At 38.4% G+C, this 57,671-nt stretch carries 59 protein-coding genes and 2 riboswitches (1 of these 61 running past the window's edge); of the genes, 13 read left to right on the top strand and 46 right to left on the bottom strand.

Going from position 1 to position 57,671, the window contains the following annotated elements; all coding sequences use genetic code 11:
• A protein-coding gene (locus tag ACFOUV_RS06225) for an LLM class flavin-dependent oxidoreductase (RefSeq protein ID WP_379495926.1) crosses the window boundary here: on the top strand, positions 1-15 show its 3' portion. The gene continues 1,002 nt to the left of window position 1, outside the view; only the last 15 of its 1,017 coding nucleotides appear in the window; its start codon lies beyond the left edge, outside the window; the stop codon is at positions 13-15.
• An 83-nt stretch (positions 16-98) separates the two neighbouring features.
• Here ACFOUV_RS06225 and ACFOUV_RS06220 read toward each other — a convergent pair whose 3' ends face one another.
• Both ACFOUV_RS06220 and ACFOUV_RS06215 read right to left on the bottom strand, forming a co-directional pair.
• The gene (locus ACFOUV_RS06220) at positions 99-734 is read right to left on the bottom strand and encodes a pentapeptide repeat-containing protein (RefSeq protein WP_379495925.1); all 636 of its coding nucleotides are present in this window, start codon (positions 732-734) and stop codon (positions 99-101) included.
• Positions 735-761: 27 nt separating this feature from the next.
• Entirely contained in the window at positions 762-1,550 is a 789-nt protein-coding gene (locus tag ACFOUV_RS06215) for an ion transporter (protein ID WP_379495924.1), read from the bottom strand.
• A gap of 196 nt (positions 1,551-1,746) precedes the next feature.
• On the opposite strand from ACFOUV_RS06215, the gene ACFOUV_RS06210 reads away from it, so the two are divergent.
• Entirely contained in the window at positions 1,747-2,463 is a 717-nt protein-coding gene (locus ACFOUV_RS06210) for a gamma-glutamyl-gamma-aminobutyrate hydrolase family protein (protein ID WP_379495923.1), read from the top strand.
• A gap of 258 nt (positions 2,464-2,721) precedes the next feature.
• Here ACFOUV_RS06210 and ACFOUV_RS06205 read toward each other — a convergent pair whose 3' ends face one another.
• The 8 genes from ACFOUV_RS06205 to ACFOUV_RS06170 all read right to left on the bottom strand — a co-directional run bounded on the left by ACFOUV_RS06205 (position 2,722) and on the right by ACFOUV_RS06170 (position 9,878).
• Positions 2,722-3,978 carry a cytochrome P450 gene (locus ACFOUV_RS06205; RefSeq protein ID WP_379495922.1) on the bottom strand — a complete coding sequence of 419 codons (1,257 nt, stop codon included), beginning with the start codon at positions 3,976-3,978 and terminating at the stop codon, positions 2,722-2,724.
• A gap of 111 nt (positions 3,979-4,089) precedes the next feature.
• Positions 4,090-4,464 carry a Na+/H+ antiporter subunit G gene (locus ACFOUV_RS06200; RefSeq protein ID WP_379495921.1) on the bottom strand — a complete coding sequence of 125 codons (375 nt, stop codon included), beginning with the start codon at positions 4,462-4,464 and terminating at the stop codon, positions 4,090-4,092.
• Positions 4,442-4,726 carry a Na(+)/H(+) antiporter subunit F1 gene (locus ACFOUV_RS06195; RefSeq protein ID WP_379495920.1) on the bottom strand — a complete coding sequence of 95 codons (285 nt, stop codon included), beginning with the start codon at positions 4,724-4,726 and terminating at the stop codon, positions 4,442-4,444. The genes ACFOUV_RS06200 and ACFOUV_RS06195 overlap by 23 nt, the downstream gene beginning before the upstream one ends.
• The gene (locus ACFOUV_RS06190) at positions 4,726-5,208 is read right to left on the bottom strand and encodes a Na+/H+ antiporter subunit E (protein ID WP_379495919.1); all 483 of its coding nucleotides are present in this window, start codon (positions 5,206-5,208) and stop codon (positions 4,726-4,728) included. The genes ACFOUV_RS06195 and ACFOUV_RS06190 overlap by 1 nt, the downstream gene beginning before the upstream one ends.
• 36 nt (positions 5,209-5,244) lie before the next feature.
• Positions 5,245-6,723: a Na+/H+ antiporter subunit D gene (locus tag ACFOUV_RS06185; RefSeq protein ID WP_379495918.1), complete on the bottom strand. Its 1,479-nt coding sequence runs from the start codon at positions 6,721-6,723 to the stop codon at positions 5,245-5,247.
• Entirely contained in the window at positions 6,716-7,057 is a 342-nt protein-coding gene (locus tag ACFOUV_RS06180) for a Na(+)/H(+) antiporter subunit C (protein ID WP_379495917.1), read from the bottom strand. Before ACFOUV_RS06180 ends, ACFOUV_RS06185 begins: the two co-directional genes overlap by 8 nt.
• Positions 7,058-7,060: 3 nt before the next feature.
• Positions 7,061-7,483, bottom strand: a complete 423-nt coding sequence (locus tag ACFOUV_RS06175; protein ID WP_379495916.1) for a Na(+)/H(+) antiporter subunit B — start codon at positions 7,481-7,483, stop codon at positions 7,061-7,063.
• Positions 7,473-9,878 (bottom strand): Na+/H+ antiporter subunit A, encoded by a 2,406-nt coding sequence (locus ACFOUV_RS06170; protein ID WP_379495915.1) that lies wholly within the window; start codon positions 9,876-9,878, stop codon positions 7,473-7,475. The genes ACFOUV_RS06175 and ACFOUV_RS06170 overlap by 11 nt, the downstream gene beginning before the upstream one ends.
• A gap of 653 nt (positions 9,879-10,531) precedes the next feature.
• Between ACFOUV_RS06170 and ACFOUV_RS06165 the strand changes: the two genes are divergently transcribed.
• The gene (locus ACFOUV_RS06165) at positions 10,532-11,212 is read left to right on the top strand and encodes a histidine kinase (protein ID WP_379495914.1); all 681 of its coding nucleotides are present in this window, start codon (positions 10,532-10,534) and stop codon (positions 11,210-11,212) included.
• A gap of 540 nt (positions 11,213-11,752) precedes the next feature.
• Here the strand turns inward: ACFOUV_RS06165 and ACFOUV_RS06160 are convergent.
• From ACFOUV_RS06160 to ACFOUV_RS06140, 5 genes are all read right to left on the bottom strand, one after another.
• Positions 11,753-12,538 carry a carbon-nitrogen family hydrolase gene (locus ACFOUV_RS06160; RefSeq protein WP_379495913.1) on the bottom strand — a complete coding sequence of 262 codons (786 nt, stop codon included), beginning with the start codon at positions 12,536-12,538 and terminating at the stop codon, positions 11,753-11,755.
• A 62-nt stretch (positions 12,539-12,600) separates the two neighbouring features.
• On the bottom strand, positions 12,601-13,200 hold the full coding sequence (locus ACFOUV_RS06155) for a response regulator (RefSeq protein ID WP_379495912.1): 600 nt from the start codon (positions 13,198-13,200) through the stop codon (positions 12,601-12,603).
• Positions 13,197-14,330: a sensor histidine kinase gene (locus ACFOUV_RS06150; RefSeq protein WP_379495911.1), complete on the bottom strand. Its 1,134-nt coding sequence runs from the start codon at positions 14,328-14,330 to the stop codon at positions 13,197-13,199. Before ACFOUV_RS06150 ends, ACFOUV_RS06155 begins: the two co-directional genes overlap by 4 nt.
• A 94-nt stretch (positions 14,331-14,424) precedes the next feature.
• Positions 14,425-15,489 carry a fatty acid desaturase gene (locus tag ACFOUV_RS06145; RefSeq protein ID WP_379495910.1) on the bottom strand — a complete coding sequence of 355 codons (1,065 nt, stop codon included), beginning with the start codon at positions 15,487-15,489 and terminating at the stop codon, positions 14,425-14,427.
• A gap of 163 nt (positions 15,490-15,652) precedes the next feature.
• Positions 15,653-16,168, bottom strand: coding sequence for a DUF3231 family protein (locus ACFOUV_RS06140; RefSeq protein WP_379495909.1), 516 nt, complete (start codon positions 16,166-16,168; stop codon positions 15,653-15,655).
• Positions 16,169-16,396: 228 nt separating this feature from the next.
• Here ACFOUV_RS06140 and ACFOUV_RS06135 point away from each other — a divergent pair, with 228 nt between their 5' ends.
• Positions 16,397-17,020, top strand: a complete 624-nt coding sequence (locus ACFOUV_RS06135) for an NUDIX hydrolase (protein ID WP_379495908.1) — start codon at positions 16,397-16,399, stop codon at positions 17,018-17,020.
• Between the two features lie 66 nt (positions 17,021-17,086).
• Here ACFOUV_RS06135 and ACFOUV_RS06130 read toward each other — a convergent pair whose 3' ends face one another.
• Complete coding sequence (locus ACFOUV_RS06130) at positions 17,087-19,015, bottom strand: ATP-dependent DNA helicase (protein WP_379495907.1); 1,929 nt, start codon at positions 19,013-19,015, stop codon at positions 17,087-17,089.
• A gap of 297 nt (positions 19,016-19,312) precedes the next feature.
• Between ACFOUV_RS06130 and ACFOUV_RS06125 the strand changes: the two genes are divergently transcribed.
• Positions 19,313-21,127, top strand: coding sequence for a LysM peptidoglycan-binding domain-containing protein (locus tag ACFOUV_RS06125; RefSeq protein WP_379495906.1), 1,815 nt, complete (start codon positions 19,313-19,315; stop codon positions 21,125-21,127).
• A 116-nt stretch (positions 21,128-21,243) separates the two neighbouring features.
• On the opposite strand, the gene ACFOUV_RS06120 is transcribed toward ACFOUV_RS06125, so the two are convergent.
• Positions 21,244-22,761: an acetyl-CoA hydrolase/transferase family protein gene (locus ACFOUV_RS06120; protein ID WP_379495905.1), complete on the bottom strand. Its 1,518-nt coding sequence runs from the start codon at positions 22,759-22,761 to the stop codon at positions 21,244-21,246.
• Positions 22,762-22,893: 132 nt separating this feature from the next.
• Complete coding sequence (locus ACFOUV_RS06115) at positions 22,894-23,538, bottom strand: LytTR family DNA-binding domain-containing protein (RefSeq protein WP_379495904.1); 645 nt, start codon at positions 23,536-23,538, stop codon at positions 22,894-22,896.
• 253 nt (positions 23,539-23,791) lie between these two features.
• On the opposite strand from ACFOUV_RS06115, the gene ACFOUV_RS06110 reads away from it, so the two are divergent.
• Positions 23,792-24,853: an NAD(P)/FAD-dependent oxidoreductase gene (locus ACFOUV_RS06110; RefSeq protein ID WP_379495903.1), complete on the top strand. Its 1,062-nt coding sequence runs from the start codon at positions 23,792-23,794 to the stop codon at positions 24,851-24,853.
• Positions 24,854-25,159: 306 nt separating this feature from the next.
• Here the strand turns inward: ACFOUV_RS06110 and ACFOUV_RS06105 are convergent, their stop codons facing one another.
• From ACFOUV_RS06105 to ACFOUV_RS06095, 3 genes are all read right to left on the bottom strand, one after another.
• Positions 25,160-26,848: a peptide ABC transporter substrate-binding protein gene (locus ACFOUV_RS06105; RefSeq protein ID WP_379495902.1), complete on the bottom strand. Its 1,689-nt coding sequence runs from the start codon at positions 26,846-26,848 to the stop codon at positions 25,160-25,162.
• 212 nt (positions 26,849-27,060) lie between these two features.
• A complete protein-coding gene (gene argH, locus ACFOUV_RS06100) occupies positions 27,061-28,470 on the bottom strand; it encodes an argininosuccinate lyase (protein ID WP_379495901.1) in 1,410 nt (469 codons plus the stop codon).
• Positions 28,467-29,723, bottom strand: a complete 1,257-nt coding sequence (locus tag ACFOUV_RS06095; RefSeq protein WP_379495900.1) for an argininosuccinate synthase — start codon at positions 29,721-29,723, stop codon at positions 28,467-28,469. The genes argH and ACFOUV_RS06095 overlap by 4 nt, the downstream gene beginning before the upstream one ends.
• Before the next feature lie 257 nt (positions 29,724-29,980).
• Between ACFOUV_RS06095 and ACFOUV_RS06090 the strand changes: the two genes are divergently transcribed.
• Positions 29,981-30,382 (top strand): DUF4395 domain-containing protein, encoded by a 402-nt coding sequence (locus ACFOUV_RS06090; RefSeq protein WP_379495899.1) that lies wholly within the window; start codon positions 29,981-29,983, stop codon positions 30,380-30,382.
• Between the two features lie 96 nt (positions 30,383-30,478).
• Here ACFOUV_RS06090 and ACFOUV_RS06085 read toward each other — a convergent pair whose 3' ends face one another.
• The 11 genes from ACFOUV_RS06085 to ACFOUV_RS06035 form a co-directional block, all read right to left on the bottom strand.
• Positions 30,479-31,126, bottom strand: a complete 648-nt coding sequence (locus ACFOUV_RS06085) for an SDR family oxidoreductase (RefSeq protein WP_379495898.1) — start codon at positions 31,124-31,126, stop codon at positions 30,479-30,481.
• Between the two features lie 92 nt (positions 31,127-31,218).
• Positions 31,219-31,908, bottom strand: a complete 690-nt coding sequence (locus ACFOUV_RS06080) for an LrgB family protein (RefSeq protein WP_379495897.1) — start codon at positions 31,906-31,908, stop codon at positions 31,219-31,221.
• On the bottom strand, positions 31,901-32,272 hold the full coding sequence (locus tag ACFOUV_RS06075; RefSeq protein ID WP_379495896.1) for a CidA/LrgA family protein: 372 nt from the start codon (positions 32,270-32,272) through the stop codon (positions 31,901-31,903). The genes ACFOUV_RS06080 and ACFOUV_RS06075 overlap by 8 nt, the downstream gene beginning before the upstream one ends.
• 174 nt (positions 32,273-32,446) lie before the next feature.
• Complete coding sequence (gene pstB, locus ACFOUV_RS06070) at positions 32,447-33,277, bottom strand: phosphate ABC transporter ATP-binding protein PstB (RefSeq protein ID WP_379495895.1); 831 nt, start codon at positions 33,275-33,277, stop codon at positions 32,447-32,449.
• Between the two features lie 36 nt (positions 33,278-33,313).
• Positions 33,314-34,198 carry a phosphate ABC transporter permease PstA gene (gene pstA / locus ACFOUV_RS06065; protein ID WP_379495894.1) on the bottom strand — a complete coding sequence of 295 codons (885 nt, stop codon included), beginning with the start codon at positions 34,196-34,198 and terminating at the stop codon, positions 33,314-33,316.
• Position 34,199: 1 nt separating this feature from the next.
• Positions 34,200-35,156, bottom strand: coding sequence for a phosphate ABC transporter permease subunit PstC (gene pstC, locus ACFOUV_RS06060; RefSeq protein ID WP_379495893.1), 957 nt, complete (start codon positions 35,154-35,156; stop codon positions 34,200-34,202).
• A 139-nt stretch (positions 35,157-35,295) separates the two neighbouring features.
• Positions 35,296-36,309 (bottom strand): PstS family phosphate ABC transporter substrate-binding protein, encoded by a 1,014-nt coding sequence (locus tag ACFOUV_RS06055; protein ID WP_379495892.1) that lies wholly within the window; start codon positions 36,307-36,309, stop codon positions 35,296-35,298.
• Between the two features lie 191 nt (positions 36,310-36,500).
• Entirely contained in the window at positions 36,501-37,196 is a 696-nt protein-coding gene (locus ACFOUV_RS06050; protein ID WP_379495891.1) for an ABC transporter ATP-binding protein, read from the bottom strand.
• A gap of 3 nt (positions 37,197-37,199) precedes the next feature.
• The gene (locus ACFOUV_RS06045; RefSeq protein WP_379495890.1) at positions 37,200-38,267 is read right to left on the bottom strand and encodes an ABC transporter permease; all 1,068 of its coding nucleotides are present in this window, start codon (positions 38,265-38,267) and stop codon (positions 37,200-37,202) included.
• 153 nt (positions 38,268-38,420) lie between these two features.
• Complete coding sequence (locus ACFOUV_RS06040; RefSeq protein WP_379495889.1) at positions 38,421-39,308, bottom strand: MerR family transcriptional regulator; 888 nt, start codon at positions 39,306-39,308, stop codon at positions 38,421-38,423.
• Positions 39,309-39,396: 88 nt separating this feature from the next.
• Positions 39,397-39,849, bottom strand: coding sequence for a GtrA family protein (locus ACFOUV_RS06035; protein WP_379495888.1), 453 nt, complete (start codon positions 39,847-39,849; stop codon positions 39,397-39,399).
• A 619-nt stretch (positions 39,850-40,468) separates the two neighbouring features.
• Positions 40,469-40,586: riboswitch (SAM riboswitch) on the top strand.
• 82 nt (positions 40,587-40,668) lie between these two features.
• Between ACFOUV_RS06035 and ACFOUV_RS06030 the strand changes: the two genes are divergently transcribed.
• Together ACFOUV_RS06030 and ACFOUV_RS06025 are read left to right on the top strand one after the other, a co-directional pair.
• On the top strand, positions 40,669-41,778 hold the full coding sequence (locus ACFOUV_RS06030; protein WP_379495887.1) for an iron-containing alcohol dehydrogenase family protein: 1,110 nt from the start codon (positions 40,669-40,671) through the stop codon (positions 41,776-41,778).
• Positions 41,779-41,795: 17 nt separating this feature from the next.
• Positions 41,796-42,605 (top strand): MetQ/NlpA family ABC transporter substrate-binding protein, encoded by an 810-nt coding sequence (locus tag ACFOUV_RS06025; RefSeq protein ID WP_379496005.1) that lies wholly within the window; start codon positions 41,796-41,798, stop codon positions 42,603-42,605.
• Positions 42,606-42,677: 72 nt separating this feature from the next.
• On the opposite strand, the gene ACFOUV_RS06020 is transcribed toward ACFOUV_RS06025, so the two are convergent.
• From ACFOUV_RS06020 to ACFOUV_RS06005, 4 genes are all read right to left on the bottom strand, one after another.
• Positions 42,678-42,824: a hypothetical protein gene (locus tag ACFOUV_RS06020; RefSeq protein WP_379495886.1), complete on the bottom strand. Its 147-nt coding sequence runs from the start codon at positions 42,822-42,824 to the stop codon at positions 42,678-42,680.
• A gap of 78 nt (positions 42,825-42,902) precedes the next feature.
• On the bottom strand, positions 42,903-43,322 hold the full coding sequence (gene arsC / locus ACFOUV_RS06015; RefSeq protein ID WP_379495885.1) for an arsenate reductase (thioredoxin): 420 nt from the start codon (positions 43,320-43,322) through the stop codon (positions 42,903-42,905).
• A gap of 13 nt (positions 43,323-43,335) precedes the next feature.
• Entirely contained in the window at positions 43,336-44,625 is a 1,290-nt protein-coding gene (locus ACFOUV_RS06010; RefSeq protein ID WP_379495884.1) for an arsenic transporter, read from the bottom strand.
• Between the two features lie 14 nt (positions 44,626-44,639).
• On the bottom strand, positions 44,640-44,984 hold the full coding sequence (locus ACFOUV_RS06005; RefSeq protein WP_379495883.1) for an ArsR/SmtB family transcription factor: 345 nt from the start codon (positions 44,982-44,984) through the stop codon (positions 44,640-44,642).
• A gap of 239 nt (positions 44,985-45,223) precedes the next feature.
• On the opposite strand from ACFOUV_RS06005, the gene ACFOUV_RS06000 reads away from it, so the two are divergent.
• Complete coding sequence (locus ACFOUV_RS06000; protein WP_379495882.1) at positions 45,224-46,018, top strand: N-acetylmuramoyl-L-alanine amidase; 795 nt, start codon at positions 45,224-45,226, stop codon at positions 46,016-46,018.
• A 54-nt stretch (positions 46,019-46,072) separates the two neighbouring features.
• Here ACFOUV_RS06000 and ACFOUV_RS05995 read toward each other — a convergent pair whose 3' ends face one another.
• From ACFOUV_RS05995 to ACFOUV_RS05965, 7 genes are all read right to left on the bottom strand, one after another.
• A complete protein-coding gene (locus ACFOUV_RS05995) occupies positions 46,073-46,906 on the bottom strand; it encodes a glycerophosphodiester phosphodiesterase (RefSeq protein WP_379495881.1) in 834 nt (277 codons plus the stop codon).
• The gene (locus tag ACFOUV_RS05990; protein WP_379495880.1) at positions 46,899-47,657 is read right to left on the bottom strand and encodes a glycerophosphodiester phosphodiesterase; all 759 of its coding nucleotides are present in this window, start codon (positions 47,655-47,657) and stop codon (positions 46,899-46,901) included. Before ACFOUV_RS05990 ends, ACFOUV_RS05995 begins: the two co-directional genes overlap by 8 nt.
• 87 nt (positions 47,658-47,744) lie before the next feature.
• Positions 47,745-49,112, bottom strand: coding sequence for an ABC transporter substrate-binding protein (locus tag ACFOUV_RS05985; protein ID WP_379495879.1), 1,368 nt, complete (start codon positions 49,110-49,112; stop codon positions 47,745-47,747).
• Positions 49,113-49,185: 73 nt separating this feature from the next.
• Entirely contained in the window at positions 49,186-49,995 is an 810-nt protein-coding gene (locus tag ACFOUV_RS05980) for a carbohydrate ABC transporter permease (RefSeq protein WP_379496004.1), read from the bottom strand.
• A 2-nt stretch (positions 49,996-49,997) separates the two neighbouring features.
• Entirely contained in the window at positions 49,998-50,942 is a 945-nt protein-coding gene (locus tag ACFOUV_RS05975; protein WP_379495878.1) for a carbohydrate ABC transporter permease, read from the bottom strand.
• Positions 50,939-52,057: an ABC transporter ATP-binding protein gene (locus ACFOUV_RS05970; RefSeq protein WP_379495877.1), complete on the bottom strand. Its 1,119-nt coding sequence runs from the start codon at positions 52,055-52,057 to the stop codon at positions 50,939-50,941. The genes ACFOUV_RS05975 and ACFOUV_RS05970 overlap by 4 nt, the downstream gene beginning before the upstream one ends.
• A 243-nt stretch (positions 52,058-52,300) precedes the next feature.
• Positions 52,301-52,723: a pyridoxamine 5'-phosphate oxidase family protein gene (locus ACFOUV_RS05965; protein ID WP_379495876.1), complete on the bottom strand. Its 423-nt coding sequence runs from the start codon at positions 52,721-52,723 to the stop codon at positions 52,301-52,303.
• A gap of 200 nt (positions 52,724-52,923) precedes the next feature.
• Positions 52,924-52,969, top strand: a riboswitch (PreQ1 riboswitch).
• A 117-nt stretch (positions 52,970-53,086) separates the two neighbouring features.
• Between ACFOUV_RS05965 and ACFOUV_RS05960 the strand changes: the two genes are divergently transcribed.
• Complete coding sequence (locus ACFOUV_RS05960; RefSeq protein ID WP_379495875.1) at positions 53,087-53,620, top strand: VUT family protein; 534 nt, start codon at positions 53,087-53,089, stop codon at positions 53,618-53,620.
• Positions 53,621-53,716: 96 nt separating this feature from the next.
• Here ACFOUV_RS05960 and ACFOUV_RS05955 read toward each other — a convergent pair whose 3' ends face one another.
• A complete protein-coding gene (locus ACFOUV_RS05955; protein ID WP_379495874.1) occupies positions 53,717-54,967 on the bottom strand; it encodes a YeeE/YedE family protein in 1,251 nt (416 codons plus the stop codon).
• 186 nt (positions 54,968-55,153) lie between these two features.
• Here ACFOUV_RS05955 and ACFOUV_RS05950 point away from each other — a divergent pair, with 186 nt between their 5' ends.
• Positions 55,154-55,273 (top strand): DUF4023 domain-containing protein, encoded by a 120-nt coding sequence (locus tag ACFOUV_RS05950; RefSeq protein WP_379495873.1) that lies wholly within the window; start codon positions 55,154-55,156, stop codon positions 55,271-55,273.
• Between the two features lie 27 nt (positions 55,274-55,300).
• A complete protein-coding gene (locus tag ACFOUV_RS05945) occupies positions 55,301-55,480 on the top strand; it encodes a small acid-soluble spore protein H (RefSeq protein WP_379495872.1) in 180 nt (59 codons plus the stop codon).
• Between the two features lie 92 nt (positions 55,481-55,572).
• Here the strand turns inward: ACFOUV_RS05945 and ACFOUV_RS05940 are convergent, their stop codons facing one another.
• Entirely contained in the window at positions 55,573-56,199 is a 627-nt protein-coding gene (locus ACFOUV_RS05940; protein ID WP_379495871.1) for an NADPH-dependent FMN reductase, read from the bottom strand.
• Between the two features lie 155 nt (positions 56,200-56,354).
• Positions 56,355-56,912 carry an NADPH-dependent FMN reductase gene (locus ACFOUV_RS05935; protein ID WP_379495870.1) on the bottom strand — a complete coding sequence of 186 codons (558 nt, stop codon included), beginning with the start codon at positions 56,910-56,912 and terminating at the stop codon, positions 56,355-56,357.
• Between the last annotated feature and the right edge of the window lie 759 nt (positions 56,913-57,671).

Here is a 57,671-nt window from a genome sequence, read left to right as displayed (position 1 = left end):
GAGTTGATGGACTAAAAAAGACAAAGGCCGGGCCGAGACCAAAACAAAAAAATAGAGCCTCCAACAGATAACCAAGGGTGCTGTTGGTGGCTCTATTCTTATTCTTTTATCTCTAATCCAAGAATTCTCGCAAATCCAATTGCCTGTTCTGTATTAACGATGCAACCTCGTAGGCTATCCAATGATACTTGCAGCTGGTCGAATGAACAACTGCTTAAATCGACTCCGTCTAATGACGTATTTGCAAAGTTTACTTCGTTTAAACTGCATCTTTCAAATGCGACCTTTTGAAAATCACATTCAAAAAAATCCCCGTTCTGAAGGGAACAATCTTCAAATGAAACCTGCTTTAATTTTGCAAACCCAAAAGAACTTAAATTACCTTGACATTTATCAAATCTGACATTGCCAAGTGAGGAATCAGAAAAATTGGTACCAAGCATTTTAGAGTTTTTGAACTCCACCCGGTGGATACTTCCCTCGCTGAAATCAGCATTCGATAAGTCACAGTGGTCGAAAACACAGTCGGTTAGCTCTATATTTTTAAACGATACTTCTTCAAAAACAACATTTTGAAACATAACTTCATCAAATGTGATGCGATGGATATTTTCCCCGAATATCGAACAGTCTTTAATGGTCATTCGATCATAATAGAGTTCTTCTTTCACTTCAAAGGGTTCCACCGGCAGATCATGAGCCATTTTTGGTTTTTGAATTTTAATTCCTGCCATACAATCGAGCTCCTTTCCGGGAAACATCTATTCCGCTTTCTTTTCCAGCAACCTCTTAATATCCTGTAGTTCTTTCTGTACTTCAGCAAGCTTAATATCCGTTGGAGTGGGCTTTTCTTCTCTGCTTGCCTCTTCCACATTGTTAACGACAACACCAACAAATAAATTAACAATGACAAAGGAGCCGATTAAAATAAATGTAACGAAATACCACCAGGCTGAGGGGTCTTGTTCCAGAATTGGTCTCATTACACCACTTGCCCATGACTCAAGTGTAATAACTTGAAATAGCGATAGCAAAGAATCATGTAGCGTACCAAAATACTCTGGTGCAATCGATTGAAACATCATCGTCCCGATTACACCATAAATGTAAAAGAATATCCCAAGTAATAACATAATCGTTCCCATTGACGGAATCGTAAGCAGGAGGGCATTTACCATACGGCGAAGGGATGGAATAATCGAAACGGCTCTCAATACACGAAGAACTCGCAATACCCTTAATACCGTTACATAATGAGCTCCAATTAATATATGGCCACTTGCCACAATAAGAAAATCAAATACATTCCATGGATCTTTGAAGAACGATCCAATTGACTTGCTTCCAATTAGCCGGATTAAAATTTCTATCGTAAAAATCCAAAGTAAAAGTAGATCAGCGATATAAATCCAATCTGAGAAATTAGTAGCGAAGTATGCGTATGTCTCAAGTCCAACTAAGATTGCATTAATTAGGATTAAGCCAATAATAATATTCATAAATATAGGATGCTCGGAGATTTCCGCGCATTTTTTTCTTAAATCGTTCATAATAAAAATTTTCCCCCTTACACGAGTATTTTACTTTCTTGTTGCGCATCTGTCACTTTTTCTGATGAATTGTCATTTTTTCTTAATTAATATGTCCTTTTTAGCCTTAATTTTTAACAAATTATCAGTTTCCGTTATAAACAGGATTAGTTATCAGGCAAACATGGGAATATGAATAGGGATAAGGAGTGGGAAAATGAAGAAGAAACCAATTATAGGAATAACAAGCTCAATTATGGATATTGAAATAAAAGGTGAAATAAATCCTGCCGTTCATACGAATCATCAATATGTTAAATCCGTTACTGAAATTGGCGGCATACCAATTGTAATACCAGTTTCCAATGAAGATATGGCCAAAGAATATGTGAATCTTTGTGATGGGATTATTTTCACTAGTGGTGAGGACGTGGATCCTTCAAGGTACAATCAAGACCCTTCAGATGAATTACAAAAAATTAATTTTGCAAGGGATGAAACGGAGTTGCCCCTTGTAAAGTATGCGGTTGATAAAAAAATTCCTATTATGGGTACATGCCGAGGACTTGCGATAATTAATGTCGCACTTGGGGGAACGATGAAACAGCATCTGGAATCCGAACATCATCAGGAAGCTTATCGAAAACTACCTACCCATGAAATTAATATTGAAGAAGACAGTCAACTTTTCCACTTATTTGGGGAAAAGAAAGCCATGGTAAACAGTAAGCATCATCAAGCGGTCGATCAGTTAGCTGATTCACTTACAGTAGCTGCTACTTCAGAAGATAATGTCATTGAGGCTGTAGAAGCTAAAAAGAAAAATCAATTCATTCTTGGACTGCAATTCCATCCGGAAGAATTGTTTGCTGTCGATACAAAGATGCTAAACTTGTTAATGCGTTTCAGGGAAGCATGTGAAAAGAAGGGGTGAAAAAGAGACTGGGACAAAAGTGTTTTAACCAAAGTAAAATCCGAACATAGTTGGTGCATATATACCGCTACGGAAATACACTACGCTTTCCGCGGGCGCTGCTGAGCCTACTCCGAGCTATCGCTCTACGTAGTCTCACCTAGGCTTTTCATCCCGCAGGAGTCTCCGTGTATTTCCTTCGCTATTATGGCGAAATGTTCGGCTTTGAGTTAAACACTTTAGTTATGTCCCAGGCTCTTTCAATTTAAATTGTACCTATTACACATGCCTGACATTTTTCATAATAAATCTGCTCTTGGGAATCGATGGTATTCTTAGTTTACTATAGTTTAAGTCCTGCAATGGTACATCATAGTCAATTTTACCCGATAAATACTTCAAACTTGTATTCATGATTTGAACGGTAATCCCTTCGCCGGCACAACGGTGTCCAATATCGTATTCTCCACCACCCTGAGGGATAAAATTGAACGGGCTGCCATCCCACTCAGAAAATCTTTCCGGCCAGAAAATGTCCGGATATTCCCATAGTTCTGGACTATGATTTGTACCATATATATCGAGTAATACTAACGTCCTTTTTTTAAATTCGTAGCCTTTCCATGTAAATTTTTCACGAACAAGTGCACCAAGAAAGGGGCCAAATGGATAGTAGCGTCGAACTTCCTGAACAAACATTTGACGATAACCCGCCTCGTCAGTGAATACTTTATTCCTTTTTTCTGGATTTTCATGTAATGCTACAGCACCAAATGTAATAAATCTACCGATAGCAACAATGGGGCGCAGAATATTTATCAATTCCACGGCTGCCGTTTTTATATCAAGCAAGTTTCCCTTAGGGTCTTCATGCCAAGCTATCTGATATAAAGCCGTATCTTCATCTGCGGCTATCTTCCCTGTGCGAACTTGTCTTATCATATAGGAAATCCAACGTTCTGTTCTTGTACGTGCTCTTCTTCCTTCCCAATGTCTTGGACCAACAGCTCCGAAAGCATCAATCATGGCACTAAGGTCCATCGTTCGAAGTTCTAAATCCTTCGCCCATAATGGGACACCTGCCCAACTGCAGGCAATGCGGCACATAATTTCCTCCGCTTCCTCAAATAAAACTACAGCATCCATGGACTTCCACTTATCAATTGCAATTTGCCATTGCTTTTCCGTAATTTCATCCAATACTTTCAGACACTCTGAAGACATGAGGGACATAAACATAGCTTTACGATGGCGATGTTCCTCGCCATCCAACCCCTGCACGCCACCTTCACCAAATAAACTCTTTTGAATTCTTCCTGGCGCAACACCTTTTCTTTTAAAACGATTCGTATCATAGAAAATCTCGGCGGCATCTTTGCCGCTTATACAGATTGTCTTTTTCCCAAGTATGCGCGTCTCCACGATTTTCGAATCAAATTTACGTACTCGATTTGGAATAAAATCATATCCTTCTTTCAATAAGGAGAGTGTGTGATCTAAACCTTCTTCTTTTGAAACAGTATTTGTTGAAACCATTTATTCCTTGTCCCCTTTAAAAAACATGATTATAATAAGTTTTCCCAAGATCACATAATATGAAACAATAGAAAACGGATAGAAGAAGGCAAGCAATCCTTACAAAAAAGATTACTTGCCTTCTTCTTTATGTCTATTTACTTCCATAACATCCTTTAGCTCATCTTCCACTGTTGAGTCGGCCATCTCTACACCTGCTGTATATGCTGCTCTTGTAATCAGATGACCTGCCACTGGAGCAGTCAGAAAGACAAACACAATTCCAAGGAGTAATCGTACACTGTAAAAACCTTGTTCCACCGCAAAATATAGAAACGCTCCTGAAAGTGTCAATAACACTGCTAAAGTTGAACTTTTCGTACCAGCATGGGAACGAGTATATACATCAGGAAAACGAATAATACCGATCGCACTAATTACAGCCATAATGGCTCCAATAAGCATGAAAAGGGCTGCAATAAATTCAGTCATTTCTTTTACGTTCAATGATGACACCCCTCTCTATGTATTTGGAGAATGCAATGGTACTAATAAAGGCTAAAATAGCCAATATAAGAATAACTTCCAGGTATGCTTTCGTACCTTGTAAAACAGATATAATCGCAATGGATGAAACAAGCATGACACCGATCATATCAAGAGCAACCACTCGATCAGGTAAGCTTGGTCCGGCGATGATACGATAAGCACTTATCGCAATTGCTATCCCATACAAAGCAAGGGCAGTATATAGCATGGCACTAATCATTACCTCATCACCCCCATAATCGCTCTTTCAAATTTGTCTAATGAGCGTAAAAGCATATCCTTCGATTCTTCCACATCCATTGCATGAATATAAAAGGCATCTCCTTTAGGTGTCACTTGAATGACGACAGATCCCGGGGTTAATGTTAGAAGCAGGGCAAGGGTAGTAATTTCCCATTCACCCCTTAAAACAGTTTCATATTTAAAAATACCTGGTTTGATACGAATTTTAGGACTTAGTATGTGTCTTAATACGAGTACAGTGGACTGAAACAGTTCTACATTAAAAATAATAACGAGCTTTATTAATGCAAAGAAGCGGCTCAAATAAAATCGATCACCAAAAAATCGATGCATTAAAAATACAATAACAATCCCAACTAAATACCCCATCACCAAGGTCGTAAATTTCAATTCATCCTCATCACTGATCAAGGTCCATAGTACTGCGACAAATACATTTAATAAAAATTGGGCAGGCATTCCAGTTCCACCTCCTCTTGATTGAACACGATTTGGTTACTCATTCAAAACCGCATCAATGTATATTTGCGGATTCATTAAGGTAGTTGCTGCATCTTTTACATAGACAGCAAGTGGCTCAGCACCAAAACCTAATCCGATCGTTCCAATCGTCAGTAAAATACATGGTACGATCCAACCCTTTTTCATCGGAATTTTATCTTCCTTACTAATAATTGTCTCTCCCCAAAAACTGTTCAGAAAAATTCGAAGCAACGAATACAGAACGAAAATACTGGAAATAAAGGCAAGTGCCAAGAGAATGTACGAACCTGCTTCAACCGCTCCTTGGCCTACTAAAACTTTTCCGATAAAACCACTTAGCGGAGGAATTCCTGCTAGAGAAAGCATGACGATAAAGAAAATCCATCCAAACAAAGGGTAATTTCGAATCAGGCCACTCATATTGTCAATTCGCGTTTCCCCGGTTACGGCAATCATTGTACCTGCAAGCAAGAATAGGAGAGCTTTTACAATCATGTCATGAATCAAGTAGTAGATGGACCCCTCCATTGCTGTTGTCGTCCCCACTGCAAGTCCGACTAATATAAAGCCCACGGCAATAACAACATTATACGCAATAATCTGGCGTATATCCTTATATGCAATCGCACCAATACTACCACCTATTAAGGTTAGTCCTGCCAGAACTCCAATAAGTGAATGGGTGATGCCCTGCTCATGATAAAACAACAATGTAAAGATACGAATCATCGCGTATATTCCGACCTTAGTCAGCAACGCCCCAAACAATGCAGCTACAGCAGTTGATGGTACACTGTACGCGCCTGGCAGCCAAAAATATAGCAGCAAGCCTGATTTCAGTGCAAATACTGTTAAAAATACAATACTTATTACTGTCAACAGAGGGGTCTGACCCGATTCAGCAATTCGCTCAGATAAATGGGCCAGATTCAATGTACCAACTGTCCCATATAAATAAGCGATCGCAATAAGAAATATCCAGGAAGATATTACATTGATCACAACATATTTGATTGACTCTCTCAATTGTCCTTTTTTGCCGCCGAGGGCAACAAGTACATAAGAGGCCAGAAGCATAATTTCAAAGCAAACATAGAGGTTAAATAAATCCCCTGTAAGAAAGGAGCCATTCACACCCGCAATTAGAAAGTTAATAAATGAATAGAAGTACATCTTTTCATGTTCTTTTCCAATAGATGAAAATGCGTAAATTAAGCAAATTGCCGTAACGATACTAGTAATTAGTACAAGAATAACAGAAAAAGAATCCGCTACAAACAGAATTCCAAACGGTGGTTCCCACCCTCCAAAATCAAGTCTGATTATACCTTCAGTCTGAATACGATCTAATAAGTAAACTGCTATACCTGTATTTACAATCATTACAGAAAAACTGATCCATCGTTGCGCCTTGATATACGGACGCAAGAAGATCAAAATAATGCCGACCATTACAGGGATTACCATTGGCAAGACGAGAATATTATTCATGTTTAGTCCCCCGTAATTCATCCAGTTTATCTGTCCCTGTTTCCTGATACGTACGATAGGTTAAAACAAGCGACACTGCAGTTACAGCAAAACTGATAACGATAGAAGTTAAGATGAGTGCCTGTGGAAGCGCATCAACAAAGACCCCATCACCCTCACCTAATATGGGTACACTTCCGCTCTTCAGTCCACTGCCCATTGTCAAAATCAGCAGATGTGCTGCATGTGAAAGGATCGCTGTTCCTAAAATCACTCGGATTAAACTTTTCGAAAGAATTAAATAGGTAGCAACCGTTACTAATACACCTGCCAGGATGGTTATTAACGTTTCCATAGCTTACACATCCTCACTAATACTTAGAATTATCGTAACTACTACCCCTACTACAACAAGTGCTACCCCTGCCTCAAAGATCGTAACAGTAGTCAACTCCGTTTTCCCGAAAAAAGGAAGGTCAAAATACGCAAAGGACTGACTCAAAAACGGAACACCAAACAATAACGAGCCAAAACCAGTACCCACTGCTATAAAAGCACCGAAAGCAGCAACTAATTTAAAATCGACGGGTATTGCCTGCTGAACGGTTTCGATATCGTAAACAATAAAAAGCAGAACAAGGGCAGAAGCAAGCACAAGCCCACCAATAAACCCTCCGCCCGGACTGTGATGACCGGATAAAAACAAATAAATCGCCAATGTTAGGATAATGAAAACAACAACTTTGGACATCGTTCTCAGTATGACATTATTAATCTTCAATGCTTTCATCCTCCTTCTTGGCCCTTAATTTGATGAATGTAAATACACCAATCCCGGCAATCAGGAGCACCACTACTTCTAGCATTGTATCCAAGGCACGGAAGTCCCCTAGAATTGCATTAACGATATTGTTCCCACCTGCAAGTTCATAGGAATCCTCAAAGTAACTGGAGATTGATTTAAACAGCTTGCCATTTTGAACTGCAAGAGCAACAATGGTGAATACAGCACCGACAGAAATAGAGATTATTAAATTTACATTTCTCGACTTACGAGGGACATCCTCTTTTTTCCAATCTGGAAGGAAATAATAAGCAACCAAGAACAAGACCGTCGTAACCGTCTCCACAACTGTTTGCGTTAAAGCCAAGTCAGGCGCCCTGAAAAGTACAAAGAATGCTGCTACCCCAAACCCTAGAATACTATTTAATAAAATTGCTGTTAGTCTTGATTTTGCAAAAAGAATCGATATACCAGCAATAATCATCACAAGCACAAGCATCCATTCAAATTCAGATATCTCCGCATTTCCGGAAATATCAAATTGATATGCACCGGTATAATAAAGTGTCCCTCCAATTGCAATAACAAAGAAAAGGTAAATATAAACCATATAATCGCGGAGATATCCGGTCATATATGTATTTGTAATTGCTGTGGAGCCTTCTTCCAATTGAACAAGTAAATTGCTGTAAAGACTATTAAACGACCATTTTTCGGGAAGGATGCGATAAACAACCATCCATTTTTTTCTGGACTTGTATAAAAGGAATCCAAAGATAACGACTCCAATCGTCATCCATAATTCCATACCGAAACCATGCCATGCAGATACATGAACTCCAAGATTCCCCACTGCAAATGTAGGGAAAATACTTGTCATTGCTGGTGTAAGTAAATAGTCACCCAATAAATTCGGAAAGAAAAAGATTCCCACGATAAGCAATGCTAGGATTCCAGGTGCAATCAGCATACCGATAGGAGGATCCTTGGCCGAGTGCTCTAATTTTTCTTCCTGATAAGGACCAAAAAATGTTTTAAAGACAATAATCATGGAGTAGACAAAAGTAAATATACTCGCTACCCAAGCAATAATTGGTATCAATGTGCCCCACGTATCCAATGAGAATATTCCGGCCTCACCAATCGTTAGAACAGCTGTAAAGAACATCTCCTTACTCAAAAAGCCATTAAAAGGTGGCAATCCAGCCATGGAAAAGCTGCCAATCATAGCAATCGTAAATGTAACAGGCATGAGGGTCATCAGTCCGCCAAGTCTTCGGATGTCACGTGTTCCAACCTCGTGATCGACAATACCAACGACCATGAATAAAGCACCCTTAAATGTTGAATGATTTACTAAATGAAATAATGCAGCAAAGGTAGCTTGGGTATATACGACAGATTCTGTAGAATAACCAAAATGAAGGGCGGCAGAACCTAAGCCAAACATACTCATAATCATACCGAGTTGACTGACGGTTGAATAAGCGAGTAGTGCTTTCAAATCAGTTTGTCGAACCGCATTAAACGCGCCCCAAAATAAGGTTATTAAGCCAATACCAGTTACCAGCCAGAACCAGGTTGCCTCCACACCAAAAATAGGAGTAAATCTGGAAACAAGATATATTCCTGCCTTCACCATTGTTGCAGAGTGTAAATATGCACTAACAGGCGTTGGAGCTTCCATCGCATCCGGAAGCCAAATGTGGAATGGAAATTGTGCCGATTTGGTAAAGGCACCGAGTAAGACAAGTAGCATGGCAGGAATAAATAGAAGATGGTCTGTAAAACTACCGGCACTGGAAATAACTTCTCTAATACTCCATGTACCTGTCATCACATAAATCATAATAAAACCGATTAGCATTGCGATACCACCGGTTACTGTAATCAATAACGACTTTTTAGCACCATCTCTAGACCGTTTACGCTGATACCAGAACGCAATTAGTAGAAATGACGATATGCTCGTCAACTCCCAGAAAACATAGAGCACCATCATATTATCTGACATCACAACACCAAGCATTGCACCCATAAACAACATTAAATAGGTATAGAAATGCCCTAAAGATTCTTTGGCAGATAAATAAAAGATGGAATACAATATAACCAGTGATCCTATACCCGTTATTAAAAGCGCAAGAATCAAACTTAAACCATCCAGGTAAGCTGTAAAATTGATACCGTAAGAAGGAATCCAATTAACGGTATGGGTATATGTCTCTCCGCTTGCTATCCCGGGAATATATCGAGCAAGATAAATAAATAATATGGTAGAAATCAGAATTGCAAACCAGCCTATATGTACCTTACGTATTTTTCTATATAAATAAGGAAGACATGCAGCTGCAATAAAAGGAAGTATTATTGCAATAATCAATGTTGACAAGTTCAAACCTCCAATCAAGATACAGTCCGTTCACCTCCTGAAAATTTACGCACAGAAAAAGTAAAATCCGAACCAACAACTACATACTATTCGATTTACACCTTTTATACATACATGGAATAAACACAAAAAGGCAGAATTTAGATTAAGGGGCCCAAGTGTTAGGGCAATTAAGAGAATAGTTGCAGCGCATGCACTTCATGAGTCTTTGTGGAATAAATAGAGTGTAGTAACAAAATTATATAATAATTACAGTTATTTTTAGTCGAAGAAGAACGTAAATCTTCTTGGGATTTTGATTTTGGAGATATCGATAAGATCCATTTTAATTATACAGGAAATTCAGGTAGTACGCATTTTTTAAAAACTAGCCACCAGGAATGATATTAACTGGCATTAATAGTACAAATCACGTATGCTAAAGGATATTATGAAGAGGCTCAAAAAAATAAATAGTAATATTTTATTTTTAGGGTTCACGAGCCTGATTTAACGTGTTAGAATGATACAGTTTCAATGATAAATAAATTAAAATCAGTGTTTATTTGCACTTTTTCCAACTATATAAACGAGCTATTAAACAAGGCCCTTGCAGTGATAATCAATTAGGACCGGCTAAATCGCAATGAATATTTTAAGAGGTGAATATACCAATGAAAAAAATTAGAGGTCGTATGGATGAAAGTATCCTAGTTTGTGTTTATTATGGTCCGAATGGCGAGCGCTTGATTAAACGTGGTCACAAGTTGTCACAAATCATGGATTGTCCGCTATATGTCCTAACAGTTGATGCATTACCGTATGACGAGTTTGATGCAGAGAAATCTGGTTATGTTGATCGCTGGAAGGAACTATGCGATGAACTAGAGGTTGAGGAATTTATTATCCGTGATAATGAAAAACGCTCTTCCGTTAAGGCTATCGCAGAAGTTGCGCATAATCATAACATTACGCAAATCATTATTGGACAAAGCCCACAAAATCGCTGGGAAGAAATTACAAAAGGATCCTTTGTTAACGTACTTTTACGTGCGATGTCCTTTATCGACATCCATATTGTATCCATTGATCGAAGACTTAAGAGTACAGAAGAGATGTCATTTGAAAAGGGTGTACGTGGATTCCTTCAAAAAGATGAAAATGGTAACTACAGATTAAGTTTTGCGAGATCCAAGGACAATTTATATGAGGGCATCTTCTATAAAGAAATAGGAACAGACTTTAACAATGGTGTATTTAAATTTATTAATAGTCAAGGTAAAACATGCCAAGTTCATGTAACTGAAGATGTTATAACAGGTCAACTTGCAGACCCACCAAACGTAAAAAAATAATCGATGATGTACTTCAAAATAGAGATGGCTATACGAGTAGAGCAGGCGTCCTTACAGGGATGCCTGCTTTATTTATTTTTATTTCAGGCTGTTTTCTAGAAGATTTCCTAAAATCTATAAACTGTGAAGTAACTGCTTTTCCCGCCGTCCGTGATCGCTCTGGGCGGATGCTTTCCGCGGGCACGGCCTCAGCCTCCTCGCGGAAAACCACCGCTGCGGGGTCTTCGGTCACGTGCTGTTCCCGCAGGAGTCACCGCCCGCCGCTCACCCGGACTGGTGGAGCTGTATGTTGCTATTTTAGCTATGCAAGTATAGTAATTATTAGCAACCTTCTAAATAGCTCTGGGAAATATACGGAGACTCCTACGGGAAGAGAGCATAGGTGAGACACTGAAATGCGCCAGCATGAAGGGGATCACCAGCCGCCTTAGGATGCGCGCAGTGTATTTCCCAGAGTGGTCGCCGAAGTTTCCTATACTAGTTCTTATTTTATCTCAACTGTATAGGATTCTAAAGCAACAAACGAAATGACCCTTATTACTAATACATATGTGGTACACGGCTTTTAAAAATGGGTACATCCTTGCGTATTTCTTTTACTAAATCCAATGTAATGGACTCGATTAACGTCTCTTCTTCTGTTTCACTGCCAACTTTTAGAATTTTCCCTCGAGGGTCTATCATCATAGAAGTTCCCGCAAAGTCTTCATTATTGTATTCACCTATTCGATTGCAGGAAACAACAAAAAACTGATTTTCAATTGCACGGGCGATTTGCAGTGCCTTCCAATGATCTTTTCTAACTGTCGGCCATTCAGCGACGACATACATGACTTCCGCGCCTTCTAGGGCTAGTTTCCTGGCAAGCTCCGGGAACCGCAAATCGTAGCAAATAATGATCCCCATTTTCACACCATCCAACTCAAATACCTGCACCTTCTCCGCTCCCCCAGTCAAATAAACCGGTTCATCCAACATTGGTACAAGATGGATTTTATCATACGTATACACAAGCTCTCCTTCTCGATTAACTACAATACTCGTATTATAAATTTTACCATTTTTCATATTGGCTATCGATCCACCAATAATATTAATGTGGTACATCTTTGCAAGATGCTGTAGAAAAGATGTTGTAGGCTCACCATCCGTATCGGCATAGTTTTCCAAATCCTCCAACGTATAAGCTGTTGTCCACATCTCCGGCAGAACAACGATATCTGGTTGTTCCTTTTGCGCAATCTCTTTTACCCATTTTCCAACTTTCAATCGATTTGCTTCCGGATCCCCCGGAATAATATCCATCTGATAAATCACATGCTTCATCGTGCCTGTCACTCCCCGAATTTTGTCGATTTTTGTATATTAGTTGTTTTAGTCAGTTATGGCTATTTAAACCATCCTTTTTCTTTCAGTTTGGAAATGGCTTCAATGCGATTGCCAACATGTAATTTATCCATAATGGTTGATACGTAATTCCGAACTGTACCGTTCGTCAAATAGAGCTGACTTGCGATTTCTTTCGTGTTCTTGCCGTCAGCAATCAATTTGATAACTTCTTCCTCACGTTCGGTTAGTGGATTTTCTTCTGAATACGCCATATCTATTAACTCTGGAGCATAGACTTTACGTCCATCCAGTATGACACGAATCGAATCTGCTAATTCCTCGCTTGGACTGTCTTTTAGTAAATAGCCATTTACATTCGCTTTACGCGCTCGTTCAAAATATCCTGACCGTGCAAACGTCGTTAAGACGATTACTTTACATGAACTATCCTTTAATGCTTCAGCTGCATCCAAACCTGTCATGACAGGCATTTCAATGTCCATAATACATATATCCGGTTTATATTGTTCAACTAACCGCAATACCTCCTGGCCATTTCTAGCTTGCCCGACTACTTCCATGTCTTCCTCCATATCGAGCAAAGCGCCTAATGCACCAAGCAGTAAACGCTGGTCCTCGGCTATTACAATGCGTATCACGTTGATTCCCCCTGTTCCATTTGTTGAATAACACGCGGCACCCGGATCGTAAGTTTTGTTCCATTTTTTGAAATGATTTTCAAACTGCCATTAACAAATTCAAGCCGTTCCTTCATTCCGATAATGCCATTTCCTAGAAGTTTGTTTGAAACTTCAACACCTTTTCCATTATCCTGAATAGTAACAATCCATTCCTCATGTGATTGTTCAATAGAAATATGACACTCTGTTGCACCACTATGTTTAACAACATTCGTAATGGATTCTTTTACACACATACCCAATACGTTCTCAACCAGTAGTGGAGTATCTTCGAGCACTGGGTCGCCATCCAGATGGAACTCAATTTGAGCTGCATCCAAAAGCTGCCTTACACGAATGATTTCTTCTCTTAATTTAGTACCCTTCATATCAGCAACCAATTCGCGGACTTCCTTCAATGCCATTCTCGCAGTTTGATGAATATCCCTTAGTTCCAAAGCAGCCGATTCGGGTTTAGCTTTGATTAGCTTTCCTGCAAGTTCACTTTTCAAACCAATCAAGGAAAGCTTTTGACCCAATGTATCATGTAAATCACGAGCAATTCTTTCCCGTTCTTCGACTATTAGTAACTCTGCAATTTTCTCTTGTGCGTCTTCCAATTGACCTTCAAGATTTTCCCGTTTATTCCGGTTATACATATTGAACGGAAGTAGGATAACTCCGATCAAACATAAAACAACGAAAGGAAATTGGGGAGAAAGAACTGGACCCTGAGTGGAAAATCCAAGTGTGATGGCTGCAATTGTTGTAACGAGATGTACGACATATAACGTAATGAAACCTGCTCTATTATGAATATTACCAATAAAGAAAGCGAGAAATAGTGAAAAATAAACATAACCGAAATACAGAGTCATTCCAATACTTATAGCTATTTCTATTCCTACCGATACATAGACAGTCCACCCTTTTTTTATAAACGCCAAGCGATAAGTGACAAAAAACAGTACAATCATTAAAATTCCTATAATAATCTCAGCAACCGTTGATGAACGAAATATAAAATAAAATGGAAGAAGACAAAACGCAATCCATGCATAGAGACTTAATCCTGTATTTTTCGGAAAAATATGGTACCAATGCTGCAAATTAATCTCTCCCATAATAATTTAATTTCTCATTTCTATTTTCAAGTATAACAAAAACCCTTCCGATAAGACATGGAAGGGTTACATAAGATCTTTATTTTTGTGTCACAGATGATTCTCTTGTTTTTAGTCCTAAACCGGATTTTTGCGATTTAGCATTACGACGCTGAAGCTCTTTATATTCCTTGAAACTTATAAACGTTCTGCTTGCCTGGTCATACAATCGGAAACGAATCGATTGCAGGCTAGTTTTTAATGTTATCGTTGTTGCTTGGTGTAGTGGTGGTGTAGATTCGTGTGCCTTTTCCAAGTTATAATTTGGTACTCTTGGACTTAAATGATGCACATGATGGTATCCGATACTACCTGTTAGCCACTCCATAACTTTTGGAAGCTTGTAATAGGAACTTCCATCCACTGCTGCTTTTACATAATCCCATTCGTCTTCATTCTCGAAGTAGGAATCTTCAAATTGATGTTGTACATAAAACAACCAAATTCCAGATGCTCCAGCAATAAAGAGAATTGGCAATTGTACCATCATAAACGCCTGCCAGCCAATCGCCCAGATTAGTAATGCATAGATGACTGCAATGGAAACATTTATTAAATAGGTATTCAAACGTTCTTTACGCTTGGCACCTTTACGGTTAAAACGATTGCTTATTAAGAAAAGAAATATTGGTCCTAGACCAAACATCACAATTGGAGTTCGGTAGAGCCTGTAGCCTAGTTTCCCAAAAAAAGATGCTTCTTTATATTCTTCCACTGTCATTACCCAAACATCACCAGTCCCACGTTTGTCGAGGTTACTGCTTGTAGCGTGGTGAATCGAATGGTCCCTTTTCCACTTTTCAAAAGCAAAGTGTGTAATGATGCCAGTTATTGTCCCTACAATGCGGTTAGCTTTTGCATTCTTGAAAAAAGACATATGTGTACAATCATGGAATATAATAAAGGTTCGAACGACAAACCCTGAAGCAATCACAGAAATTGCTAGTGATAGCCAAATAGAGATGGACAAGCTTTGATAGGAAAGAAACCAAAGCAGGATAAACGGAACGATTGAATTAATTATTTGAATAATACTCTTTTTCGTATCTGAACTTGCAAATGGTGCTACGCTTTTTCTCAATTGTGCTTGTTTTTGTTTGCTCATATATTTTATCCTCCTATATATAGCATGTAACTATACTCTATTTTAGGATACGTTGCTGTTTTTTATAAGTCATAAACGTCATGAATACATATGACAAATGTCATATGATAGAGATGAATAGAACAAAAAAAATAGAGCAGACCTTATGTCCACTCTACTTCGTTTAATTACTGTTTTCTGCGTTATACTGATGGAGTGGTGGCGGAACGAGCCAGCCTTTCTCTTTATTAAGACGAAGGACCTTAGCTCCGAAAGTTGCTTTCTGTGTATGGAATTGACCAAACATCATTGCGATATCCTCGCGTATGGATTGACCTATCATACCACTGTACGCAACCAATCCAGCGGCAATATCTACTGATAGGGCAGCCGCTATTTCCGAATCCATATAACGAGCTCCGGTTGGAATATCTTCCAAGTCAGCTTTTGGTCGGTCCGGTGGTGTTGGCGGCATTCCTACACCATTATCCTTTAACAGCTTTTCCATTTCAGTAACTTCCTGCTGCCCTTGCTGGATAGCTTCATCAATCAGTTTCAAAAGATCCTGATCGCCTGCATGATTTCGCACAGTTTGATAACCCGCAATTTTCCCTTTCATCGTCATCACAGCAGTCCATGTACCAAATACCTCACCATAATGCATTGGTTCATCTGTCGGATTTCCACTAAGAATACCCATCGCAATCCCTCCTCAAGAGATTTATACTATGTGCCACCTTACTTTAATCTGCACATATACTTATAATTCCTTAGAATGTTTACCTTATACATGAGTATCTATAAGATATAAAGGGTAAACAGTTTCATACATTGCACCATCAACAAATTTCGACAAAATCCGGGAAGTGACAGGCACCAAAAAGAATAATAGAATAGGGTTATGATAAGTTTTTTTGGAGGTGGAGATTTGGATTCATCAAATATTATTGGAAAGTTACAGAATCGGATACCATCTATCATGGGCCATGAAAATTTCAGAAAGTCTGCAGTGCTTGTTCCCTTGGTGGAAATTGATAATGAAACACATCTATTATTTGAAGTCCGGTCTTTGACTATGCGTAGTCAACCTGGAGATATTTGTTTTCCGGGCGGTCGGATAGATAAGGGTGACCCGGATCCGAGGCATTGTGCAATTAGGGAAACGACGGAAGAATTGGGCATCCGCTCAGAAAATATCAAAGATGTCACCCCACTTGATTATGTTGTTAATGATCTCGGAAGGATTATTTATCCATTCGTCGGGAGAATCGCCAATATTAAAGAGATCATCCCGAATAAATCCGAAGTAGAAGAAGTTTTTACTGTCCCACTTTCTTATTTATTGAATACCGACCCAGAGCAGTACAAAGTTAATTTCCATGTTACTCCTGAAGATGACTTTCCTTTTCACTTAATCGTTGGTGGGGAGGACTATAATTGGCAAGTAAGACATATAAACGAGATTTTTTATAAGTATGAAGAAAAGGTAATCTGGGGATTAACTGCGAAAATACTGACACATTTAATTGGTTTAATAAATAATAATGAATAACTCGTCTAAAAAGAAAAAAAGCACATAAGAAGTTTTTCTTCTCATGTGCTTCTGTTTTATTTAAGATCACCAATTCATTGGTACAGGTAATACACCTGCTATATCTTTCTCATACTTCTTTAGTTCTTCTGTATTCATCCAAATGTGAATGATACCATGATCCTCATTCGTTCTAATTAAACGACCTATGCCCTGACGCAAGCGAAGCAGCATATACGGTGCATCCACTTCTTTTTCTGCATCAGCAGCATGATTCCGTTTTGCCTGAAAGACCGGATCTTTCGGCGGAAATGGCAAGGATGAAATGATTACCTGCGTTAATGCCTCCCCGGGGATATCCAGTCCTTCCCATAAATGATGGGCACACAGTACAGAACTTTCATCGTTCTGGAATTTCCGTACGGTTTCACTTATTTCCAGATCACCTTCATAAAGCATGTCAAATGACCAATCTTGATCCGCAGACCATTCACGAAATTGATTCATCTCTTCTGTAGTAGAAAAGAGAATCAGTGAGTGTCCATGATTATTTAGTAACCCATTTTTAATTTCTTCCCATTTTGAATCCTTCTCCTGTTCAACATGGCCATTTATCCTCATTTGGTTTTCGTAATCGAAAGGTGATTCTACAGAAAAGGAATCGAAATTTTCAATGCCCAAACTACCGGCCAAGTAAGAAAAATTGCCACTCTGCGATAAAGTAGCCGATGAGAAAACAAAAGGAATGCGTTGACTAAATACTTCTTTCTTTAATACATCTTCTACGAGACGAGGCATAATTACCAAGCTCGTTGTCATTTCACTTTCTTCCAGCCAGTAAATTCCTTCATCATCTTTTAGTAAAATCGAAAGTCCATAGGAGAAAAACTCCAAATACTCTTCGATGATCTTTGTATGATATTCATCTATTGTAAATAATTCGGAATCAAATACTAAATGCTCCAACAGTTGCTGAACCATATCATTTAGGCGGCTTGCCATCTGCAACATCCCTTCAGAACGGGGAATCTGTTGACGATTGGAACCTTCCACCATATTCGCTGAGTCTGCAAGCAGTTCAAACCAGTCATCATTTAGTGCCAAAATATCCTCAACAAGAAGGAGTGATTCTTCACGCACATCCTGCCCCATATAGCCGGTAAGGACATTCGTTAAGTTTTCAAAGTTGAAACGGTAAGTCAACCCCTTTTGTGCAGCAAATTCCAATAAATGACCTTCATCAAATACAACAGAGCTCGCTTCTGGAAGGAGTGGCATTTGGCCTTCACGCTTGCGGGATTCCTTTGTCCATACATGTTCCATATAAAAGTCATGCGAACAAATAATGATATCCTGTGCATGTCTGTAATATTCTCGGTTTAAGGTTTGTCCACTGCGGTGACGCCAATCACAGGTCGAACACTGTTGGAGCGGATCCCATGCAATTTTTTCCCATTTTTCATCTGGTACCCATGGATATTCCTTTCGATCTCCATAACGTTCAAATGATTTCATAACAGCACTCGTATCAAAAACAAAATCCGGTATCTCATCATGTACTCTTAAAATATCCATATCACCCGTTTTGTTCGCCAGTGGATCGAGCTTCTTAATACAGACGTAATTTTCCCTTGCTTTTGCCAAGCGGACATCCACATGGAGGCCAAGTGCATCCTCGAGTTTTTCAATATCCCCGCCTTTTTTCACAAGCTGTTCGATTAACGTCTCATCTGCGCAGGAAATAATGGCAGGCTTTCCTTTATACCGCGCATAACAAATTGCATATAACAAATAAACAAGTGTCTTCCCTGTACCAACACCTGCTTCAGCAAAGATTGTTCCTTTATTTTTAAAGGCCTGCTCCAATTGAAAGGCCATATAAATTTGTTCATCACGCAATTCATAACCCTTTTCAGGTAAAATATCATAAAAAACATCACCGACATAATCACCCAGTCGGTCAAAGAAATTCTCAGTCTTAGAAACAGTAAATGGTAATGACGTATTTCTTGGCATAGTAAACTCCTCTTTAACATCTATTCAATAAGCTTTCATACTAGCATAATATATTAAACTACCGCAAATAAATGACAGTATTTTTTGTCTTAAAAATCATTTTAAAAAATTAATTATAATTCTAACAGTAAAATCTCATTAACCAAATAGATGATTATTATTTCATTCTTACCATTTTTTAAGATTTTTAACAAATCTACTTTCGTTTAGAAGTTAAAGGGGCTTTGTTCTTATTATAGAATTAGAGAATATACATGTCATTACACACCTGTGCCTTGAACAGAAAGAAGGGATGATATGCAATATTTTTACACTGTCCAACCAACAGATACGGTATATGATATCGCCAGAAGATGGGAACTTCCATTAGCATCACTGATGGCTGCAAATAACCTAACTGCTCCGTACACGATATTCGTAGGACAACAGCTTTCCATTCCCCCAGGGGTAAATGTTTATCGTGTGAAACCAGGGGATTCCGTTTATCAAATTGCTCAGTTTTTTAAGGTGCCATTTTCTGTAATTATTGAAGCTAATCAACTACAAGCCCCATACATGATTTATATTAATCAATTACTACAAGTACCACCTGGAGTTCCTTATTATATTGTTCAGCCCGGAGATACGCTATATCTGATAGCCGGAAGATTTAATGTCATCACAGATGGTGTTAGGAATACAGAGCTAATTCAGAGCGTCAATCAACTACCCACAACAGCCATCATTCCAGGGATGATGCTGCGTATCCCGTACGCTCCACCAGGTAGTGAAGGCCTGATAGCTTATACGTCGAATCGCGGCGGAGGATTCGACCTTTGGCTGTATAACCCTCGGAATGGTTCCAACGTGCAGCTGACATCTGATTTAGGAGATTCCTTCTCAAGTCCTGAATGGTCCCCAGACAGTCGTAAAATCGCTTTTGCAGGCATAGATAGAATCCTCTATGTGGTCGACCTTGAGACAGGTTCCATTGCATCCATCGATCAACTAAGCGAAAATGATAACTTACAATTGGGTTGGTCGCCGGAAAGTACAGAGTTAGCTTATACGACGAGGAACCAGATTATCATTTATACAATAGCTTCCCATCAGGCACAATCCATACAGCAGCTAGAAGCAACGGATATCCAATGGTTCCCCAATGGAACCGAGCTTTTATTTCAAGCAACGGATGCATTTGGGATTAGCCAACTCTATCGGATTTCTTCAGACGGAACCGGTAGGAGTAGAATTACAAATAACACAGATGGGCCACTTCATGATATTCAGTTATCTCCTGATGGTTCCTTTGTTTTGTATACAACTCCAGGAGTTAGTATTTCGCTCATTATTACAATCGAACTGGCAACAGGGAATATGTTTGGGTTAGAAGGTGGTCCTCTCGCTAAAAACTATTATCCAAGATGGAATCCTGATTCCAGAATCATTGCTTATAGTGCCACAGCCTATGAAGACAGGGGTTATTTTAATCAAATTAGAACCGTTACAAGAAATGGAGATCATGAAACGGTTCATGCGTTATCGAACTGTTTTGCAACACCAGTAACATGGTCAACGGACGGAAATAAAATTGCTTACCTTTCCGGGTGCAGTGAACAGGAATTTGCTCGGGAGATGTGGGTGATAACCCCGAACCATCCAGTTCCGATTCAAGTTTTAGAAGATGCTTTAATCACCTCACTCCAATGGTCTCCTTCACCAGTCGGAAATTTACTTGAGGAGACATACTTGAATCAGACATATCGAATTCGTTTCCGGTATCCTTCTCACTGGGAAAGGATAGATAACGAGAGATACGAAGGTCCTGATGGATTTTTCCAAGTTTCCGCTATAGCTGGAGACAGTTTAAAGGAAGTGTGTCAGGGAGAGGCGCACCACCCATTAATGCCATATGGATCTACTCCGAGAATCACTTCAACTACGATTGAAAATGAAGAGGCATGTTTTATTTTCCCATCAGCAGACCAACCGGCTGAAATGAATCAACAGTCTGCACTTATCGTAACTTACCCTGATCCCATTGAAATTCAAGGTACAACATATAATTTCCTGATTTTGTGGGCAGATGAACTGCACATCAGGGAAATAGCATCAACGTTGACATTCTTATAGAAAACAAAGTAGAAAAAACAGATGCGAAGTCTGCCCTCCACGCATCTGTTTTTCTTTTATATATTCTGAACCCCTACTGTTTGTCGACAAAATTCGGGAAGTGACAGGCACCGCCTTTAATTCTGTTCTACTAATACGTGTCTCATTGTGCCTTGTTCTTTAAAGTTTGTATGCCATGAGAATGCTTTTTCCAGCACATGAGGGGTCTGCCCTCCACGCTCAAGTGCTTCATGATAGTAATCCCATAATTGCTCCCGGTATAATGGATGTGCACAGTTTTCAATAATTAATGGCACACGTTCTCTTGGTGCCAAACCTCGAAGATCTGCATAACCTTGCTCTGTGACAACTACATCCACATCATGTTCAGTATGATCGACATGTGAAACAAATGGAACAATACTGGAGATGTCACCGTCCTTAGCGATAGACTTCGTTACGAAGATTCCCAAGCGGGCATTACGAGCAAAATCACCGGAACCACCTATTCCATTCATCATCTTCGTTCCACTAACATGTGTAGAGTTTACATTACCGTATATATCAAACTCTAATGCTGTATTAATGGAGATAATCCCAAGTCTACGAATAATTTCCGGCTGGTTTGAAATTTCCTGTGGCCTCAAAATCAATTTATCACGATATTTATCAAAATCATGGAATACTTGCTCCATTTTTTCATCTGAAAGTGTTAATGAGCAAGCAGAAGCAAAGTTAACTTTCCCTGCATCAATGAGATCAAATACCGCATCCTGAAGCACTTCAGAATATACGACCAAGTCTTTAAACTCAGAATCAACCATGCCATGGAGTACAGCATTGGCAACAGAACCGATACCTGATTGTAGAGGCATCAATGATTCATTCAGCCTTCCAGCTTTGATTTCAGTACGTAAAAAATCAAGAAGATGGTCTGCCATCATTTTTGTTTCCTCATCCGGTGGAACAATCGTAGAAGGGGAATCCATCTGATGTGTAAAAACAATTCCTTTAACTTTTTTTCGATCAAGTGAAATCCCAATTGTCCCAATCCGTTGGTCTACATTTGTCAGCGGAATCGGTTCACGCTCACCCTGCTTATTAGGACTGTAAATATCATGTAATCCCTCTAAAGATTCAGGTTGTGCAGTATTCAATTCGATAATAATGTTATCTGCTGTCTCAGCAAAAGATAGTGAATTACCAACAGAAGTGCTAGGAATCATTAATCCATCTTCGGTAATAGAAATCGCTTCCAAAATTGCATAATCAACACGATCTATTACATCTGCACGCAATAGCTCAGACGTATGTGACAAATGCTGATCAACAAATAGATGCTCCCCTGTATTAATTGCGTTCCTCATGGAAGGCTCTGCCTGAAAAGGTAAACGCTTGTTAATAATACCTGCTTCAGCAAACATTTTATCAATATTTGAACCTAAGGAAGCCCCCGTATATACGTTAACTTTAAAATCTTCACCATTTTCTGCCCGTTTAACGAGTGCAGTCGGCACAGCCTTTGCATCTCCTGCACGGGTAAACCCGCTTAATCCTAATGTCATACCATCTTGAATCCAAGATGCGGCTTCCTCTGCAGAAACGACAAGGTTTTGCAGTTGTGAGTCATGTATGCGCTTTATTTTTTCTCCCATCCAAGATCCCCCTTAAATAATAACTAATACTATAAATAATAACTAATTTTTCGAAGTTATAGGAGAAATCGGATGAGAAGAGAATATTTTTGAATAAACCAATAAATATTCAGGATAAAGCAGAAGTATTTTTCAAAAGCCTAGTAACTTTCGGAAATAGCTGGAATAAGATTGGCTAACTGGAATCTTGACATCATTGTCCATTGCCAATAAAAATGTGGAATGGGTATCTGGATAGATTTCTTTAATATGATTTACATTTACAATAAAAGACCGATGGCATCGGATAAAATTTTCCCTCGGCAGCATGAATTCAAATTCTTGTAATGTACTGGTATGGGTACCCGAATACCTTTCAGAGAATACATGGGTTTTGCGATCTTTTGCTTCCAAGTATTTTACATTTGTAAAAGGAATCGGTTTCCAACCGTCCTCACTTCTGACAGTTACAACCGTTTTGCCATCCGTATATGCCGGGTAAATAGCCAACACACATCCTTCAAGAACACCTTCAAAATGAAATGGTACTGCCATTCCATGATAAGGGACCCCAAGAACATCACGATCAACAAACTCAGATACTTTTTGTTCCGTTATAATCGCTTTATGTGCAAGCGTCCCCTGTTTGATGCGGTCCCCTTTTTGTATTTTCAAATCAATCCGCTTACTTCTGCGATAATATAGATATTCATTTGTATTTGAAATAGCAATTGAAATTTCATCCGAAAAAAGCTCCCCAATCACTTCCAAAAGTGAATCCAAAGTCAGCCGTTCCATAGTGCCTGTCACTCCCCGAAATTTGTCGAATCTGGTTTTTTATTTAATTATTATAATTTGCTATAATATTGATGTATTCATTGTACCATCTTATTTTGATTCCTTTGGCACTAAAATGGATATATTCCAACTATTTCACGAAAGAAATAACCAAAAAGATATTCGACTTGATTCGGGTGACACAGAGACTCAACTTTGGTAATCTAGTAGGGGTAGAACTACGTTAGCGTTTCACTACATAGGGGGTTTAACCATGAAAAGACTTGTTATCATTGGGGGCGGTTATGGAGGAATCAAAATCCTGTCTGGGATCCTTGATCAGCCATTACCAGAAGACATACATATTACAGTAGTAGATCGGAATCCATTTCGTTCATTAAAGACAGAATTCTATACAATAGCAGCGGGTACGGTTGCTGATCAGGATGTACGTGTGGAATTTCCGGAAGATCCACGTGTGAATTACGTTTTTAACGAAATTATAAAAATTGATACAGAAAAAGAACAAATATTATTTAATGATCCAGGGGCAACAATCCCCTTTGACTACTTAGTCATTGGTGTTGGCTGCGAGGATAATTACCATGATATCCCAGGAGCAGAAGAATTTACAGAGAGTGTACAAACCTTTACGAAAGCCCGTCATACAGGAGTAGCAATTGGAAATCTAAAAGCCTACGGGAAAGTATCCATTATCGGAGCAGGACTAAGTGGGATTGAAGTTGCTTCGGAAATAAGAGAAAGTCGCCCTGATCTTAATATTCGCTTGCTTGATCGTGGTGCAACCGTTTTAAAAGCGTTTGATTCAAAAATCCAAAATTATGTAGAAGAATGGTTTATTAAAAATAATGTGGATGTCATTCATAATTCAACGATTGAATATGTTGAAAAAGACGGGGTATGTAACAATGGCGTATGCTACATTAATGACGTAACCATCTGGACTGCAGGTGTACAACCAAATCGTCTCGTAAGGGAATTACCTTTTGAAAAAGATAATCAGGACAAGGTAGTCGTTAATGCGTTCTATCAAGTTCCCCAGAAGCAAAATATCTATGTAGTGGGCGATTGTGCATCTAGTGAGTATTCACCAAGTGCGCAACTTGCAGGGCTTCAAGGCGAACAAATTGCTGAAATACTACTGGCAGTATTGAAAGATAAGGAACCTAAGAAACCAAAGCCATTAAAACTAAAAGGTACCCTCGGATCTCTTGGCAAGTCAGACGGGTTCGGAAACATGGTCAAAACACCAATGACAGGACTACTGCCGCGATTAGCTAAAACCGGCGTTCTATGGTTGAATAAAAGACATTAATGCATAAAAAAAGGGAGAACCAGTATATTTTACTGATTCTCCTTTTTTATTTACATAAAATTAACCTTGAATTTGCAGTATCTTAAATATCTAACACTATACTGATAGTAAGATTTACTATTCCTTCCTGGAGGTGTCGCATGCGATTCCTTGCAAAGATAGGTATCAGTCTAGTAGCTGTCATGCTTTATTTGTTTTAATTTTTTTAAACGGTTCATTTATCTTAGAACATTTATTTATAGTAGAAACACAATAAACCTAGGACAGTGATGATTAATGCCCTAGGTTTATATTTATTTTCCATTTTTATTCAGCTGAACCAACGTCAGCCCATTTATACTCATAAGTTGCTCCGAATGGATTTACAAATACATTTTCCACTCTTGGAGATACAAGCTGTGCTCTTGATGCTTGATAAATTGGTGCAATTGCTGCATCTTCAAAGAGAACTTTTTCAGCTTCCAGGAAGTTTTCGTAGCGTGCAGCATTATCTGTTGCCAATGTTGTAGCTGTATCCTGGACTAAAGTATCATATTCCTCGCTTGAGTAACCCATCTTATTATTTCCACTGTCTGTTGTCCAAAGGTTCATAAAGGTAAATGGATCAAGGAAGTCAGGGCCCCATCTGGAAACCTGAAGTTCATAATCCATGCTTGTATCTAAATCAAGTCGTTGCTCTTTCGGTACTTGTTTTAATGAAACTTCCAAACCTGGTAGATTTGTTGTCAACTGGTTGGAAATATATTCAACCATGATCTTCGTTGTTTCATCATCATCTACTAACATTTCTAATTCAACTGAATCTGTTCCAATTTCTTCTAAACCTTTTTCCCATAAAGCTTTTGCTTCATCTACATCATATGAAACAAGATCTCCACTTACTTCACGGAAATCTTCACCAGATTCAGGCATTGGCGTAAAATCAGCTGGAATAAGGCCATTTGCAACAATGGAACCATTATTTAGGATGGTATCAACCATGGCCTGTTTATCAAAAGATTTGCTTATTGCAGCACGAATATTTTTATTCGCCAAAGCGTCTGTTGTTGTTTGATTAAATTTTAGGAAATAAACAAATGTATCAGCCGAAACAACATAATCATCAGCAGTGGAATACTGATCGACAAGGTCTGAGTTTAAATCCACACGGTCAACTTCACCTGATTGATATAAATCAACTGCGGTCTGTGGGTCTTTAACGACTTCAAATGTCAATTTGTCCATATTTACAGTTTCAGTATCCCAGTAATCTTCGTTTCTAACAAGCTCCCATGAGTTACTGGTACTTTCCCAGCTGCTCATTGTGTAAGGACCATTTGCTAACAATGTGTCAGCACTAGTTGCGAAACTATCTCCCTGTTCTTCAACAAATGCCTGATTTAGTGGGAAAAATGTGCCAAAAGTTGTTAGTGTTTCAAAGTATGGAGTTGGATTTTCCAGTTCAACTACTAGTGTGTTGTCACCATCAGCAGTAACACCCAAGTCTTCAACAGGTGCTTCTCCTGAACTTACAGCTGTAGCATTTTTAATTACACCATTCATCATATAAGGACCATATTCCGACCCTGTTTCTGGATTAACAGCACGTTGCCAAGCATAAATAAAATCGTGCGCTGTCACAGGGTCTCCATTTTCCCAGACAGCATCTTCACGTAAATTGAATGTCCAGATTAAACCGTCGTCACTTACTGAGTGATCAATTGCAATCCCCTCAGATGTTTGTGTGTCCTCATCTAAACGATACAGACCTTCCATTGTAGCTGCCAAATAAATAAAGGACGACTCATCTGTAGCCAAAGACGGATCCATGGTTGGAATGGCCTCCAAATTAGTAAAGTTTAGAACCTTTTCTTCTGCTTCAGAAAATTCGTTTTCTGTTTCATCGGTTGATTCCGATGAATCTGAAGTATCAGAGGATTCTCCGTCAGAGCAAGCTACTAGTACAACCAATAGTAGTCCAAATGCTAATAATAATGACCAATTTTTTAACTTCATTTCTCTTTACCCCCTACTATTTTTCTATGTACTAAATAAATTTAGTCTAGCAATCTATAAAGACGATTATATATATTATTGCGAAAATTGTAAAGAAATGTAAAATTAAGTAACAGAAAATATACGTCATTTTCTAATGGTCAACGCGCACGAATCAAAATAAAAAGCTAAGTCAGCAGCTTATAGGAAGCTGGACTTAGCTTTTTAGGAATTTAGATATTTTCTCCATGCTTACGAACCCATTCACTACTGGATTGAAACAATTCTACCGCTTTTTCAATCTGCTCTTCCACCCTGTTCCTTGCTGTACCACCAGCTACATCACGTGCATTGACCACGGCTTCTGGATTTAATTTTTCAAATATATCTGATTCAATTGTCTCGGAGAAAGATTTAAATTCTTTCAACGTTAGATCCAATAAATATTTATTACCGTTTATACAATGTAATACAACTTGCCCAACGACAGCATGTGACTCTCGAAACGGCATGCCTTTTTCAACCAGGTAATCGGCAAGGTCGGTTGCATTGGAAAAATCTTTCCGAACAGCTTCATACATGTTTTCCTTTTTCACTTGCATTGTCTCAATCATCGGTGCGAAAAGCCCCAACGCACCTTTTAGTGTTTCGACCGTATCAAACATTCCTTCTTTATCTTCCTGCATATCTTTATTGTAAGCCAATGGCAAACCTTTCAACGTTGTAAGCATACCAACTAAGTGGCCAAAGACCCTTCCAGTTTTTCCGCGAACCAGTTCTGCAACATCTGGATTTTTCTTTTGCGGCATCATGCTGCTTCCCGTCGAGAAAGCATCATCGAGCTCGATAAAGCTAAATTCAGCGCTGGACCATTGAACAAGTTCTTCACACAACCGGGAAAGATGGGTTGAAATTAATGATGCATTTGATAAAAACTCCACAACAAAGTCGCGATCACTCACCGCATCCAGGCTGTTTTCACATATACCATCAAAGCCCAATTTTTCCGCTACAAATTGACGGTCAATGGGAAAAGTTGTTCCTGCAAGGGCTCCTGCACCAAGTGGTGATTTATTGACACGCTTCCAGCTGTCCGTCAGCCTTTCCACATCCCTCTGAAACATGAACACATACGCCATCATATGATGGCCAAACAATACTGGTTGCGCCCGTTGTAAATGTGTATATCCAGGCATAACGGTATCCAAATTTAATTTTGCTTGGGTATGAAGGGATTGTTGAACGGACACTACTAATTGAATAATCTCAATTAATTGCTCTCTTAAATAAAGTCGCATATCTAGTGCAACTTGATCATTTCTGCTCCGACCTGTATGAAGTTTCCCGCCGACAGCACCAACTTCCTCAATGAGGAGCTTCTCCACGTTCATATGGATATCTTCATGCTCCTCACTAAGTTCAGCTTCCCCGGACTCTATTTTTAAAAGAACGGTATGAAGTCCTTCAGTAATTTGATCCGCATCCGTTGCAGGGATAATCCTGCACTCTTTCAGCATTTCCACATGGGCGAGACTACCCTGAATATCATATTTTGCTAGTTTTTTATCGAAGTTAATCGATGCCGTATATTCATCCACTAATTGATTGGTTGGTTTTGTAAAACGTCCGCCCCAAAGTTTCACTTTTGAACAGCTTCCTTTACTTCCAATTTTACTTTTTCGATCGATTTCTTTTTGGAATGTGTGCCATTTACGGAAGCATGAACTTTTGTTGGTAAGCCCCAAAGCTTAATGAAACCAAGTGCAGCATCATGATCAAACGCATCCGCTTTATTGTAAGTTGCCAAGTCAAAATCATATAGGGAATTTGCAGATTCACGACCGATTACCTGTGCCTGACCTTTATACAATTTCACTTTCACTGTGCCTGATACATGCTCTTGTGTTTTATTAATAAACGCCTGTAGTGCTTCTGTGAGTGGTGAATACCATAAGCCATAATAAACCGTTTGTGCCAGCTTTTGTTCAACAACAGGCTTGAATTCAGCAACTTCTCTCGGTAATGTTAATGCTTCAAGCTCCTGATGAGCAGCAATTAGCGTCATGGCTGCAGGTGCTTCATAAATTTCTCTAGATTTAATCCCTACTAGACGGTTTTCCACATGGTCAATTCTTCCGACACCATGCATTCCTGCAATTTCATTCAGTTTCAAAATCAATTCATCCAATTGCATTTCTTTGCCATCCAAAGAAACCGGTTTACCTTGATCAAATGTAATTTGAATGACATCCGGAGCGTCCGGTGCATCCAATGGATCAGTCGTTAAGTCATATGCATCCTTTGGTGCCTCTGCCCAAGGGTCTTCCAAAATACCGCACTCATTACTTCTTCCCCATAAATTCTGATCAATGCTGTAAGGACTATCTAAATTGATTGGAATTGGAATATTATTTTCTTTGGCATATTCAATCTCTTCTTCTCTTGACATTGCCCATTCACGTACAGGTGCAACAATTTTAAGATTAGGATTTAATGCTGTAAATGCCACATCGAAACGTACTTGGTCATTTCCTTTTCCAGTACAACCATGTGCAACAGCAACTGCGCCTTCCTCTTCTGCGATATCCACAAGGATTTTTGCAATTAATGGACGGGAAAGTGCGGAAATTAACGGGTATTTCCCTTCGTATAATAAATTAGCTTGTAATGCAGGCAGTACATATTCCTCTGCATAAAGTTCCTTAGCATCAATCACATATGATTTGATTGCCCCAACATCCAATGCTTTCTTTTTAACAAAATCCAGGTCTTTTCCTTCCCCTACATCAAGTGCCACCGCAATTACATCATAATGATATTTATCCTGTAACCATTTAACTGCAACGGAAGTATCAAGACCCCCGGAATATGCTAATACAATTTTTTCCTTCGCCATTTAAATTTCCCCTCTCTAATTGAGCTATTAATGAATTATTATGCATCATTTTGTATAATAATTCAATAGGTATTTGTACATTTATTAAAATATAATTATTTTTAAGATTCTGTAATCTTAAAAATATGTCATCCACTATTTAAAACGCACTTGTGTTTTAGAATAAAAGCAAATAAATATATTATATTTTTTCTAATCTCTTTATACACAGTAAACTACTGTGTATAATAAGATATATATTAGGAAGGAGAATGTACATGAGTATTCCAAAACCGTTAGTTCAGGTAAATCAATCATTTATTGTTATAACCGTACTTTTAGCTTTCGTAATTCATCCGATTATTTTACTTTTGCCTTTCCTAAATGGCTTGTATACATTAATAACAAAAAAGAATCCACTTATTATGTTCAGTAGGCGTTTTCTAACAAAGCCAATGAATCAGTATCGCCAGGAAGACAGAGACCAGCAGATTTTTAACCAATGGATTGCAACAATCTGTATTGGACTTTCCTTAGTTTTCTTTTATCTTCATTTCACAACAGTAGGAATTATATTTAGTTTGATGGTTTTAGCAGCTTCAGGTATCGCGCTAATGGGCTATTGTATCGGCTGTACGATACGATACCGCTACATGAAGTGGCGGTATAACAGAACGTAAGAGTATTGTAACTCCCCGAATATTCTTACGGTAAATCTGTAAAATAGTTAAAAAGCGCCAAGCCCACTCTTTTACGAAGGCTTGACGCTTTTTTATTTATATTTTTTTAACTGCATCGGCAACCGAGGTTTCGCCTGACATCAAGTCAAATCCTTTGCGATATGTGCTTTCTTCATTTAAGGAAGCAACAATAACCTTGGCTACATCCTCACGAGGAATGGAACCTCTCTCTAGATTTTCGGCTATACTTACCTTATCTGTACCTGGTTCATTCAATAACCCACCAGGTCTCACAATCGTATAATTTAGACTGCTTGTTTCCAGTATTTTATCTGCATAATGCTTGGCAACCATATATGGTCTAATTGGACTGTCTTCCCAGCTTTCTCGGTTATGTGACTGAAACGCACTGACAATGACAAAGCGATCTGCTCCAGCCTTTTCAGCTGCTTCCATTGATTTGACTGCACCATCTAAATCAATTAGCAATGTCTTGTCCGGTCCGGTACTTGCGCCTGAACCAGCTGTGAAAATAACAGCATCTGAGCCCTTTGCAGCCTCAGCAATTTCCTCGACACTTCCTTCAAGATTTCCCAGTACTGCATCGACACCTATATTTTTCATTGTATCTATTTGTTCTTTTTTCCTAACCATTGCTTTTACTGTATGTTCATCACTATCTTGAAGTAAACGTACAAGATGTTTACCAATCTGGCCATTTGCTCCGATTACAAGAACTTTCATTCTCACATCTCCTCTTTTACTTTAGACTTTCGAACCTATTGCCATTATTTCAAATGCTGACATGATTAGCAAAGAATGTGTTTTAAATATTGTTACATGATTAGGAAGACCATGATTGGCGCTATTAAAGATACGATAACAGCACTCAACACCATTGCTATCGTACTTACGGACCCCTCCAGTTGACTGGACTCCATTGAATGTGCCGTACCTATGGCATGGGATGCACTTCCCATTCCAACACCGCGACTAATAGCCTGCTCAATTTTAAACCATTTAAATACCCATGGGCTCATAATGACACCACCTATTCCGGCAATAATAACGAATACCGCAGCAAGTGACATGACCCCTCCCATTGAATCGGCGATAGCCATGGAAACTGGCGTGGTTACCGATTTCGGAATTAGCGAATAGATGATAAAATCATCCACCCCGCTCCAGCCAGCAAGTAAAATTCCTGAAGAAACGCCAACAATCGCACCCACAGTTGTTCCGCATAGAACTGGGACTATCAATTTGCTAATCAAGTGTCGCTGCTGATAAAGTGGGTAGGCCAAAGCTACCACAGCTGGACCAAGCAACTGATTGATCCATTCCCCTCCAATCATATAAGTATCATACGGGATGTCAAAAACAACCAGTCCGGTGATGATTATAATGGAGCCCAAGAAAATTGGCAGCGTCATCGGCGAAATAATTTTCTGATGTAACTTCAATATAAGTATATAAACAATTAACGTAACAATAATCGATAAGAATCCAATCAATAAACTATTCATGTGGAAGTTCCCTCTTTCCGATCAACCACTGTGTGACCTTCGCAGATATCCCCATTACCAGAACCGTACTGATTAGAACAATCAAAACTACCAATAGACCTTTTCCAGAAAAAAGATCGAAATAATTAACAACACCAACCGTCACAGGAATAAAAAATAATGTTAAATGATTAACAAACAGTTTTGTCCCTTCCTCAATCCAAGCTATTTTAATGATATTTGTTAAAAGCAATATCAAAAAAATAATCATACCGATCACACTACCTGGTACGAACAGATGGAATGTTTGCTGTATCCAATTACCAAGCAAATAAATAATATATAATATAGCTATATGAATGACTATCTTATCTAATCTGAGCACTTCGGAACACTCCTATATTTATATGATTCATTCATTATAGCAAAAACAGAAGATAATCTAACCCTTTTGGCGATGCCTTAGTTGCACTTATGCAGAAAGAAATATGGACATACTTTCTTTACTGCCAAAAAAAGCTCCCTGCCATTTCTGACAAGAAGCATTCATTTTATTATTTTATCCAAACCTACCAGAAATATAATCTTCGGTTCTTCTGTCTGCAGGATTAGTAAAGATATTATTTGTATCATCAAATTCTACAACTTCACCATTAAGGAAGAAAGCTGTTTTATCCGAAATTCGAGCAGCTTGCTGCATGTTGTGTGTAACGATAATAATGGAGTATTCTTTCTTTAATTCTTGTACCAATTCTTCGATACGCAATGTTGATTTTGGATCTAGTGCAGATGTTGGTTCATCCATTAAAATTACATTTGGCTCAATTGCTAAGCAACGGGCGATGCATAGACGTTGCTGCTGTCCTCCAGATAGACCATAGGCATTTTCATTCAGACGGTCTTTTACTTCATCCCAAATGGACGCACCACGAAGGCTTTTTTCTACAATTTCATCCAAAATCTTCTTATTACGGATTCCATGAATTTTCGGACCGTAAGCAATATTTTCATAAATCGATTTTGGAAATGGATTTGGTTTTTGAAAAACCATCCCTACATGGGTTCTTAAATCTTCCACATTGAACGATTTATCCAAAATATTTTTACCTTTATACGTAATTATTCCCGTTGTACGTACCGTTGGAACCAGTTCAACCATACGATTTAATGTTTTTATATATGTTGATTTCCCACATCCAGATGGCCCAATAATTGCTGTTACCTCTTTTTCATTTATGGAAAGATTAATGTCTTTTAATGCATGTGTTTCCCCATACCAAAGGTTTAAATCTTTTGTATCATAAACAACATCATGATCCTTGGGTGTATTTGTAGCAGTTTCAGAATTAATATTAACCTTAACTTTCTTGGAATCTACTAAAGGACTCATTCATTTTCTCTCCTTCATGTTTGTTAGTACTTGCAACTAGTAGCGTTGTTGAAATTTATTCCGTATATAGATAGCTATGGAGTTTAACAGGAACAACAGTACCAATAGAACGATTATTGTTGCAGCAGCTAAATACGCATATTCCTCGACAAGGGAAGAATCAAGTGTCCAATAATATATTTGCATCGGTAATGCTGTAAATGTATCAAACATGCCTTCAGGAAATGGAATTAGCAATGCCGGAATTCCTAGTACCGTCAATGGTGCTGTTTCACCAATTGCACGGGAAAGCGCTAGAATGGAACCTGTCAAAATACCAGGTAATGCAGCAGGCAATACAATATTTTTAACGGTTTGCCATTTGGTTGCTCCCATACCATAGGAAGCTTCACTTAAGTGTTGTGGCACTGCCCGAATAGCTTCCTGTGCAGCCACAATAACAATAGGCAAAACAAGTAGGGAAAGCGTTAACCCACCGGCTAGCACCACATTTCCAAGGTCCATAGCTCTAACAAAAATAGTCAGTCCAAGAAGGCCATATACAATGGAAGGAACCCCAGCCAGATTGGATATATTTGTCGCTATAAAAGATTGAAATTTCCCTTGCTTTGCATATAACTCAAGATAGATCGCCGTTCCGACACCAATAAATAATGTTACAGGAATTACAATCAGCATAAGCCAGGATGTACCTAGAATTGCCCCCATAATACCTGCGCGATCTGCGTTGGTTGAAAGTTTCCCAGTTAGGAAATTCCAATCAATCCAGGCAGCTCCTTGCGTTATAACACGAATCAAAAGGATAGCCAAAAAGATCAATCCAAATAAGGTTGCTGCCAAAAATAGTTGTTTAAGAATATTATTTTTTAATACACGAGAAGACATGCGCTTATGCACCTGAACATCATCTATATATTTCATATCAATATTCCTCCCTAAACCTACGAGAGATGTATCTTGCAAGCAAGTTCATGATTAATGTGAAAACAAATAGCGTTAATGCAACAGCATATAAGCTATAATATATGGTCGATCCGGCAGGCGCATCCCCACCGGAGACTTCAACAATATATGCAGTCATTGTCTGCATAGATTGAGTAATGTCAAAAGTAAAGTTTTTGGAGCTCCCACTGGCGATGGTTACAATCATTGTTTCACCAATTGCACGGGAAATTCCAAGCACAAATGAAGATATAATTCCGGATAGCGCAGCAGGAATTACAACTCTGAAAGTTGTCTCCAGCTTTGTTGCTCCCAATGCCAGTGCACCTTCACGCATAGAATTCGGTACAGATGTCATCGCATCCTCAGATAAGGATGCTATCATTGGAATAATCATTATGCCCATTACAAGACCAGGGCTTAGTATATTTGTTGCTCCCACAGAGGGAAAAACTTCTCTAATAATCGGTGTTAAAAACGTAAAAGCAAAAAATCCATATACAATGGTAGGTATTCCAGCAAGTATTTCTAGTAGTGGTTTAATCGTTCTTCTTACTCTCTCAGACGCATATTCACTTAAATATACTGCGGACATTAATCCAATGGGTCCTGCAACAAGCATTGCAATTAATGATGAAATGATAGTCCCTGCAACTAATGGCAAAATACCAAATTCAGGAGTCTGACTCAATGGTTTAAGTACAGTTCCAGTAAAGAATTCCCATATTGGGACGATTTTGAAAAACTCAATTGATTCAGCTAATAATGTATAGATAATTCCTACTGTTGTCAGTATAGAAATAGATGCAATGATGATTAAAATGGTAGGAACCATCTTTTCCGTTAGGTTGGAAAAATTCCTCTTCTTTTTCTTCTCAGCAATCATTTCTCTGACATTAACAGCGTCTTTATTATTCAAATCGCTGTTCGTTGCCATTTTAACAGAGCACCCCTTCCAGCGCTAAAAAGTCATAATAAGATGAGAGCTTTAAAAGGATGTTCAAAAATTCTGTTGAACTCACATGATATCGGCTCTCATCTTATTAGATTTCATTTAAAATTTTACTAGTTTACTATTATTTTAGTGCTTCTAATTCTTCAACAGCTGCTTGTGCTTCTTCATCTGGAATTGGAGCAAATCCAGTTTCACCAGCAAATTCGTTTGTGCTATTCATTACATATAATGCATAATCAAGTACTTGGGCTTTTTCTGTAGCATTGTTCGTGTTCAAGTAAGTGAATACTGGACGAGTGAAACCAGCATAGTCACCATCTTCAGCAATTGTATCTAGTGATGGTGCAACAGGACCGTCACCAAAGTCAATACTTACTGCATTAATTTTGTCCTGGTTGCTATCATAGTATCCAAATCCAAAGAATCCGATTGCGTTTGGATCTTCAGCTACAAGTGTTACAAGTGTAGAATATTCTTGTTGTAAATCAATTCCTTCAACTAGATCTTGTTCTTCAAGAATGTTTTCATAGAAAAATTCATACGTACCATGGTTTTCGTTTGGACCATAAGTTTGGATTTCTTCTTCTGGCCATTCTGGATTAATATCAGACCAGTTTGTATATTCACCAAGGAAAATATCGATAACCTGTTGTTCAGTTAATTCTGTTGCCCAGTCATTTTCAGGGCTTGTAACGATTGTTAAACCATCCAATGCAACTTTAAGTTCCATTACATCTATACCAAGTTCGTCTGCTTTCGCTTGTTCTTCTTCTTTAATTTGACGAGAAGCATCGTTAAAATCTGTTCCATCTTCCATAAGGAATTTTTCAAAACCAGCACTTGTTCCAGCGCGGCTAACTTCAACAGAAACACCTGGTTGTTCGTTAGTCATATATTCTTCAGCAAGTCTAGCCATTAAAGGATAAACTGTACCAGAACCATCGATAACTACACTACCTTCTAACTCTGATGATTCACTATCTGTTTCTTCTGTATCTTCTGATGCTGTGTCTTCTGAAGCTGCGTCTTCAGATCCAGTATCCTCCGTATTTTCTTCATCTGACCCACCACAAGCTACAAGCACTACTGCTAAAGCTGCAACGAGTAGAAACATTAGGTACTTTTTGAATTTCATGTTAAATTGTCCTCCCCTGATTATGTTCTATTATTGGGCGTGTTGTTTTGCCCTCAATTGATAGTATAGTAGGGTAATGTTAAGGAAGTATGTGCCTTATGTAAATGTTTTGTAAAGTTATAGGAATATAGTCTCGTATTTGTGCCCATATAACGCAAAAAACCGGCTCATAGACCGGTTTTCCATTCATGTTAATTCGTTGATGATTCTCTTTTATTTGTCTGTAACTCCAATTCACCGTCCGTAATTTTATAAACTTTATCACAATAATCTATTAGACGGGTATCATGTGTAACGATAATTGTTGTTTTATTATTTTGAACGGTTACTTCCTTCAACATTTCCATTACTTCAAAGGCGCGATCAGAATCCAAGGATGCTGTTGGTTCATCCGCAAGTATAATACTTGGATTACTGTACAACGCTTTTGCGATGGCTACACGTTGACGCTCTCCACCAGATAAATCACTCGGGAAATTGTTCAATAGGTCATTGATTCCTAATGAGTGGTAGAGGTTTTGAAGCTCATTTTCTTTTAAATTATCCTGTTTTACTTTATCCAACAGCTTCATCTGCTGATTCACTGTTAAAAAAGGTACTAAATTAGATGCCTGAAGAACAAATCCGATCTCTTTCAGTCGAATGGAAGAGCGTTTCTTTTCATTTAAACGTGTTAAGTCATTTCCGTTAACTTTTACTTCTCCGTGGCTTGGGGTCTGTAATCCCCCCGCAATGGTAAGAAAGGTACTTTTACCAGAACCTGATGGACCGATTACAGCGATCAATTCACCTTGCTCGGCAATGAAATTCGTTTTTTTCAACGCTTCCACTTTTGTACGGCCAGAGCCAAAAATTTTATTTGCTTCTTTCATTTCAAGAACTGCCATGTATTAACCTCCTATTGCTTCTAATGGGTCTATTTTCACAATCGTTTGTATAGAGAATAATGCACCTAAAATAGATACAATAATTAATACAAATCCGTAAATCAGCATATCCACAAAATTGAATGCAACCGGAACAGCTGCAGGTAGGAAATATCCTGTTATCAATGTGAGGATAAAACCAATCATTATCCCAGAAAATGATAATAGGAAAGTTTGTGCAATAACCGATTTTGCCAAGTAACCATTCGATATCCCTTGGGCCTTCATTACTCCAAAAATACTAATCTTTTGAATGGTCAATACATACAAGAAAATCGCTAGAATGACAGCTGAAATAACAAATAGAAAATAAATCATAAATGTTAATGTAAGATTTTGCTCCGAGTAACCTGGAAGATTTTCAATAAATGTCTCCGTTTCTATGACCTGTAAATCATTTTCAATAGAGACTTCTTTCAAATTATCGACCCGTACAACGATTCCGTTAATCTGATTTTCGCTATTTTCAGCTGCTTCACCATAACGAACCTTTTGTACGGTAGGCAAATCCGTATACAGCACTGGGGCAGCATTAAATTTTGCATTATCCGTAAATCCGGTGATGATCAATGTCTCCTCAGAGGAAGAAAGGTCTAGCTCATCTCCAATTTCAAATCCTTCTTCTTTCATGGAGTCATCCGCAATAACTTCTCCCTCATTTTGAAAAGCTTCTCCCTCTATTATAGTAGGCATAATGAATTCATCATCATTAATTCCAAATATAGATACATTTGCTTTTGTGTCACCAACACTTGCGATGGCATTCAATTGACTTAATAACGCATAATCATCTGCGCCACCACCATCAAAGTCTTCCACTGTCATACTGGACTGTGGTAGGCTTATATCTGATTCCTCTGTCAATATAATTCCATCAGCTTCCCACTTATCTACTGCTTCTCTATTTAAGTTTTCAAGACCTGATGCCAAGCCCGATAGAAAGAAAACTAGATAGGATACGAGCATCAATACTCCAACAATTAATGTGAATCTAAGTTTATTATTCTTCATTTCATTCCAAGCAAGAAACATTTATCCACTTCCTCTTTGTTTGATATTCATTCATTTATTAACCTTCGCCAATAAAATTAAGTACAAACCGTTTCTTATTAATTTCACTATGTGATCGGTAAGTTACTAAATAAAAAAGATTCTGCAAGGTGTTGAAAACCCTTTACAGATTCTCTATTTTCTATTTACTTCTGTCATTATCTGCGACCAATTGTCGTAAGAACTATCTATATTCCATTGGCGATCTCCAATTTTGACTCCTCCTACCCCTAACCCTCCTACAATAAACTTTAATTCAGGAATGTTCACAGAAAGGAAATCTATATATTTCTGAATGATCATTTCATTTTTCTTGCGGGATGTTGAGATCGCTATAATATCAATATCATTTTCCTTTATTAACCCTTCAAGTCCTTCCAATGGTGTATCAGCACCAATATATGTCACTGGATACCCTTTTTCATTTAAGAATAAAGTAAACAGTAGAAGGCCGATTTGGTGTTGCTCACCTTGCGGGCAGATCGCCATCACTTTTGGAAGGGTTGATGTAGTTTCGAATATACGAAAGAAATTCATAAAGCGCTGTAGCACAAGATTGGTTATCATATGTTCTTGTGCAACGTGAATCTCGCCATCTTCCCACGCTTTCCCTACCTTATACATTAACGGTACAATAATGGAATGAAAAACTGTCCGGTAGTGGAATTGAGAAAAACATAGATCAAGTAAAACATGGCATTTTGCTGAATCGAGACGGAGAACCGCTTGATACAATTCCTCTATCTGCGCTTGATAATTTCCTTCTTCCGACACAGACGGAGAAGAAACAGGAATTTGCTCCTCTTTTAAGGAATGCAGCTGTTTAACAGCCTGACTTACTTTCATTCCATTATCCTGAACCTGCTCTTTTACCCATTTTAAATCGGTTATATTTTCTTCTGTGTACTCACGATGCCCGGAGGCTGTTCGTTCCGGTGTAATTGCATTATAGCGTGTTTCCCAAGAACGAATTGTAACTGTAGGCATGTCCAATATTTTTGAAACTGCTTTGATGTTATACATTTCAATACCCCGTTTATAATAACTATATAATAACTATACAAAAAATATACATTAATCATTCATTAAAATCAAGAATGGGTAAAATTAGTTAATCCGCTTTCGATACGTTACGACGGAAAACAAAATAGCGCATAAAGAAAAAGCTCGCCGTTGAAGAAAGAAACATTGCAGCACCTTTGGCAATGTTATTTTGTACAAAAATCGGTATGGAGAAAAATCCTAGTAAAGCGACACCGCCAATAAACACAAGATTACTGATTCCGAGACTGACAATTGCCTGTATACAAAAAAAGATTAATTCTTTCTTGTTTTTACTCGCTTTCTTCCTGAATGTCAGATTGGCATTGAAGAGATAACTATTCGTTACAGCTAACGTATAAGCGATTGTATTAAATAATAGAAGAATTTCATTATTATCTGTATACCAAAAGAACAGCAGCAAGTTCAAAGTACCGATATCAATGAGGGCATTCATTACTCCTATTGCACTGAATTGCGCGACTTGAAATGTCGTCTCTTTCTTGTTAGATTTCCGTATCATTTATGATTACACCCAATTCTTTTTTAAATTTGTAATTCAACTGTTCACACCAATAAAATAAGTTCGAACAGTTGGCCGGGTTAAATTTAGAATGTCTCTAATAATCCTTTCTAACTTTGATAAAAACAAGGCTGTTTTCGTACTGTTTATAGCCTCTTAATCATCGCAGAGTTGAGATAAACTGCGAAGTAACCTTTATCTTTATTAGATCCTATCCACAAAGCGAAGTATATTTCCCAAAGCGGTCGCCGAAGTTTCTGCATACTGATAGAAAACCAGCAGTTACTTCAGAGTTTATGTAACATGCGATGATAAAAATAGAGAAATTAAGCATATAGATGTATCCAGACTGTTCAGCGCTACTTGTTCATCCAAAGATAACTTGAGAAGTGTAGCTCCAGTTCTCCTAATTATACAAAGGCTTATTTATCCATTTCACTCTGCGAAAGTTGAGTTTGTAATTTTTTGCTTATTTTATCATCGTCTTGTTTATTCCACTATAAAACAGCCAAAAATGCAATTCCCGTAATTTAATTTATTGGAAAATCATTTATTCATAAAAAATGATTGACTTTTAAAAAGATTAATATTACGATGTAGAAACAACTTTATAACATAACTCTTATTGAGAGTGGTGGAGGGACTGGCCCGATGAAACCCGGCAACCTTTCTGGGGATTTTTTCCCGATAAAGGTGCTAATTCCTGCAAAATACATCTGTATTTTGGTAAATAAGAGGGGACTGCTATTATAAAACGCAAATGCCTCTCTTACCCGAGTGGCATTTTTTAGTTTCCCTAACATCAAAGGAGTGATACACATGTCAATTGCTACGGTGAAAGGATCACCGGGTCATTATCGAATTGGGGAACATGTTCTAAACGAACTGAACAGTCTTCTTTCTGAACTGAATGTTAGAAAGGTACATATTGTTACAGGCGAAAAATCATGGGAGGCAGCAAAGTCTTATCTGCCAGACGAATTTCACACGATCGATCCAAATCATATCACTTTCATCAAGGGGCATTGCACCATACAAAAAACAAAAGACCTGGCAGAAAAGTATGATCAGGAACATGTAGAAGCAGTAATTGGAATCGGTGGTGGCACTGCACTCGATATTGCAAAAGCTTCTGCTGCCCGAGCTGGTGTGAAATCCATATTAATTCCAACGATTGCAGCGACCTGTGCCGCATGGACACCATTGAGTGTTTTTTACCATGAAGATGGGAAGCATTCACATTATACAGAATTTCCTGTAGCAAATACACTCGTACTCGTTGAACCAGCGATTATTGCCAAAGCGCCGCTTAAATATTTAAAAGCAGGTATCGGCGACACACTAGCTAAGTATTACGAGGCGGATGCTCTTGTAAATTCCTTTTATAAAGGTGTGGAACTGCCGATTTGGCTGCAAGTCTCCCAATTTACTGCTAAAATTTGTCGTGATATTCTTTTAAAGGATGGAAAAGCAGCATTAGATTCCGTCAAAGAGGAACAAGTAAACGACGAACTGATCCGTGTTATCGAAACCATCATTCTGACAGGTGGTATGGTTGGTGGGTTTGGCGGCAAGGCTGGGAGAATAGCTGGTGCACATTCCATTCATAATGGATTAACCGAGGCAGATGAAGTGAAACGTTTCCTTCATGGTGAAATCGTTTCCTATGGAATTCTCATTCAACTGGCTTTAGAAGGAAAAGAGAATGATTTGAAAAAATTGCTAAATTATTATGATGAATGGGGATTCCCGGTAAATTTGAAAAGTTTAACCATCGATGCTGAAGACAAAGAACTTTTAAAACGAATTACCAAAAAAGTATTACTGCCAGAGGAATCCATTCATTTCATGGACATTGAAATTACAGAAGATACTGTCTTAGCAGCATTCCATACCGTAGAAAAGCTAACCTATCAAAAAGCATATTAACAGAAAGAGGGATAATGATGAAAAAGGGACTATTTTTAGGATTTGTTGTTTTACTTATAGGATTATTGGCAGCATGTGGTGGGTCGGATGAAGCAGAGGGCCTGCTAGAGGATGATAAACTAACTGTTGGTGTAACCGCAGGACCGCATGAAGAGATACTTGAGAAAGTTGCAGAACTAGCTTCAGAAGATGGAATAACCATTGAACCTGTTGTATTCAGTGACTATGTTATGCCGAATGTAGCATTATCTGAAGGTGAAATTGATATGAATAGCTTCCAGACAGAACCATTTTTTGATCATATGAACGAAGAACGTGGTCTAGAACTAATTAAAGTAGCCGATACAGTAACTTTTCCAATGGGAATGTATTCAGAAAAAGTAACAGACCTTAAAGAATTGGAAGATGGTGCAAGTATTGGACTTCCAAATGACCCGACGAATGGTGGACGTGCACTCTTACTTTTCGAACAAGCTGGTTTAATTACAATTGAAGAAGGCTTAGGTGTAAATGCTAGCATCAATGACATTGCAGAGAATCCAAATAACTTTGAATTTATTGAACTTGATCCTGCTCAAATACCTAGACAACTTGGGGAAGTTGATGCAGCTGCAATTAATTCAAACTTTGCACTCGAAGCAGGACTTGTTCCAGGAGAAGACTCTATCTTTATCGAACAGGATTCTCAATTTGTAAACTTGATTGCTGTCCGCGAAGAAAGTAAAGATGATGAAGTTGTTCAGCAATTTATCGATCTCTACCAAAGTGATGAAGTAAAGCAGTTTATTGACGAAAACTTCGAAGGTTCCGTCGTACCTGGATGGTAAGAATAAAAGCATAAATACCAATTGAATCATGAAAATGAAAAAAGTGCGGATCTACTATGATCCACACTTTTTTCATTTTTTATCTGTAATATACTCATTCGGTGCTTCGCCATTCTCAGAGTTATGGTTTTTATACTGACTTTTTCGGCCATTACGTTGCTCACCGGAGTTTTCATTTTCTTTAAACTGGTTGTCGTGCTTCTTCTCTTTATTGCTCATTTACGAATGCCTCCTCCTACCTTACTATCCCTAGTTTTGTCGAAGTGAGGTGTTTTATTCATGTTGAGCATTAAAGAATTACTTGCCTGTCTCTGCAAAAAGTTTAATTCGATCTCCTATTTCATCGCGTACGCGTTGGAAAACTTTCCAAACTTCTTCTTCCGTTCCCTCTGCTTTTGCCGGATCATCAAATCCCCAATGTTCTCGTTTCACTTGAGGAGGCGTCATTGGACAACGGTCTGCCGCATCTCCACAGAGAGTAACAGCCAAGGTAGCATGATCTAAAAATTCCGTGTCGATTTTCTCTGATTTTTGATTCGATATATCCACCCCGACTTCATTCATCGCTTTAACCGCATTAGGGTTTAAACCGTGTGCTTCAATTCCAGCACTTCTAACGGACCACTCATCACCAAGGTACTTTTTTGCCCAACCTTCTGCCATTTGGCTTCTGCACGAATTGCCAGTACATAAAAAATAGATTGTTTTTTCACTCATTCTGTAACCTCCATTAAAAAATTAGTAATGTTAAGTACAGCCCAATTAATGTAATAAATAAAATTGGTACCGTTAAAATAATTCCTGTTTTAAAATATGTCCCCCATGAAATTTTAACTCCCTTTTTCGATAGAACATGGAGCCATAATAACGTTGCAAGTGAACCAATCGGTGTTATTTTTGGTCCTAAATTGGAGCCGATAACATTAGCATATACTAATGCTTCCCGAATAACTCCGGTTGTATCTGTTTCAGCTATTGCGATCGCATCGATCATCACAGTAGGCATATTATTCATTACCGATGAAAGGATAGCTGCAATGAATCCCATCGACACAGTAGCAACGAATAAACCTTGTTCAGCTGCAGTCTGAATAATGCCCGCCAGTATATCCGTCAATCCGGCATTACGCAGTCCGAAAACAACAACATACATTCCAATGGAGAAAAATACAATGTTCCACGGTGCACCTTTAATAACAGCCTTCGTATCCACTGCCTTGCTTTTTCTTGCCATCAGAATGAAAAATATTGCTATGACTCCCGCTACAATCGATACAGGTACCTGGATAAACTCACTGGCAAAGTAACCAATTACCAGTAGCCCAAGTACATACCATGATAATCGGAACATTTTATGGTCTTTAATTGCTTCTTCCGGGTCTTTTAATTTGGATACGTCATAATTTTTAGGAATACTTTTTCTAAAATAAAGCAATAACACTAGAATCGTTGCAGCTAATGAAAACAGGTTAGGTATGATCATACGGGATGCATACTCCACAAACCCGATATCAAAGAAGTCTGCAGATACGATATTTACAAGGTTACTTACTACAAAAGGTAGTGACGTCGTATCCGCGATAAATCCACTTGCCATAATAAATGGGAAAATCATTTTTTCACTGAAGTTTAAATTACGAACCATGGCGAGAACAATAGGTGTTAGTATTAACGCCGCTCCGTCATTTGCAAATAATGCAGCAACAACAGCACCTAATAAGCTAATGTAAACAAACATCTTGATTCCATTTCCCTGCGCAATGCGCGCCATATGTAGAGAAGCCCACTCAAAAAGTCCAATTTCATCTAAGATTAATGAAATCAGAATGATGGCAACAAATGCCAACGTAGCATTCCATACAATACCCGTCACTTCTGCTACATCACCAAAGTCAACTACGCCAACAATCAGAGCAAGTACTGCTCCCCCAACCGCAGACCAGCCGATGGACAATCCTTTTGGTTGCCAAATTACTAAAATTAATGTTGCTAAAAATATTAATACTGCTAATACTGACAAAATAATACCCCCAATTAACAACAGGTTATACGATTTCCCTGTTCTTCCAATTCCTTTATTTTATCCTCCTGATTAGGAAGCTGGTTTAGAATTTGTTCAATAAATGGATAGTATTCATTACTTTTATTAATCGAATAAAAGATCCATTGTCCTTTACGCTCTTCCAAAACAAGTCCTAAATCTCTCAATTTCCTTAGATGCTGACTTATCGATGGTTGACTCGTCTTAAATATCTCAACAAATTCACATACACAACAAGCTTGATTTTGAAGGATCTTCAGCATCGTTAATCTTGTTTTATCCCCTAATAATTTTAATAATAGTGCAGCTTTTTCCATTTCTATAGCTGTTTGTAGCACGATCGTTCACCACCCTTTATATTACAGCATTAGTATATAATGATTTGCTTATATATGCAATAGGAAATAATCAATTAATAAACTTTACATTAATTTCCCGTTTTTCACCCCCTCATTTAAAATTCATTCGATTGTAGTTATGAATAGGGGGTGACAACCGTGGAACTTATTTAAAAAGGCTAATTGTCCAACTTGAAAATAGGACTCATCCATACACTAATTATTAGGGGGAGATAGTAATGAAACTGTATTTAGATCCTGGCCACGGTGGAACGGATCCAGGCGCCTCGGGATATGGCTTAAAAGAAAAAGATGTTGTATTGGATATCGCTTTTCGAATACGTGATATATTAACCGGTGACTACAAAAATGTAAGTATACGGATGAGTAGAACAAATGACAGTAATCAAACTTTGCGTCAACGAACAGATGAAGCGAATGCATGGGGCGCTGATTATTACTTATCCATCCATTGTAATGCTTTTAACGGGGCAGCTGATGGATATGAAGACTTTATTCATAACAGTTTATCCGTAAACTCACAGACTTTAATGTACCAGGATATCCTGCATGAGGAAATCACAAAAGTAAATCAGTTGCGAAACCGCGGTCAGAAGAAAGCTAATTTCCATGTTCTACGAGAAACTGCAATGCCATCCTTTCTATCGGAAAATGGGTTTATCGATCATCCTGGTGACGCTTCATTGATGAAACAGAATACATGGAAACAACGTGTTGCCGAGGGCCATGTCAATGGATTGGCAAGAGCCTTTAATCTAAAGCGGAGAGGAAATGACACAGGCTCAGGAAATCTGTACAAGGTTATCGCAGGTTCCTTCAAATCAAAAGAAAATGCTGATGACCGTGTATCTTTCTTAGGCTCAAAAGGAATTGACGCCTTTGTCGACAATGTGAACATTTCAGGAGTACGTTGGTACCGTGTCCAGGCGGGGGCATTTACAAACAGAGAACATACGGAAAATCATTTGCGGACAGTTAAAAACACGGGAGTAGATGCATATATAATTCAATAAGTAATGGTTAAAGGGAGGAATTTCATATAAAAAGGGGAGGACGTGCTCCCCTTTTTACTCTTCTTCCAGTAACTCTTTCGTAAATGCAATATTATCTGTAAAATATCCATCTACACCCAAAGATTTAACTCGTTCCTGCTCTTCTTTCTGCTTATCCAAGTCAGTGAAAAATACATGTACTTCTTTTCCATGTTTGTGTAATTCATTTACATTTTTCCGTGTTACATCTGTTGATTCGATGCCAATAAACGGATAGTCAACTAATGTGGCCTCTTTCAGATTGAATTTCCCTTTGCCAAATAGCAATGTTAAAGGAATCTCAGGGGCCAACTCGTGAATTTTTGCCAAGCTTATTTGTGAAAAAGATTGAATGGTGACTAATTCTTTGGAAATTAGATTATAGCCATTTAACATTTCAATTAAAGGTTCCTCCATGACAGGCTTCCCATCGACCAATCTTGTTTCAATATAATAATGTTCTGTATCTGAAAATACTTCCATGATTTCATTTAATGTTGGAATTTCTTCCTCTATAGTTTGATTATTAAAAACTTCCACTGTCTGGAATTCCTTTATTTCTTTTAGTTTATAATCAGAAGCTTTCCCTGTCCCTGTTGTCGTACGATCAATCAATTCATCGTGCATGGCGATAAGCTCTCCATCGTCCGTCATCCGAAGATCTATTTCAAGTGCATCGACACCATATTCAGCAGCAATTTGATAGGCTGGAATCGTACTTTCATTATACTGATTGTTGGCACCACGGTGGGCAATAACCTTCGGCGTATCAACCATCGGATGCGCTGTTTCAACTTCTCCGGGATTAAGCCAACTAATAAAGCCAATAACTAATAGAAGCAGGGAAGGAATCGCTATTTTTTTAAGCAAATGCCTTTCGCTCACTTTTGAAGAACAGAACTTTTTCCGGGAAGTCAGTAATTATGGTATTGACTTTCAAATCTAATAACTGCTTAATTTCATCATCGCCATTGACCGTCCAAACACGTACCTTTTCATATAAATCTTTCCACTGATGGACATTGGCCAATACGACTTGCTTATCTAAATGCAGGGCATTAAGTTGAAGGCCTTTTAGATAGTCCGATAGTAATGGGATTGGTTGATTCAGAAGCCATGCAATCTCAGCAGCAGGTTCTAACTTCTTTATACGCAATATGCTAGGCAGATGGAAAGAAGAATAGACTATTCTGCGCTCATTTCCGTATGCTTCTACTAGTGAGTTAATCTTCTCCTCTATTCCTTCATAATTAAATACATAGGTTTTCAACTCAATATTAAGCTCGATATCATACGGCTTTAGTAACTCAAGTACTTCCTTTAATGTAGGTACCTTCTCCGCCGACCATGAAGCATCGAATTTCGTAAAATATTCATACTTACTACCTGCACTATATTGCTTGATTTCATTTAATGTAAGATCTTTAATAAATCCAGTTCCGTCTGTAGTTCGGTCCAATGTTTCATCATGAATGACGACAATTTCACCATCTTTTGTCATATGTACATCCAGTTCAAGACCATCCACACCTTGCCTGATAGCTTCATGAAACCCTAGCAACGTGTTTTCCGGATAATTCCCCATACTACCGCGATGACCATATACCTTTGTTTCCGTCATCGAAATCACTCCCCTTATTATTATAGAAAAGAGAATAAAACAGCACTGGCTGCATTATTCCCTCTTCCCTCTTAACTATTCTTATTATTATTCTCCTCTGGCTGCGTTTGCCTGTTCAATTGCAGCATTGAATTGGTCAACAGCAGTATTATATGCCTCGTCTACATCTCCGCCATTGTATACTGTTTCAAGTGCTGTTTCCATAATCTTACGCCCTTCAGGAATCATATCCATTAATCCCCCTTGTGTTGCGTAAGATGGCTTTGTTGCTTGTAATTGATCAACGGTCACTTGTAATTGTGGCATTTCCTCATATGCGTCTTTTACTGTCTGCTCTTCATATGCCGCTGGGTTGATTGCAAAGTATCCAGTTCCCACATGCCACTCTGCTTGAATTTCTGGCGTTTGTAAATATTTCATGAAATCCCATGCTGCTTGCTGTTCAGCTTCTGGTTTTCCATCGATCATCCAAAGACTTGCACCACCGATGACAACACCTTGACGTTCCTTTTCTTCAGGATGTGGTAAGAATGCAATGCCAACTTCAAATGGTGCATTATCGATGACGTCTCTTGAGCTTGCAGATGATTGCAAGAACATGGATACATCACCAGCAAGGAAACCAGCCACCATGTTATCGCCATTTGTACCATAGTTAGCAAAAGTTCCATCATTCACCATATTTTCTACCCATGTAAAGATTGATTTCCCCTCTTCTTCTGTCCAGCCAATTTCAGTAGAAGTATCTGTACGTCCATTGTTATTGTTCAATAATAATGCACCTTGGTTTGCCAGTAATTGTTCATATAACCAACCATATGCCTGCAATGCAAAACCTTTCATATCTGGATTGGAATCTACAATTGCAGTGCTAGCCTCTTCTACTTCTTCAAACGTTTCAGGTGGCGCTTCTGGATCCAGACCTGCTGCTTCAAATGCCTCTTTATTGTAGTACATGACAGGTGTAGAAGAGTTAAATGGCATGGAATAAAATGTATCATCCAATGAATAGTAGTTTACAATATTCTCTTCCAATCCACTCATGTCATAACTGTCTGTATCAACAAATTCTTGAATTGGCACGATATTGCCACTATTGATCATGGACATCGTTCCAATTTCAAACGTTTGAATCATTGTTGGTGCACTATCCGTGCCTGCAACAGCATTAAACTTTGTTAATGCTTCATCATATGTACCCTGGTATTCGGCATTCACCTGAACAGCATCCTGTGACTGATTATACGAATCCACAATTGCGTCCAATGCTTCCTGTCCAGCTCCACCCATCGAATGCCAGAATGTTACAGTTTGCGACTCATCACTCACTTCACTTTCTTCTGACGTTTCATTGTCACTTGCGCTTGATTCATCCTCTGATGCTTCACCTTCTGAACTACATGCTGCAATAAATAGTACAAGACCTAACATCAGTAATGCGAGTAATTTCTTCATACTTTTAACACTCCTTTTAATTTATGAATCTAGTTATTTAATCCCGACCAGGCGGGAGATTACACAAATCCTCTTATTTTAATGCACCCTCTGCTAGCCCTCTTTGCAGCCTTTTCTGACCAAGGAATAATAGGATCAGGGTTGGAATAACAACAATAATTGCCCCAGCCATGATCACACCCCAGTCATTCAACTGTTCCTGTGTCTGTAATTGCTTCAATCCGATTTGTACGGTACGAACACTGTCATTCGTTGTGGAAAGCAGTGGCCATAGATACATATTCCATGATGTTAGGAATCCATAGACACCGAGTGTGATTAGACTTGTTTTAGCAACTGGTAGTACGACCGTTAAATAAAATTTAAAATCGCCCATACCAGCAATCTGACTTGCTTCTCTTAGCTCTTTAGGAATTTGCTTAAAGTTTTGTCTCAGCAAAAACGTTCCGAATGCCATTGCAAAGAATGGTACAGACAGCCCCTGATACGTATCAATCCAACCCAAGTCACGGATAATATGGAAGTTCGGGATAATGGATGCCTCAAATGGAACCATCATCGTAGCAATGAATAAGTAAAATAAAAGGTCTCTTCCTTTAAACTCCAGAAACACAAAGGCATATGCTGCGAGGCTCGATAACAACAATTGTCCAAGCATAATTAAAACCGAAATGAAGAAACTATTAAATAGATATTTCAGTAATGGGAACTGACCAAATGCTTTTGCATAATTATCAAAAGACAGTGATGTTGGAAGGCTCCCGGTCATAATATCCTTGTTTGACATAAAACTCATCATGAATGCCATAAGGGTCGGTGCAAATACAATCATTCCCGAAATAGCCAGTAAAACATATAAAATTATTTTCCTGCTCATTGGCATTGTCATTGGTAATGAACCTTCCTTTCACCAAATTTAAACTGCAAGAAAGTCATTAGTAGGATAATGATAAACAATACTACCGCTTGGGCACTTGCCGAACCAAACTGATAATTGACAAAAGCTTCCCGATATATGGAATAAACAATTAAGTTTGTCGTATTTTGTGGCCCACCCTGCGTCAGAATATCTATTTGACCAAATGTCTGGAAGGCATTAATAATGGTGACCGTAACGACAAAGAACAATGTCGGTGACAGCATGGGTATCGTAATACGTCTAAGTTTGTAGAAATAGCCCGCTCCATCGATATCTGCACTTTCATAGAGGTAAGAATCAATGGACTGCAACCCACCAAGGAGAATTAAAAATGTAAAACCGATATTCATCCAGATCGTTGTCAACGAAACAGCTATCAGTGCCCATGTTGGATCTGTAAGCCATCCGATATTTTCAAACCCAAGCGAACGTAAAATAACATTTAGCATCCCGATGGTTGGATGGAACAGATACAACCAGAATACGGATGCTGCTGCAACAGAAATCCCCATGGTTGACGAGTAGATTGTCCGAAAGAACCCAATTCCCTTTAATTTCTCATTGGCAATAACGGCTAGAAATAAGCTTATAAGGATAGTTACAGGCACCGTATATAAGACAAATAAAAAGGTTGATTGAATACTTTGTAAGAAAATTGGCGAGTTAAACATATTGATAAAATTATCAAAGCCTACAAAGACAGTCGTTACACCCTTTGCATCGGTAAGAAAGAAACTTAAATAAATTGTACGCAGAAGCGGGTAGAACAAAAATATACTAAATAAAACAATGGAAGGAAACAAAAACAGGATTCCTTTTAAAAAGCCCTTTGTTCGCTGCTTCTTTTTGATTTGGTCAAAATCAAGTTGATTCAACTCAGTTGGTTGAACTACTGCATTGCTTATACTCATATTGCAACGACCTCTTGTTTCTTACTTATATTTGCAGACCTGATCAGTTCTCCTGTATCTGTATTAAAGAAACTTAAATTGTTTATCGTTATATGTATGGGCACGAAATCACCTACGTTAATTGCCCATTGACCGGGCCATTTTGCTGTCCACATTTCTGAACCAATATCGAATGCAATAGACGTTTCATTTCCTAAATGTTCCACGTTCACAACTTCGAGATGATGTGTCGGATCCTTATCTGTTGCCGGAAGAATATGCTCTGCACGAATACCAATCGTCAAGTTTTTATTTAATGAAATCATATTTAAGAAGCTTGAATCGACATCTAACAGAAGCGTATCCTCAATAATTAACTTTCTTGTATCTGATGAATAAACAACTTTGCCTAAATTCATCTTTGGCGAACCAATGAATGATGCAACAAACAAATTTGCTGGCTCATTATAGAGCGAAATCGGTTTACCGACTTGCTGAATCTTACCGTCATTCAATACCATTATTCGATCACCCATCGTCATCGCTTCCACTTGATCATGCGTTACATAGACCATGGTCAGACCCAATCTCTTCTGCAACCTGCGAATTTCCACTCGCATATGGGCGCGTAATTTAGCATCCAGATTAGAAAGTGGCTCATCCATCAAACACAGTGGTGCTTCACTAACAACAGATCTAGCGAGCGCTACCCGTTGTCTTTGCCCACCTGATAGTTCTTTTGGTTTTCGTTTTAACAGTTTATCCAATCCCATCATTTTAGCAGTTTCCGTTAATCTTCTTCGCTGTTCTTTCTTATCTACTTTTTTTGCATTTAATCCAAAAAGGATATTTTGTTCGACGGATAAATGCGGATATAATGCATAATTTTGAAAGACCATGGATAAGTTTCTATCTTTTGGAGGGAGGTGGTTAACGGTTTTTTTATCTACTTTTAATGTGCCCCCTGTAATTTCTTCCAGACCTGCAATCATTCGAAGTAATGTACTTTTACCAGAACCAGAGGGGCCAACAAGAACAAAAAATTCACCCTCTTCAATGGATAAATTGATTTCATCTAATACACTTTTTTGTTTGTCGTATGACTTGGAAATATCGATTAATTCAACTTGACTCATTTTGTTGCCTCCTTAACATTCGCATTTTCAGTTAAGCATACTTTTTCACTAAAATTAGGTAATTTACTTAAACCTTACGTGTTGTTCAATGAAGATTAATAACATTAACATTATCTTCATACTCTGTCGGTATAAAGGACTATAATTGGCATACTAAATCCATCCATAAAAAAACAGGAACATCAAAGGACTGACCCCCTGAAATTCCTGTCATATTAATCGTTACTTACGTTAAGTGAGCTGTTAAATATCCAATTGTTTAGGCGGCTCACCTTTTTTATTCATTAAACGGACTTGAAGTGGCTCTATTTCCAAAATCAAATACTCGGGATCATCCGGTCCTTCAAAGTAAAGCTTCATATCATCATTCCATAGTTCCTTTTTCAGTTCTTCGGAGTTATTAAAGGATACTTTGCCTTGATATTCCACGTATTGATCGCCAAATCCTCCACCTTCGTATCCGATGAGGATATGTGTAAATGGATTTTCTTCAATTTCATCTGTTTTATCCGTATCTTTATTCGTAGCTGTGTACAGTTTTAAATCCCGATGGAAAAACATCATATATCGCGAATGAGGCTTATTTCCTTTCACGGTCGCCATCGTTCCAACCGGACTTTCTTTAAAAATTTTCTCAACGGTTGATTTAATTTCTTCCTGACTCAAAATAACACCCTCCTTTATATTCATATATAGTTATTATTCCTTTTCTATTTGAAAATTAAACAAGGTATTAATTGAGATGCACCCTAGATCACGATGAACTGGTCTGCCATTATGACCGATAACAACTGTGAAGGGAGAAAATAAGCCTCCAGTCGACCATTTTTATGCTATAATAAAAACATCAATTTAATACCTGCTTTGTGGGAGAGGTTCTAGAATAAACCCTCTATAAAAAACTAAAGAAGTAACTATATCTTTCTTTAGGATATGGTTTTTATTTTTGTATTTTATTGAATTTTTACTATGATTCTCTCGTTCGACAGTAGGTGTTCCTGATTAATACTGTACAAAGGAGCGCTATCCATGCGAATATTTTTTTACCTTATTGTTATTATTATTGCAAATATTGTTACCGCAAAGTTTGCCCCATTAGAATTAGGAGTATTTATTATCCCTTGGGGGTCATTTCTGATTGGGTTAACATTTATCTTACGGGATATGGTACAAAACAAATACGGCAAGAAAAAAACGTACTTGTTGATTGGTATGGCACTGCTTTTATCTGCAATTTCAAGTTATCTGTTAGGGGATACATTATGGATTGTTTTTGCCAGTGCGATTAGTTTCCTCGTTTCAGAAACCGTGGATACAGAAATTTATTCCAGGATAAAAAAGCCGATGCATATCCGTGTACTTTATAGCGGAACAGTTGGTGGTGTACTGGATTCGACTATTTTCGTAATTATTGGTTTATCACCTCTAGGGGCCGGGTTTGTACCTTGGGAAGCAGTATGGATGGCAATTTTAGGACAAATCTTTATCAAAGTGACAATGCAATTTGCTGGTGTACTCGTTCTTCAAAACTCGAAGACTGTTAAAGCAGAATTCGCTAATTGACCTTAAGATAAAAAAAGCTCCGTTCCTTTTCGATAAAGGAACGGAGCTTTTTTTTAATACTTTAGCAAAGTGAAGAAATAGATTACTAGTCTTTTATTAACAAAATTGATCCGATTTCTTCGGATTCTTCATGCCGAATAATGGTCTGATAAACAAAGCAAGTCCAGTTCCAAGCAATGCCATTACTCCCCATACCCAACCATGAAGGCTAAAGGAGGCAATCCCGCCAAAGTATGCGCCAATATTGCAGCCGAATGCAAGACGGGAGCCATATCCCATCAAAAGACCACCAACAATAGCAGCACCAGCAACACCAGGTTTAAACTTCTTCGGTTTGAAAGATCCCTGGGCAGCGGCTGCAATAAATGCTCCAAGTATAATACCGAAATTCATGACACTCGTGGAATCAGCCAATACCGTTTGTGATAAAGCCTCCGCGTTCGCTCCTGTAAAATAACCCCAACTAGTCACATCGATACCAATTGCCTGAAGTGTCTTTCCTCCCCACAAAGCAAAAGCAGATGTAATCCCCCATGGTTGACCTCTGACTGTCAAAGTCAAAGCATTTAGGATTGCAAGAATGATTGCCGCAGCAAATAGTGGCCATGCACCTCTGAATATTTTTTTCCATCCGTTTGTTGTAGGAAGAGGTTTCATGGATGGGGGATTTTTCCGTTTGGCAATTTTAACAGTAACCCCATAGATTAAAGCAAATAAAGCTAGCTGAACAATCCATGCACCAAAAAACCCAAGTCCAGTGGATTCAGCCAATGATATCGGAGGCAAAGAAGGTGTACCCATCCAGAATGAGAAATGATAAGCACCGATTGTTGATCCGATAATAAAGGCAATCAGCGTTAATATCATGGATGATGATCCACCACCGAAATTATATAATGTACCAGACGCACATCCATTACCAAGCTGCATACCAATACCAAAAATAAATGATCCGAAAATAACACTGACCCCAACAGGAGATACATACCCAGCAGGTGTAAGTCCTGTAAAACTAAAACCTGTACTTAAAATAATTGCAAATAATGTTGTCGCTATTGCAAGCATGACCATATGTGCCTGAAGTCCCTGTACATTCCCCACTGAAGCGAGTCTGCGAAAAGCCGAAGTAAACCCAAATCTGGCATGGAGCAACGTTGCACCTAATGCAAGTCCTATGATATATAAAACACCCTGTACCCAGCCTGCTGTAACAACAGTAGCTATCAATAATGCAATAGCAGCTATAATTCCCAATGACATGATTGGTTTTTGCATTGGACTGAGCTCAGTAATAACGGTTGTCGGTATAAAATTAAATCTTTTCTCTGTGACAATAGATTGTTCCATTAAAATGCCCTCCTTAACCAATAAAGTTAGTAGGAATTAATATTACCTCAATATGCCTAAAAAGTAAACTTGGATTTTTTATACACCAAATTACTAAGCGTCCTTTTTACGAAACAGGGCTATGCATTTTTCAACTTTCAATGGTAAGAATAAGCGTATTCGATTATTTGAGGAGGTGGTGCAAGAATGGATAATACAAATGAGTTCGTAAAAAAGTTTAATGATACAAAGAAAAAGGACATAGCGAATAAAAAGCGCCAGGGACATAATGACCCAGCGAAAAAATTACCTAACAAGCGACATTAAGATATATTAAACCAAGGAGGATCACATATGAATATCCAACGAGCTGAAGAAATTGTTCAATCACCCGATTTAGTAAATGTAACGTATAACGGGGAAAAAATTTATATCCAGCATGTGGATGATCAAAATCAACTTGCACGTATCTATCCACTGGATAACCCTCAAAAGGAGTTCGATGTACAAATAGAAAAACTCACGGAAGAATAGCAAACGAAACCCTCTTTAATTAGGGGGGTTCTTAAATACCCATTTTTTCATCAAAAAAAGGATGTCGACGGGACATCCTTTCTTTTCTTTATTTATCTTAATGGTTTAAATGCAGTCGTCCAGGAAATAAGCTGATCCAACATTAGGTTAGCATTATCTGCATGGTAGTCAGCAGGCTTGAATTCGCTCATGTTTTCAAAGTCTGAAATTAGAGAAAATGTTACTGCAGTACGTACATCAGCAACTTGAAGTTCCCCTAGGATTAGACGGAGGTTTTCATGTGCACGAGTTCCACCTAAGCTACCGTAACCGACAAATGCGGCGGCTTTATTATTAACTTCCGGATTTAGGAAGTCAAGCGCATTTTTCAATGCTCCACCTATTGCATGGTTGTATTCCGGAGCTACAAAAATATAGCCATCGAAGGAAGCGATTTTTTCAGACCATGCTTTTATTGCAGTTTCGGAACCAACTTGGTTCGCTTCCGTTAATTCTTCACCTAGCAATGGCAGGTCGAATTTTGCAAGATCAACTACTTCATAGTCCACATCATCATTACGTTTTGTTGCGAAATCATAGACCCAATTTGCAACAGCTTCCCCGTTACGACCTTGACGAACACTACCTTGAATGATAGCTATTTTTAATTTATCTTTTTTTACTACTGGTTCATCGTTTTTTTTCGTTGATTTACCAAATAATTTCTCTAAGAAACCCATTTGAGCACCACCTATTCTTCTTGTTGTTTAATAATTTAAGGACAGTCACCCCACACTTAGAGTGGTTAAGCGCAATCGATACGCAGGGAAAACTGCCCTTTTATACCCCAATTAATTATAGGGTTATTTTTATTTTCCTACCGTACAGGAAAAGCTTATCGAACTGTTTTTAAAGCACCGCTCCACGCGATTACTTGATCAAGCATTTGGTTAGCATTGTCTGCATGGTAGTCAGCAGGTTTGAATTCACTCATGTTTTCGAAGTCGGTCATTAACGAGAATGTTACTGCAGTACGTACGTCTGCAACTTGTAGTTCTCCTAAGATTAGACGAAGGTTTTCATGTGCACGGGTTCCACCTAAGCTACCATATCCAACGAATCCAGCTGCTTTATTATTTAATTCTGGGTTCAAGAAGTCAAGTGCATTTTTGAATGCTCCACCTACTGCATGATTGTATTCTGGTGCTATAAAGATATAACCATCGAATGAAGCTATTTTATCAGACCATGCTTTAATTGTTGTTTCTGCTTCTGCTTGCTTGTCTTCAGGAATTGCCGCACCAAGGAATGGCAATTTGTAATCAACCAAGTCCACGATTTCATATTCCACATCATCATTACGTTTTGTAGCAAAATCATACGTCCATTTAGCTACCGCTTCCCCATTACGTCCTTGACGAACACTACCTAAAACAATACCAATTTTTAACATATTATATTTCCTCCCAATCATTTAACTTTATTTTTAATTAAACATACTTTAATTAATAATACTATAACACCCTTTTTAGGTTATTGCAATATAATTAATTCCTTTTTATTATATAGTTATAAATAGTAACTAACAAGTTTAATGTCTCTAAAAATTAAAAAAATGAACTTCTACTTTACTGAAGGCAGAAGATCCTGTTTCTTAATTAGGCTATTTTCTAAAAGATTGTTGTTTCTGCCACAAAATGTATAAACTGCGCAGTTGACTTCTATCAGTATGTAGAAACTTCGGCGACCGCTTCTGGGAAATATACTTCGCTTTCCGCGGGCGGCTGGTGAGCCTCTTCATGCTAACGCATTTCAGAGTCTCACCTATGCCTTTCCTCCCGCAGGAGTCTTCGTATATTTCCCAGAGCTGGTTAGAAGTTTACAAACGATTAACTGCATTAGTGATTGTTATAAAAATCTCATCACCAAGCTTCACCAGTCCGGGATTGCTCTGGGCGGTGACTCCTGCGGGAAAAGCACGTGTCCGAAGACCCCGCAGAGTGGGTTTCTCGAGGAGGCTGAGGCCGTGCCCGCGGAAAGCATCCGCCAAGAGTAATCCCGGACGGCAGCAATAGCATACATCTTAGAATACTACCCAGAAATTACGTCGCTTTGTGGTTAGGATTCAATAAAGATATAAGTTAGTTCGTAGCATTCCTGTAGAACGCTAAATTTAAGGTTTGAAAAAAATAGAGCCCCTCGGTAAGATGGA

This window comes from Oceanobacillus longus (assembly GCF_042650085.1).
Lineage (GTDB): Bacteria > Bacillota > Bacilli > Bacillales > Amphibacillaceae > Oceanobacillus > Oceanobacillus longus.
Note: the sequence above shows the minus strand (reverse complement) of the source record. Positions and strands in the feature narration are given on the sequence as shown.

Excerpts from the sequence above, each read along its gene's own strand:
- ACFOUV_RS05990 (WP_379495880.1), bottom strand. The coding sequence starts at position 47,657 with ATGACGGAAACAAAGGTATATGGTCATCGCGGTAGTATGGGGAATTAT.
- pstA (WP_379495894.1), bottom strand. The coding sequence starts at position 34,198 with ATGAAATATATAGATGATGTTCAGGTGCATAAGCGCATGTCTTCTCGT.
- pstB (WP_379495895.1), bottom strand. The coding sequence starts at position 33,277 with ATGAGTCCTTTAGTAGATTCCAAGAAAGTTAAGGTTAATATTAATTCT.
- ACFOUV_RS06095 (WP_379495900.1), bottom strand. The coding sequence starts at position 29,723 with ATGGCGAAGGAAAAAATTGTATTAGCATATTCCGGGGGTCTTGATACT.
- ACFOUV_RS05985 (WP_379495879.1), bottom strand. The coding sequence starts at position 49,112 with ATGAAGAAATTACTCGCATTACTGATGTTAGGTCTTGTACTATTTATT.
- ACFOUV_RS06080 (WP_379495897.1), bottom strand. The coding sequence starts at position 31,908 with ATGAATAGTTTATTGATTGGATTCTTATCGATTATTGTTACGTTAATT.
- ACFOUV_RS05950 (WP_379495873.1), top strand. The coding sequence starts at position 55,154 with ATGGATAATACAAATGAGTTCGTAAAAAAGTTTAATGATACAAAGAAA.
- ACFOUV_RS06090 (WP_379495899.1), top strand. The coding sequence starts at position 29,981 with ATGAGTATTCCAAAACCGTTAGTTCAGGTAAATCAATCATTTATTGTT.
- ACFOUV_RS05975 (WP_379495878.1), bottom strand. The coding sequence starts at position 50,942 with ATGAGTATAAGCAATGCAGTAGTTCAACCAACTGAGTTGAATCAACTT.
- ACFOUV_RS05960 (WP_379495875.1), top strand. The coding sequence starts at position 53,087 with ATGCGAATATTTTTTTACCTTATTGTTATTATTATTGCAAATATTGTT.
- ACFOUV_RS06085 (WP_379495898.1), bottom strand. The coding sequence starts at position 31,126 with ATGAAAGTTCTTGTAATCGGAGCAAATGGCCAGATTGGTAAACATCTT.
- ACFOUV_RS05955 (WP_379495874.1), bottom strand. The coding sequence starts at position 54,967 with ATGGAACAATCTATTGTCACAGAGAAAAGATTTAATTTTATACCGACA.
- ACFOUV_RS06185 (WP_379495918.1), bottom strand. The coding sequence starts at position 6,723 with ATGAATAATATTCTCGTCTTGCCAATGGTAATCCCTGTAATGGTCGGC.
- ACFOUV_RS06115 (WP_379495904.1), bottom strand. The coding sequence starts at position 23,538 with ATGGAACGGCTGACTTTGGATTCACTTTTGGAAGTGATTGGGGAGCTT.
- ACFOUV_RS06195 (WP_379495920.1), bottom strand. The coding sequence starts at position 4,726 with ATGATTAGTGCCATGCTATATACTGCCCTTGCTTTGTATGGGATAGCA.
- ACFOUV_RS06180 (WP_379495917.1), bottom strand. The coding sequence starts at position 7,057 with ATGGAAACGTTAATAACCATCCTGGCAGGTGTATTAGTAACGGTTGCT.
- ACFOUV_RS06165 (WP_379495914.1), top strand. The coding sequence starts at position 10,532 with ATGAAAAAAATTAGAGGTCGTATGGATGAAAGTATCCTAGTTTGTGTT.
- ACFOUV_RS05980 (WP_379496004.1), bottom strand. The coding sequence starts at position 49,995 with ATGCCAATGAGCAGGAAAATAATTTTATATGTTTTACTGGCTATTTCG.
- pstC (WP_379495893.1), bottom strand. The coding sequence starts at position 35,156 with ATGGCAACGAACAGCGATTTGAATAATAAAGACGCTGTTAATGTCAGA.
- ACFOUV_RS06045 (WP_379495890.1), bottom strand. The coding sequence starts at position 38,267 with ATGTTTCTTGCTTGGAATGAAATGAAGAATAATAAACTTAGATTCACA.
- ACFOUV_RS06030 (WP_379495887.1), top strand. The coding sequence starts at position 40,669 with ATGTCAATTGCTACGGTGAAAGGATCACCGGGTCATTATCGAATTGGG.
- arsC (WP_379495885.1), bottom strand. The coding sequence starts at position 43,322 with ATGAGTGAAAAAACAATCTATTTTTTATGTACTGGCAATTCGTGCAGA.
- ACFOUV_RS05940 (WP_379495871.1), bottom strand. The coding sequence starts at position 56,199 with ATGGGTTTCTTAGAGAAATTATTTGGTAAATCAACGAAAAAAAACGAT.
- ACFOUV_RS06190 (WP_379495919.1), bottom strand. The coding sequence starts at position 5,208 with ATGCCTGCCCAATTTTTATTAAATGTATTTGTCGCAGTACTATGGACC.
- ACFOUV_RS06140 (WP_379495909.1), bottom strand. The coding sequence starts at position 16,168 with ATGGGTATTCTTAGTGGAAATCCGACAGATGAACCAATGCATTATGGT.
- ACFOUV_RS06120 (WP_379495905.1), bottom strand. The coding sequence starts at position 22,761 with ATGGGAGAAAAAATAAAGCGCATACATGACTCACAACTGCAAAACCTT.
- ACFOUV_RS06050 (WP_379495891.1), bottom strand. The coding sequence starts at position 37,196 with ATGGCAGTTCTTGAAATGAAAGAAGCAAATAAAATTTTTGGCTCTGGC.
- ACFOUV_RS06105 (WP_379495902.1), bottom strand. The coding sequence starts at position 26,848 with ATGAAGTTAAAAAATTGGTCATTATTATTAGCATTTGGACTACTATTG.
- ACFOUV_RS06000 (WP_379495882.1), top strand. The coding sequence starts at position 45,224 with ATGAAACTGTATTTAGATCCTGGCCACGGTGGAACGGATCCAGGCGCC.
- ACFOUV_RS06145 (WP_379495910.1), bottom strand. The coding sequence starts at position 15,489 with ATGAGCAAACAAAAACAAGCACAATTGAGAAAAAGCGTAGCACCATTT.
- ACFOUV_RS06215 (WP_379495924.1), bottom strand. The coding sequence starts at position 1,550 with ATGAACGATTTAAGAAAAAAATGCGCGGAAATCTCCGAGCATCCTATA.
- ACFOUV_RS05945 (WP_379495872.1), top strand. The coding sequence starts at position 55,301 with ATGAATATCCAACGAGCTGAAGAAATTGTTCAATCACCCGATTTAGTA.
- ACFOUV_RS06125 (WP_379495906.1), top strand. The coding sequence starts at position 19,313 with ATGCAATATTTTTACACTGTCCAACCAACAGATACGGTATATGATATC.
- ACFOUV_RS06055 (WP_379495892.1), bottom strand. The coding sequence starts at position 36,309 with ATGAAATTCAAAAAGTACCTAATGTTTCTACTCGTTGCAGCTTTAGCA.
- ACFOUV_RS06110 (WP_379495903.1), top strand. The coding sequence starts at position 23,792 with ATGAAAAGACTTGTTATCATTGGGGGCGGTTATGGAGGAATCAAAATC.
- ACFOUV_RS06160 (WP_379495913.1), bottom strand. The coding sequence starts at position 12,538 with ATGAAGCATGTGATTTATCAGATGGATATTATTCCGGGGGATCCGGAA.
- ACFOUV_RS05935 (WP_379495870.1), bottom strand. The coding sequence starts at position 56,912 with ATGTTAAAAATTGGTATTGTTTTAGGTAGTGTTCGTCAAGGACGTAAT.
- ACFOUV_RS06220 (WP_379495925.1), bottom strand. The coding sequence starts at position 734 with ATGGCAGGAATTAAAATTCAAAAACCAAAAATGGCTCATGATCTGCCG.
- ACFOUV_RS06020 (WP_379495886.1), bottom strand. The coding sequence starts at position 42,824 with ATGAGCAATAAAGAGAAGAAGCACGACAACCAGTTTAAAGAAAATGAA.
- ACFOUV_RS06210 (WP_379495923.1), top strand. The coding sequence starts at position 1,747 with ATGAAGAAGAAACCAATTATAGGAATAACAAGCTCAATTATGGATATT.
- ACFOUV_RS06130 (WP_379495907.1), bottom strand. The coding sequence starts at position 19,015 with ATGCCAAGAAATACGTCATTACCATTTACTGTTTCTAAGACTGAGAAT.
- ACFOUV_RS05970 (WP_379495877.1), bottom strand. The coding sequence starts at position 52,057 with ATGAGTCAAGTTGAATTAATCGATATTTCCAAGTCATACGACAAACAA.
- ACFOUV_RS06025 (WP_379496005.1), top strand. The coding sequence starts at position 41,796 with ATGAAAAAGGGACTATTTTTAGGATTTGTTGTTTTACTTATAGGATTA.
- ACFOUV_RS06040 (WP_379495889.1), bottom strand. The coding sequence starts at position 39,308 with ATGTATAACATCAAAGCAGTTTCAAAAATATTGGACATGCCTACAGTT.
- ACFOUV_RS06035 (WP_379495888.1), bottom strand. The coding sequence starts at position 39,849 with ATGATACGGAAATCTAACAAGAAAGAGACGACATTTCAAGTCGCGCAA.
- ACFOUV_RS06205 (WP_379495922.1), bottom strand. The coding sequence starts at position 3,978 with ATGGTTTCAACAAATACTGTTTCAAAAGAAGAAGGTTTAGATCACACA.